We start from the raw sequence: 56,448 nt of genomic DNA, 5'->3' as shown, positions 1-56,448 counted from the left end.
CAATTGCGTCAGCGGCGGAGCTGAGGCCGCCACGGCCGTTTGCGCCCCGAGAAACAACGCCATCCATACTCCGAAGGCGGCAACCAGACGCTTTTTCATGCAGGACCCATCCACCCCAAAAAACCAGCGCGCAGTATGGCGCACTTGGCTTTGTCGCAAAACATCGACGACGATCACCGCCATAAGCAGCCATATTCCCAAGCTACTGGTATGATGCGCGGCTTTTTCCGGCCCACAGTAATTTCCAGGCGCGTTCTGCTGCCTGTGCTTTGCTGTTGAGGTCGATACATTCACGGCGCCCGGCGCGCCACGGGGAGCAGACATGCTGGAAAGGCTGTTTCAACTCAAGGCACACAACACCAACGTGCGGACCGAGATTCTGGCGGGCGTCACGACCTTTTTGGCCATGGCCTACATTCTGTTCGTCAACCCGAGCATCCTCGGCGAGACCGGCATGGACAAGGGCGCGGTGTTTGTCGCCACCTGCCTGGCAGCTGCCATCGGCTCGACGACCATGGGCCTGATCGCCAACTACCCGATCGCCCTCGCACCGGGCATGGGCCTGAACGCCTTCTTTACCTACACCGTGGTCCTGCACATGGGCCATACCTGGCAAGTGGCACTGGGCGCGGTGTTCATCTCGGCGGTGTGTTTCTTCCTGCTGTCGATCTTCCGCATCCGTGAATGGATCATCAACAGCATCCCGCTACCGTTGCGCTCGGCGATTGCTGCCGGCATCGGCCTGTTCCTGGCGCTGATCGCCCTGCACAACGCCGGTATCGTGGTCAGCAACCCGGCGACCATGGTCGGCCTCGGTGACCTGAAACAACCGGCGCCGATCCTCGCCACCCTCGGTTTTGCCCTGATCGTCGCGCTTGAAGCCCTTGCCGTGCGCGGTGCGGTGCTGATCGGCATTCTGGTGGTGACCATCGTTTCGATCGTGATGGGCTTCACCCCGTTCGGCGGCGTGATGTCGATGCCACCGTCGCTGGCCCCGACCTTCCTGCAACTGGACATCAAGGGCGCACTGGACATCGGTCTGGTCAGCGTGATTTTTGCGTTCCTGTTCGTCGACCTGTTCGATAACTCCGGTACTTTGATCGGTGTGGCCAAGCGTGCCGGTTTGATGCGCAAAGACGGTCACATGCCAAAAATGGGCCGCGCCCTGATCGCCGACAGCACCGCGGCCATGGCCGGATCGCTGCTGGGTACCTCGACCACCACCAGCTACATCGAATCCGCCGCCGGTGTGAGTGCCGGTGGCCGCACTGGCCTGACCGCCATCGTGGTGGCGATCCTGTTCCTGCTGGCGCTGTTCTTCTCGCCACTGGCCGCCAGCGTTCCAGCCTTCGCCACCGCACCGGCGCTGCTGTTCGTCGCCGTGCTGATGACATCCGGCCTGGCCGAAATAGACTGGGACGACATCACCGTTGCTGCGCCGGTCGTAATCACCGCGCTGGCGATGCCGTTCACTTACTCCATCGCCAATGGCATCGCCTTCGGTTTCATTTCCTGGACCGCCATCAAGCTGATGTCCGGTCGTGGCCGTGAGCTGAACCCGGCGCTGGTGATCCTGTCGATTCTGTTCGTGATCAAGCTGGGTTGGTTCAACGCATGACTTTTGATTCCCAGGCCTATGCCGTTCAGCTCGAAGAAAAGGTCACGCGCTTGCGTGACCTGCTGGCCCCGTTCGATGCACCCGAGCCAGCCGTTTTCGACTCGCCGCTGAAAAACTTCCGCCTGCGCGCCGAGTTCCGCCTGTGGCGCGAGGCCGGCGAGCGTCATTACGCGATGTTTTCCCAGGAAGACAAACGCACGCCAATCCTGATCGAAGAGTTCCCGATCGCCAGCCTGCGCATCAACCAGTTGATGCCGCAACTCAAGGCCGCATGGCAAGCCAGCGCGGCCCTGAGCCACAAGCTGTTCCAGGTGGAGTTCCTGACCACACTGGCCGGCGACGCGATGATCACCCTGTGCTATCACCGCCCGCTGGACGAGCACTGGCACACGGCGGCTTCGAAACTGGCCGCGGACCTGAACGTCAGCATCATCGGCCGCTCCAAGGGCAAGCGCGAAGTGATCGGCCACGATTACGTGGTCGAGCAACTGGACGTCGGCGGCCGCACCTTCAGTTTCCGCCAGCCAGAGGGCGCTTTCACCCAGCCCAACGGTACGGTGAACCAGAAGATGCTCAACTGGGCATACGATGCGCTTGGCGATCGCTCCGATGATTTACTGGAGCTGTATTGCGGCAACGGCAACTTCACCCTGCCGCTCGCCACCCGCGTGCGCAAAGTGCTGGCCACCGAAATCAGCAAGACCTCGGTCAACGCGGCACTGAGCAATCTCAGCGAAAACTCGGTGGATAACGTCACCCTGGTGCGTTTGTCCGCCGAAGAACTGACCGAAGCCCTGAACGAAGTGCGCCCGTTTCGCCGCCTGCACGGCATCGACCTCAAGAGCTACGAGTTCGGCAGCGTGTTCGTCGACCCGCCCCGCGCCGGCATGGACCCGGACACCTGCGAGCTGACCCGACGCTTCGACAACATCCTGTACATCTCCTGCAACCCGCAGACCCTGGCAGCCAACATCGCCCAACTGCACGACACCCACCGCATCACCCGGTGCGCAATGTTCGACCAGTTCCCGTGGACCCATCACATGGAGTCCGGGGTGATGCTGACCCGGCGTTGATGGTTCCTGCCAGCCACAAAAAAGCCGTCTTCACGACGGCTTTTTTGTGGGCACTTGCAAGACAACATCGACCTTGCGCGGGCGCCCGCCTTTCCTGCCGTTGGCCCGCGCGGCTTCAGACTTTGCGGCGCTGCTCTGGCGACCATTGCGCGAAGCGACGACCGAGGCCGCCATGGCCATCAGCGGCTTGCTCGCAGAAATCATCCCGGCGATAGATACATGCAGGTCCTTGCCTTCATGGCACAGCGTAGTACCCGCGTAGCCGAAAGTCAGACTGGCGAAATCCTCGACCTCGAAATCATCGAACTCCGGATAGTTGGCCACGGGCAACAATACGCCGCTGCCGTCTTCGAAGCTGACGGCAAGACAGGGGGGCAGGTAAGTGACCGCCGTCGCTTGCAGGCTGTTTTTTCTGCGTAATTCGCCACGCTCAATGGCTTTGTCCAGGCCACTTTCCGTTACGGGATTATCGGTCTGAACCTTGGCTTTTATCGTTTTCATAACTCAATCTCCACACCTTCCTGTGTGCCGACCAGAGACAGCACTGTCTTGTTCGTTTCAGGTACGTAGCAAGCCGATCCAATCATATTGGTGGTGCTGACAACCCTTTTCACCACAACGACTTCGTTGCTTTGCCAGTCCCACAATTGATTATCAAGGCAGGCCGTTTGCAGTTTTCGCCACCAGATACCCCGGGCGCGCCGCAAATGGGCAGGTTGCTTGAGCGACTGACGCAAACCCTCAAGCACCGCCAACGGTGGCCGACGCGAAAGCGGAACAACATCCCAGAGTTCGACACCGTTGTGCCAAAAGCTGAACCTGAATCTCGCACTCCACGTACCCGCTTCCACATGCGCATGAGGCGGACAATGCTCGTCTCGCAACATGATCACTACCGACAGTCCTTTGAAACTGCATACCTTCATGCTAACCCATCCGTTAGGTTAATGAATCCGTGGATCCGACATTCCCTGGAAAATCCGACCACAGGCATTGGCAGTCGAATCGTTTCTTCCGTCCTCAGGCTAGCGTCCTGGCGATTCCCGGACCTGCGGAACACCACGCGAATTGGTAAGAAATCCTTTCTTTACAGCGCTGGCACCTGATAAATACTGATCCAGCTTCTTCATCTGATCCCCGGTGTAATCAATCATGCAGCGACAATTCGACGATCTTCAGTTGGGCAGCATTGAACTGTTTTGCCTGGCCGCCGAGGCCGGCAGTTTTACTGCCGCGGCGCTGGTGGCAGGTGTCACGCCCGCTGCCGTGAGCCGTTCGGTGTCGCGCATGGAAGAACGCCTGGGCGTGCGCCTGTTCGCGCGCACCACACGTAGCGTGAAGCTGAGCGACAGCGGTCGCCGCTATTACGAGGAGTGCCGTCAGGCCCTGGCACAACTGGTCGAGGCCCAGCGTGAGGTGATGGGTCAGCAGCAAGTGCCGTCCGGTACTTTGCGCATCAGTATTCCGACCACCTACGCGCATCATCGAATCCTGCCGCTGCTGCCCGAATTTCGCGCGCGTTATCCGGCGGTGAAGGTCGAGTCGCACATCAGCAACCGCAACATCGATTTCGTCGGCGAAGGCTACGACATGGCGATTCGTGTGCGAGCCATCCCGGATTCGGGCCTGATCGCCCGACAGTTGGAAGATGCCGCCCTGGTGATGATCGCCAGCCCTGATTACCTGAAACGGGCCGGCACTCCACAAACCCTCGACGACCTCGAAAACCACGAATGCATTCAGTACGAATTGCCCAGCAGTGGCCGTCGCATTGCCTGGCTGTTCAACGATGAAGGCGTGCCCCGGGAGATTCTGGCCGAGGGCAACCTCAGTTGCTCCGACGATGTGTTGGGCGGTGTGACCCTGGCCAAACACGGGGCGGGGTTGTTTCAGACCTATCGTTTTATCGTTGAAAAGGAACTGGCCGACGGCTCGCTGGTGGAAGTGCTCAAGCCGTATGGCGGACGCTCGCGGCCATTCACTCTGCTTTACCCGCAAAGTCGTCATGTACCGCTGCGCTTGAGGGCGTTCATTGATTTTCTGGTGGAGCATTTGCCACGCTGAACAGCGAAAGTGTCCGATCATCGCCCACAAACCGTCAGCGTGCCTTCTCTGCAATTGACCGAATTAACTAGTTAGTACAATTTATCTCCACAGGCCGAAACCTCGGTCGATTCCAAAAATAATAAGTGGAGAGATTCCGATGTCCCCTATCGTTCTGGTGCTCAACGGCCCGAACCTGAACCTGCTCGGCACCCGTGAACCGGCGACTTACGGCCACGAAACCCTGGCAGACATTTCGGCCCTGTGCGGGCGCGCCGCCGAAGAGTTCGGCCTGGCAGTGGAGTTTCGCCAGACCAACCACGAAGGCGAATTGCTCGACTGGATTCACGCGGCCCGCGGTCGCTGCGCCGGGATCGTCATCAATCCTGCCGCGTGGACCCACACCTCGGTCGCCATCCGCGATGCCCTGGTCGCCAGTGAACTGCCAGTCATCGAAGTCCACCTGTCCAACGTGCACGCCCGCGAGCCGTTCCGCCACCACTCGTTCGTATCTGCCATTGCGACGGCGGTGATGGCCGGTTTTGGCAGTCACGGCTATCGCCTGGCGCTGGAACACTTCAGTCATCGTTTGAAGGGGTAATCGCCGTGACTCAGAACAACGTAGTACTGGCCGGGCTGATCGGCGCCGGCATCCAGGCTTCCCGCACACCGGCCTTGCACGAGCACGAAGGCGATGCCCAGGGAATGCGCTACCTCTATCGCTTGATTGACCTCGACTCATTGAAACTCGACAGCAACGCCCTGCCCGACTTGCTGATGGCTGCCGAGCGCATGAACTTCACCGGTCTGAACATCACGTTTCCGTGCAAGCAGGCAATCATCCCGCTGCTCGATGAATTGTCGCCGGAAGCCCGCAGCATCGGTGCGGTGAACACCGTGGTGCTGAAGGGCGGCAAACGCATCGGCCACAACACCGATTGCCTGGGGTTCGCCGAAGGATTTCGCCGAGGTTTGAAGGACGTTGCCGTTGAACGTGTCGTCCAGATGGGCGCCGGCGGCGCAGGGGCAGCGGTGGCCCACGCCTTGTTGAGCGAAGGCGTACAACGCCTGAGCATTTTTGACGTGGACATCCGCCGCGCCCAGGATCTGGCCGACAACCTCAATCAGCATTTCGGCGTCGGTCGGGCGATAGCCGGGTATGACCTGCCGAGTGCCTTGGCCGAGGCTGATGGCCTGGTAAACACCACGCCGATGGGCATGAAAAAACTGCCGGGCATGCCGGTGCCGGTCGAGTTGCTTCGAGCCGAATTGTGGGTGGCGGAGATCGTTTACTTTCCGCTGGAAACCGAACTGCTGCGCAACGCCCGCGCCCTCGGTTGCCGGACGCTGGACGGCGGCAACATGGCAGTGTTTCAGGCGGTGAAGGCGTTCGAGCTGTTCTGCGGCGTGGTGCCGGATGCCCAGCGAATGCTTGAGCATTTCCAGAGCATGAATGACTGAAAAGCTTCGCGGGCAAGCCACGCTCCCACAGGATCGGAGCTTGCCCGCGATGGATTCAGGCCTGCAGGTAGCGCAGAACCGACTCGCAAATCATCTCCCGATGACGCTGCTTGATGCGTTCGTCCGGCAGGTCGATCTGAAAAATCTCACCAAACGTGTGGCGGTTCGAGACGCGATAGAAGCAGAACGAACTGATCAGCAGGTGCACATCCAGCGGATCAAGACCGGCACGGAACAGCCCTTGCTCGGCGCCGCGACGCAGAATCTCCCCCAGTGAATCGAGGATAGTGTTGTTCATCGCCTTGATCGCATCGGAGCGCTTCACATACTCGGCGTTGTGAATGTTCTCGATGCTGACGATGCGCACGAAATCGACGTTGCGGTCATGGTGATCGAAGGTGAACTCCACCAGCCGCCGAATCGCCTCGACCGGCGCCAGCTCCGCCAGATGCAGGCGATTTTCGGTGCTGCGGATATCGCCGTAGAGTTTCTCCAGCACCTCGACGTAGAGCTGTTCCTTACTGCCGAAGTAGTAATAGATCATGCGCTTGGAGGTGTGGATGCGCTCGGCGATGGCATCGACGCGAGCACCGGAAAGCCCCTGCTGGACGAATTCGACTATCGCCTCCTGCAGGATGTTTTCGCGGGTCTTTTCCGGGTTGTTCTTGCGACTCTTGCGCGGCTCGGCACCTGGTTCTACGGAGGCTGCGGGGAGTTCTGAATTCATTGTCATTGCGGGCTCACGGCCATCACTGCACAGGCTGGCGATTATGGGCCGCGCGACACGGTGAAGGAAGCCGCACAGCCCACGTTTAATCCCGCGTTTACGAAATTCCTACAACTTCGCCTGACGTAATGCGCCGCTACGGGATTTGGCCATGGCCGCCAGCCGCACCGCGACGTTGGCCGCGCCGTAGCCGGCATAACCGTTTTTACGCTGGATGATTTCGAAGAAGAATCGTCCCTCGAACGGCTCGGTGTACACATGAAACAGTTCACCGCCCTGGGCGTCGCGGTCGTACAACACGTTGTAGTAGGCCAGTTCGCTGAGGAACTCGTCGTCGAAGTCGAACCGCGCCGCCAGGTCATCGTAGTAGTTGAGCGGGATATCCAGCAGCGGCACGCCCGCCTCTTTTGCACGGCTGACCTGGGCAAAGATGTCATCACAATCAAACGCGATGTGATGCACACCGGAGCCGCGATAACTCGACAGCGCGTGTGAGATCGCGGTGTTGCGGTTTTCGGAAATGTTCAGCGGCAGGCGGATCGAGCTGTCGCGGCTGCGCAAGGCACGGCTCTTCACCAGACCATAAGGATCCGGCAGCACGACTTCATCGTCCGCCTCGAAATCCAGCAGGCTCTTGTAGAACAGCACCCAGCTGTCGAGGCTGTCGGCCGGCAGCGCCATCGCCATGTGGTCGATGCGTTTCAGACCGCCGTTGACCGGCGCTTGCGGATAAAGATTGAAGTCAGTGCCATAGACATCGGCGTGCTGATCCACCAGATAGATCAGGCTGCCATCCGGCGCACGCACCGCCGCCAGCTCCAATTCGTTGGGGCCGACCAGCCCGCGATAGGGCTGGCCCTTGTAGGCCACGGCACGGGCCAATGCGCTCGCGCTGTCCTTGACCCGCACCGCGGTCGCGCACAACGAAGGGCCGTGGGCTTCGAAAAAGCTGTGGCCGAAGGAGTAAGGCTCCGAGTTCAGGATCAGGTTGATATCACCCTGGCGCAACAGGCTGACGCTCTTGGAACGATGCTGCCCGGCCTTGACGAACCCCAGTCGCTCCAGCCAATGGGAGAGCTTGGCGCCGAGGCTTTCGTCCACGGCGAATTCGAGAAACTCGATGCCGTTGTACTCGCTGGCCTTGGGGGTTTCGAACAGAATCCCGGGGTTGGCCGCAGGCGTGGCTTGCTGCGCCAGACGCTCGCGGGTTTTCTCTTCCAGGTACAACAACGAGCGCAAACCGTCGGCGGCGTTGGCTCGTGGCGGTGCGGCGCGGAAGCCATCGTTGAAGATTTCCAGCGACAATGGCCCGGTGTACCCGCTCTTGATGATTGGCGCGAGGAACCCCGGCAAGTCGAACTCACCCTGGCCCGGGAAGCAGCGAAAATGCCGGCTCCACTCCAGTACGTCCATGGCCAGGATCGGCGCGTCGGCCATTTGCACGAAGAAGATCTTGTCGCCGGGAATCTCGGCGATAGCACTGGGATCGCCCTTGAGCGATAACGTGTGAAAGCTGTCCAGCAACACGCCGAGGCTTGGGTGATCGGCCTGACGCACGATGTTCCACACCTGTTGCCAGGTGTTCACATGCCGGCCCCAGGCCAGCGCCTCGTAACCGATGCGCAGGCCGCGTGCCCCGGCACGCTCGGCCAGCAGCCGCAAATCATCGACCAGAATCTGTTCATCACCGATGGACTCGGCCGAGGCGTTACTGCACACCAGCACCAGGTCGGTGCCCAGCTCCTGCATCAGGTCGAACTTGCGCTCGGCGCGTTCCAGGTTGCGCGACAACCGATCACGCCGACAGCCTTCGAAATCACGGAACGGTTGAAACAGGGTGATGGCGATCCCGAGATCGGCACACATCTGCTTAATTTCCCGTGGACTGCCGTCGTAGTAGAGAAGGTCGTTCTCGAAAATCTCGACACCGTCGAACCCGGCGGCGGCAATGGCTTCGAGTTTTTCCGGCAGGGTACCGCTCAAGGATACGGTGGCAATGGAACGCTGCATATTTCGGCTCCCGGTGGAGGCTTCGGCTACAGGGAATTTGCGCCGCTTTTAAAAGAGTGAGGGAATTATTGAGCTGGCCCATGTATTGAGCAATGCAAAGTGTACTATCCGGTTAGTTTTGTGTTCGATTATCGAACAAAATGGTAGTTGGCGAATTGACGATTTTTTGTCCAATGCCCAACATCGTCCTCACATTAAGTCCGGACACGCAGCACCGGCCGCGATGTCCAGAACACCAAATAACAAATTCAAAAAACGGGTGGTACACATGATTCCTTCCCAAAGCTCACGCATGGCTCCGGCCATGAACGTCACTGCCGGTGGCATCGGCGACAAAATCCGCGGCGCCATGGCGGTCGGCAAAACCCGCTGGGGCATGCTGGCGCTGGTGTTTTTCGCCACCACCCTGAACTACATCGACCGCGCCGCACTGGGCGTGATGCAGCCCATCCTGGCCAAGGAAATGAGCTGGACGGCGATGGATTACGCCAACATCAACTTCTGGTTCCAGGTGGGTTACGCCATCGGCTTCGTGCTACAGGGCCGGTTGATCGACCGGGTCGGTGTGAAACGCGTGTTCTTCTGCGCCGTGCTGCTCTGGAGCCTGGCGACCGGGGCTCATGGCCTGGCCACTTCGGCGGCCGGCTTTATGGTCTGCCGCTTCATCCTCGGCCTGACCGAAGCCGCCAACTACCCGGCCTGCGTGAAAACCACCCGCCTGTGGTTCCCGGCCGGCGAGCGCGCCGTGGCCACCGGGATTTTCAACGCCGGGACCAACGTCGGTGCGATGTTCACTCCGATGCTGCTGCCGCTGATCCTCCACGCCTGGGGCTGGCAGGCCGCGTTCCTGTGCATGTCGGCACTGGGCGGGATCTGGCTGCTGTTCTGGGGCTTGAAGTACTTCAACCCGGAAGAGCATCCGAGCGTCAAACAATCGGAGCTGGACTACATCCAGAAAGAAGTCGAGCCGGAACAAGCCCGCGTGCCGTTCTCGAAAATCCTGCGCATGCGCGGCACCTGGGCCTTCGCCCTCGCCTACTCGATCACCGCGCCAGTGTTCTGGTTCTACCTGTACTGGCTGCCGCCGTTCCTCAATCAGCAATACAACCTGGGCATCAACGTGACCCAGATGGGCATTCCGCTGATCATCATCTACCTCACTGCCGACTTCGGCAGCGTTGGCGGCGGCATCCTCTCCTCGTTCCTGATCGGTCGCGGGGTCAACCCGATCAAGGCGCGGCTGATGTCGATGCTGCTGTTCGCCTGCTGCATCATTGGCGTGATCATGGCCGCCGGCTCCAGCAATCTGTGGGTCGCCGTATTCGCCATCTCCCTGGCCATCGGCGCACACCAGGCCTGGACCGCAAACATCTGGAGCCTGGTGATGGACTACACGCCCAAGCACATGATGAGCACGGTATTCGGCTTCGGCGGCATGTGTGCGGCGATTGGCGGGATGTTCATGACCCAGTTGGTCGGCCATATCCTGACCGTCACCAACAACAATTACACCGTGCTGTTCACCCTGATCCCGGCGATGTACTTCATCGCGCTGACCTGGATGTACTTCATGGCACCGCGCAAGATTCCGCAAGTAGAAGGCTGACGTTCCCTCGGCGCAGGCCCGATCTCGGGCCTGCGCTTTTTTTTGTCTGCGATTTGCCGGAGCTTAGCGACGGCTTTGCTGCCAGGCCGCCGCCAGCCCGCTGCAGCAGATCACGGCAATACCGATCACGGTGGTCAGTGTCGGCGTATGGGAAAACAGCAGCCAGCCCAGCAGGCCGGCAAAGATGATCTGGCAATAGCTGAACGGCGCCAGCAGTGCCGGTGCAGCAAGACGGAACGCCTGGGTCAAAAACAGGTGTGCCGTCATCCCGCAGGTCCCCAGCGCCACCATCATCGCGCCATGCATCAGGTTCGGCGTCTGCCAGAAGAATGGCACCAGCGCACTCATCACCAGCGTGTTGCACAAGCCCGCGAAAAAATTGCTGGTGGTCGGGCTGTCGATCTCGCTGAGCTTGCGCGTCAGCAGTTGATAGAAGCAGAAAAACAGCGCCGAGCAGAACGGCAACAACACCGCCGGAGTGAACAAATCTCCCCCCGGGTGAACGATGATCAGCACCCCGATAAAACCGCAAATCACCGCCAGCCATTGCCCCCGCGTCACTCGCTCCTTCAGCAGCGGCACCGACAAAGCGGTGACCAGTACCGGTGCCAAGAAGTTGACCGAGGTGGCCTCGGCCAGCGGGATGTACTTCAACCCTGTGGTGAAAAACAGACTGGTGCCCAGCAGGCACAGCGCCCGGATCACCTGAAGCAATGGACGTTTGGTCCGCAGGACCCGCAACCCGGATTGCGGCAGGAAAATCCCGGCCATCAACAAGGTGTGAACCAGGTAACGCGCCCAGACCACCATGACAATGGGATAGAAACCGGAGAGGTATTTGGAAAAGGCGTCGTGGGTGGAAAACAGGAAGGTTGCGACAACGATCAGCAAGATCCCTTTGAAGGGCTGATTGACGCCGGAAAGCGGGGTGCTGACGGTCATTGGGTTTCCTTTTTTACATCCTTAATTTGTAGGAGCGAGCTTGCTCGCGATGGACGTGAGGGCGCCGTGTTTATCCAGGCAGCCATCATCATCGTTGACGACCATCGCGAGCGTGCTCGCTCCTACAGGCGATAGGTGCGCAGCACCGATTACAGCCGCACCAACAATTCCCGGGTTTTATCCAGCGCCATCTGCGCCCGCTCCAACCCACTCACGCCCTGCTCCAGCAACTGCACGGTGGGAATCTCCAGGCTCAATGGAATGTTAGCCGGCAAAATCCCCAACAACCCCTGCAGATCACAATCGCCATCGCCGGGAAAACGCCGTTCGTTACGTGCCTGGCGCAAGATCTCCGCCATATCGTTCGGCCGCAGTCCTGCGACGTCACACAACTGTGCATACCGTAACCGTGAGGGAGCAACTTTGGCCAGATCTTCCAGCCGCGATCCCGAACGATCGAAGTGGAAGGCGTCCACCAACACGCCGCCGTTTTCCCGCCCGGCGTTTTCTACAATTCGCACGGCTTGTTGAAGATTGCGCGCATCGGTCCAGGGCATGAACTCCAGATGCGGGTGCAGCCCATAGAGTGTCGCCAGATCACAGAGTTCGGCAAAATGCTCCGTTAGCCGTTGTTCATCAGGATCGTTGCCGGCCACCAGCAATTCACTGGCCCCCATTTGGGCACCCACCTCCAGGATTTTCTCGAAGTCGGCGACGACGGTCTCCGGCTTGAGACGCAGGATTTCGACGTCCAGCACCCCGATACCGGTATCGCGCAGACGCGCCAGGGTTTGGCGCCGCAATTCGCGGTCGGCCATCAAGGCAAAATGGTGTTCCTCAGGGGTCGCCGGCACCAGGCGCAAGCCGACATGGCTGTAGCCGGCCCGTGCGGCGACCTCGACCATGTCGGGCGGTGACAGCTCCAGCACAGTCAGGCTGGCCAGGGAGAAAACTCGTTCGCTCATGGTCAACCCTCGACCAAGGATGGCGTGCAGGCACAACCGGTTTCGGCGGCTTCGCGGATGGCTTCGATCAGCGCCAAAGTACGTGCGGCATCGGCGGCACTCACCAGCGGCTCGGCTTCCCCACGCGCAACACGCACAAAGTGCTGCAACTGCAGACGCAAGGCTTCTTCGGCACTGAAGCTTTCCTGGGTCGCCAGCAACGGTTGATGCCACCCACCATCAGCTTGCGTGTAGTGCCAGTGCTTGAGTTGCGGAATGCTCAGCGCCCCGCCCGTTCCAGCCAACAAGTAACAGGGTTGATCGGCGTGACGCGGATAAACCGGGTTCTCTCCTGAATCCAGTTCCCAACTCCAGGGTGCGGCCACCGCATCCGAGCCGGTCAGGCTGCCCAGCGCACCGTTATCGAATTGCAGCAACACCGCCGCGCAGTCTTCGTTGGCAAACCCGCGTATGGCGTTGCTGGTAATGGCTTGAACCTGACGCACCTCGCCGCACAAGTGCCGCAGCAGATCGAGGTCGTGGATCAGGTTGGTCAACAACATCCCCGCACCGGCCTCGCGACGCCAGGGTGTTTCGAAATAGCTGTCGGGCTTGCGTAGCTGCCAGAGCGCCGTGACCGTGGTCAACCGGCCCAATGCGCCGCTGTGGATAAGTTCGTGGGCGCGGACGATCAGCGGATTGTGGCGACGGTGATGGCCGACCAACACCGGAACCCCACTCGCCTTCGAGGCAGCCACCAACTCCCGGGCTTCATCCAGGTGCACACCCACCGGCTTTTCCAGCAGTACCGGCACACCGGCCGCGAGGCAATCGAGGGCCGTGCTGACGTGCAGCGTGTTCGGGTTGGCGACGATGACGGCGTCCGGCTTCGCCTGCTCCAGCATCTGACGATAATCGGCGAAATAAGCCACGTCCCATTCAGCCGCAAGACTTGCCGCCTGCGTTCCGGGATCGGCTACGGCGCACAAGGTCGCTTCGGTCATGGATTGCAGATGCTGGTAATGCTGCTGGCCCATGTTGCCTGCACCGATCAAGGCGATGCGAAGGGGTGAATTCAAGATGCGGTCCTCTTGTCAGTGTTATTGGAGCGATGAATTCCAATAATTTAGAACCGAGTTCCAGATTCTTACACAGACCAACCCTGAAAGTGTTCGAACAGCGCACAGCTTCTCAACTTGAACGCTGCTCAACATGTGGGAGCGGGCTTGCTCGCGAATGCACTGTGTCAGGCACCATTGATTTCAGCTGACACACCGCTTTCGCGAGCAAGCCCGCTCCCACAAGGGATTTCGGCGGCCTTAGTTGAACAACTCCGACGCCAGGCTCGCCGCCGACAACTCCTCGGTGTACGCCAGCAACAACGGCGCCAGCTCATGCAGCCGCGCCCCCGGCATCCGCGCGCTCGGCCCGGCAACGCTGAGCACGCCGATCACCCGCCCATCCGCGGGATGGCGCACCACCGCCGCAATGGCCGAAGTCCCCACCGCCGAGCTTTCCTCGACGCAGGCGTAGCCCTGCTCCCGCGCCAGACGCAGGCGTTCGAGCAATTCGATGTTGGAGCGCGGCGCGTTCGGCCCCACATGGTCCGGCACCTGCGCGTCCTGCCGCTCCACCAGCGACAAGGCTTCGGCATCGCTCATGCACGCCAGCCACGCATGTCCCGAGGCGGTGTAAAACAATGGCGCATCACGGCCCATGTCCGGGTCGTAACGCAGACCCGAGCGAGCGCCCTGGGATTTGGCGATCCAGGTCTGACGCTCGCCGTCGATCACACCGAGGCGTACCAGCTCGCCGGTTTCCTGAGCCAGTCGGTCAAGCACCGGCTGCACGATATCGGCACCGCTGCTCGACAGGTAACGGAAGCCCATCGCCACCAGTTTGGTGGAGAGGTGATAGCGCAAACTCTCCGGGTTCTGTCGCACATAACCGAGGCGGATCAGCTCGGCCAACAGGCGATGGGTCGCGCTCTTGGGGATATCCAGCTGCTCCGCCAGCGTCTGCATCGGCAGGCCACGGGGATCGCTGGTGAGGCTTTCGAGCACACTGAAAACACGTTCGATCTGACTGCCGGCCATGGTCACTTCCACACAAAATTTGCTCGATTCTAGAAGACATCCGATCGAATGCGAAATCTGGAACTGACTGTTCGATAACCGCCCGTTTTATGCCCTCAAGACTTTTCCAGCCTCCTCTGATTCTTATATTTTATGGAATCCGATTCCAAAAAAATAAACACCGGAGTTCAAACAATGCCTGCCCAAGCGCACTTCCTTCCCGACATCGACTGCGATGTGCTGATCGTTGGTTCCGGTGCGGCGGGACTGTCGGCGGCAGTGACCGCCGCGTGGCATGGGCTGAAAGTCATAGTGGCAGAAAAGGACCCCGTGTTCGGCGGTGCCACGGCCTGGTCCGGCGGCTGGGCCTGGGTGCCTTGCAACCCGTTGGCCCGGCGCGCGGGCATCGTCGAAGACGTTGAACGGCCTCGCACTTATCTGAAGCACGAACTGGGCGAGCGCTTTGATCCGGCGATGATCGACGCTTTCCTGGAGGCCGGCCCGCGAATGGTGTCGTTCTTCGAGCAGCACACCACGCTGCAATTCGCCGACGGCAACGCCATTGCCGACATTCATGGCGACACACCCGGAGCAGGCACCGGTGGACGCTCGGTAATCGCTGCCCCTTACGACGCACGAAAAGTCGGCAAGCTGCTCAGGCGTCTTCGCAAAACCATGCGGGAAACTTCGTTCATGGGCATGCCGATCATGGCGGGGGCGGATCTCACGGCATTCCTCAACCTGACTCGTTCACTGTCGGCGGCCTGGCACGTTACGCGGCGCTTCAGCCGACACCTGTTCGACCTCGTCGTCCATGGCCGGGCGATGCAACTGGTCAACGGCGTGGCACTGGTGGCGCGCCTGGCAAAATCCGCGGACGACCTCGGCGTGCTGCTCTGGGAGTCCGCGCCCGTGACCCGATTGCTGCGCGAGAACAATCAGGTACGAGGTGCTGTGGTCAGCACCGCCAAAGGCTCGGTACGCATCCATGCACGCAAGGCCGTAGTGCTCGCAGCGGGTGGTTTCGCCAATGACATCGAGCGCCGCAAGGCACTGTTCCCCCGCACACCGACCGGACATGAGCATCTGGCCTTGCCGCCCCTCGGTGTTTGCGGCGATGGCCTGCGCCTGGGCGAAAGCGCCGGTGCGCGGGTGAATACCGACATGGCATCTGCCGTCGCCTGGGCGCCGGTTTCTCAAGTGCCGCACAGCGACGGCAGCACGGGACACTTCCCGCATATCATCGAGCGCGGCAAACCAGGCATCATCGGTGTGCTGAGCAACGGCCAGCGCTTCGTCAATGAAGCCAACGGCTACTACGACTACGTAACGGCCATGGTCGCCGCTGCCCCACAGGGTGAGGAAGTGGCCTCGTGGCTGATCTGCACCCATGGCTTTCAGCGTCGTTATGGTCTGGGCATCTCTCGGCCATTTCCGGTGCCGCTGTCGCCCTTCATCCGCAGCGGCTATCTGAAAACCGGCAACACGCTCGAGCAATTGGCCACAGCCTGCGGTATCGACCCGAACGGCTTGCGCACCACCGTGTCGGACTACAACCGCCATGCGCGCAACGGCGAGGACCCGCAGTTTGGTCGTGGCTCCACGCCCTACAACCGCAAGCAGGGTGACGCATTACAACAACCCAACCCATGTGTCGCGCCAATCGAACAAGGCCCGTTCTATGCCGTGAAGGTCCAGCCGGGCTGCTTCGGCACCTTCGCCGGGCTCAAGGTCAACCCACATGCCCAGGTCCTGGACGACGCGGCGCAGCCCATCGCCGGGCTGTATGCGGCGGGCGGCGACATGGCGAGCATCATGGGCGGTCATTACCCCGCTGGCGGCATCAATCTTGGCCCGGCGCTGACCTTCGGCTACATCGCCGCGCGCCATATCGCAGGCGTCACTGCTTATGAAAAGGAGATCGACCATGCAGCACATCGTTAACACACAGGGTTTGAACATGCCGAAACTCGGCCTCGGCACCTGGCCAATGCTCGGCGAGGAATGCACCCGTGCCGTGGAGCAGGCTCTGGCCTTGGGTTACCGGCACATCGACACGGCAGCGGCCTACAATAACGAAGACGCAGTCGGTCAGGCGCTGGCGAACAGTCCGACACCCCGCGAGCAAATCCATGTCACGACCAAAGTCTGGTGGGACCAGCTGCAACCCGACGCCATGCGCCACTCCATGGACCGTAGCCTCAAAGCCCTGCGCAGCGAATACGTCGACCTGTTCATGCTCCATTGGCCAGCCACCGACTGGGATTTGCCGCGCACCATCGACACCCTGGTGTCGTTCAAGGAACAAGGCCTGGCGCGCAACATTGGCGTGGCGAACTTTCCGCTGCCCTTGTTGCGCAAAGTCGTCGAAGAACTGGGAGCGCCCCTGTCGGCGTTACAGGTCGAGTACCACGTGCTGCTCGGACAAAACGCTCTGCTCAACTACGCCCGTCAACACGATCTTGCACTGACGGCCTACACGCCACTGGCACGCAACAAGGTGTCGCAGATTCCCGCCATCCAGCAGATCGCCGCGAAACACGACGTACTGCCGACCCAGGTCGCGCTCAAATGGCTGCTCGATCAACCCAATGTGGCCGCGATCCCCAAGGCCAGCAGCGAGGCCAATCAACTGGCCAATCTTTCGGCGCTGGATGTGCAACTGGATGACGAAGACCGTGCCTTGATCGCCAGCCTGTCCAAACGCGAGCGTCTGGTCAGCCCTGAGTTTGCGCCGGTGTGGGATGCATTCGACGAATAACCGTAGATGGCCACGGTCGACCGGCAACGACCGCGGCCTTACCAAGACTTACACATTTGTCCCACACCACTTTTCCCTCTGCGGTTATTCATGGATACGGCGATACCCGCCCCATCAATCCATGAGAGACCGCAAACATGTTATGGAACAAGGCAAGACGCAGCGAAAACGTGAACGACACCCGGGAGGGCAAGGATGCCCGCACACTCACAGGGAAAAACCTTGCCGCCGCACTGGCAACCGTAGCACTGGCAAGTGCAGGGCTTTACTCGACGCTCGGTACGACACCGGATGAGCTCTCACTGACACCCTTCGACATGCTTGACCCACCCGCCGCCCTCGCGATAGAGCCCGACGAAGATCGGCAACTCATGTTCGTCCAGTCAGTGTTGGGCGATACCGAAGACACCTGGAAACAACTCTTTGCGCAAACGGGACGGCACTATCCGCCTCCCACGCTGACGCTGTTCGACAACGACGTGACCTCAGCGTGTGGCTTCGCCAGTTCCGCCAGCGGCCCTTTCTATTGCCCGGACGACCAGCAGGTGTATCTCGATCTGCAATTCTTCGCGAAGCTGGAACAACAGTTTTCGGTGGTCGGCGACTTCGCACGGGCCTACATCATCGGTCACGAAATAGGCCATCACGTGCAACTGGAACTGGGTCTTTCCAGCCCCTTCGAACAGGCCTTGCTGGACCAGCAACCCGTCACTGGCGATGGTGGCCTGGAAGTCCGTGCGGAATTGCAGGCAGATTGCCTGGCCGGTGTCTGGGCCCACCATGCACAACAGCGTCTGGACTGGCTGGAACCTGGTGATATTGAAGCCGCCCTGCATGCCGCAACCGTGTTTGGTGACGACTACTTGCAGCGCTCCCGAAACGCTCCCGTTCGGCCAGAGACGTTCAGCCACGGCACGTCGCAGCAGCGCGCAAGCTGGTTCAAGACCGGCTTCGCCACAGGCCTGCCGCAAGCATGCGACACCTTCGCCGCCGCGAACCTGTGAGCGCACCCGCCTGTGAAGCCGCCAATGTGAACGTGGATCGAACCGTTGCCGCTCAAGGCTGTCTGACGACCGGACTGGCGCCGCTCCCACACAGCAGCAACACTCATCGCACCGACAACCTGAGGATTCCCACATGCTATGGAAAAAAGGCCGACGCAGCGACAACGTGGTCGATGCCCGTGGCGATGATGGCGGCGGCGGTGGCGGGATGCGCTTCGGCGGTGGCAAGGGCCTGAGCCTGACGGCGATCCTCCTGATCGTCGGCATCGGCTGGATCACCGGCCAGGATCCGCTGCAAATCCTCGGACAACTGACCGGGCAAATGGGCCAGCAATCGGCACCCGCCACCAACCAGAGCCGCAAGGCACCGCCGGCCAATGATGAAGGCGCGGAATTCGTGCGTTCGATCCTCGGCGACACCGAAGACACCTGGGGTGCGATATTCCAGCAGGCCGGCCGCCAATACAAAGACCCGACCCTGGTGCTGTTCAGCAACCGCGTGAATTCGGCCTGCGGTCTGGCCACCTCGGCGACCGGCCCGTTCTATTGCCCGGCGGACCAGAAAGTCTACCTGGACATGGCATTCTTCCAGGAAATGTCCCAACGCTTTTCCGCCGCGGGCGACTTCGCCCAGGCCTATGTGATCGCTCATGAAGTCGGACACCATGTGCAGACCCTGCTTGGGGTGTCCGCAAAAATTCAGGCAGCACGCCAACAAGGCCGGCAAATGGAAGGCGACGGCGGTTTGCTGGTTCGTCAGGAACTGCAAGCCGATTGCCTGGCCGGCGTCTGGGCCAACAATGCGCAGAAGCGCCTGAACTGGCTGGAGCCGGGCGACATCGAAGAAGCACTGAACGCTGCGAACGCCATCGGTGACGATCGTTTGCAGCAGCAGGGTCAGGGCCGCGTGGTCCCGGACTCGTTCACCCACGGTACGTCGGCGCAACGGGTGCGCTGGTTCAAAACCGGTTTCGCCCAAGGCCAGGTAAGCCAGTGCGATACCTTTGCGACGAAAAATCTGTAAATGAAGAAGTGGTTGTTGGTTGTTCTGTTTACTTGCGCAACGTCCCAGGCCGCCGAGCATGGGGTCAAGGAACTCAGCTCAGGGCGCCTGCTGTTGAAATCAGGTGAAATCGCGGTGAGCATCAGCCCCGCCCCGGCTAAAATCGAACGGGTGCTGATCATCCTCCACGGTCGCTTGCGCAACGCGCAAACCTATCTGCAGAGCGGTGAGCACGCGGCCGAACTGGCTGGGCAAAGCGCAACGACCCTGGTGATCGCCCCGCAGTTTCTCAATGAAACCGACGTTGCAATTCACCCGGTGGCCGACACGGTTTTGCGCTGGCAAGGCAATGAATGGATGGCCGGCGGCGAATCCACGGCACCGTTTCGGCTGAGTTCCTACGCGGCGCTCGACGAAATCATCACTCGCCTGGGTGACCGCCAGCAGTTTCCGGATGTGAAGCAAATCGTCATCGCCGGGCACTCCGGCGGCGCGCAGGTGGTTCAGCGTTACGCATTGCTCGGTCATGCGCAGTCCGGCCTTGATGCGGCTGGCGTGCAGGTGCGCTACGTGATCGCCAACCCGTCGTCCTACGCTTACTTCGATGAGCGCCGGCCCGTAGCGTTCAGCCACGCCGGTTGCCCGGATTTCAATCGCTGGAAGTACGGGTTGGCGGATTTACCGGCTTACGCCGCAGGACAAACCGCCGCGCAGTTGCAGGAAAATTACCTCAAGCGTGAAGTCGTTTACCTGCTGGGACAGCAGGACATCGACCCGAATCATCCGGCACTGGACAAGAGCTGTGAGGCGCGGGCGCAGGGACCCTATCGATTGGCGCGCGGGCATTTTTACTTTGACTACCTGAAGCGGCTGGCACCCAAAGGGTTGAACCAGCAACTGATCGAAGTGCCCGGGGTCGGGCATAAAGGGGATGAAATGTTTACCTCGCCAGAGGGACAAAGGGCTTTGTTTGGGCAGTAAATTTGCACTGCCTGATCTGACGCCATCGCGGGCAAGCCCGCTCCCACAGGGTTCTCGGCAGAACACAATGTTTGTGCTCACTGAAGATTACTGTAGGAGCTGGCTTGCCAGCGATGGGGCCCTCAAGCCGAAAGCATCTGCCGCAACTCGACACAATCCGCCGCATGCCAATCGGTCAATTCCGGCCACGGATTATCCGGCAGATTCACCAGCACCGTCCGCGCTCCGGCGGCTCGACCACAATCGAGGTCGAAGCGGTAATCACCGACCATCACCAACTCGCTCGCCGGCACCTTCCACGCTTCGGCCAGTTTGAGCAGTCCGCCCGGATGCGGTTTGGGCGGTGCATCATCGCGGCCCAGCACATCCTCCAGCGCAAAGCAGTCGGCCAGGCCAATGGCCTCCAGCGTGACATGCGCCAGCTCCCGGGCATTGCGCGTGAGAATGCCCAGGCGATAACCGCGCCCGGCCAGCTCGCGCACCAACTCCACCGCGCCCGGCGCCGGTTGCGAACCGAGGGCCAGGTCCCGTTCGTGCTCCAGCAGCCATGCATGCTTGGCCGCGGCTTCATCGGCCGGCAGGGCGGCGAGGTGGGTCAGGATATCGGCTTCGGCAGGAATCGCCAATGCGACGCGAATCGCCGCGAAATCGTGCACGGCAACGGTCAGGGTGCCGTCCATGTCGAACACCCAGTGACGCACGTCGGCCAGGCTCACGCCCAATCCTTGCGGTGACGGATCAAGCCTTCCTGGGTGACCGAGGCCACCAGTTGCCCGGCGCGATTGAACACGCTGCCACGGGAAAACCCGCGCGAGTTGCCGGCCCACGGACTGTCCATCGCATAGAGCAGCCAGTCATCGGCACGCAGATTCTGGTGGAACCACAAGGCGTGATCGAGGCTGGCGACTTGCATGTCCTTGTGCCAGACCGATTTGCCGTGGGGCTGCATCGAGGTGACCAGCAGACCGAAGTCCGATGCATAGGCCAGCAGGTATTTATGCAGCGCCGGCGAATCGGCCAAGGCGCCGTCGGCACGGAACCAGACGTACTTGACCGGGTCGGACGGCAGCGGGTTGTAGGGATCTTTTTCGGTTACCGGGCGGAATTCGATCGGCTTTGGGCACAACAGCTTTTCGCGCATTTTCTCGGGGATCAGGTGCGCACGCTGCTGGGTGATTTCCAGCTCCGACGGCAGGTTTTCCGGACCGACCACTTGCGGCATTTCGCTCTGGTGCCGGAAGCCTTCTTCGTCGTACTGGAACGACGCACTGCACGTGAAAATCGGGTGTCCCTTCTGGATCGCCGTCACCCGGCGCGTGCTGAAACTGCCACCGTCGCGCACCCGGTCAACCTGATACACCACTGGCAATCCGGCATCGCCCGGACGCAGGAAATAGCCGTGCATCGAATGCACATGGCGCGTCTCTTCAACGGTCTGACTGGCTGCCGACAACGACTGACCGAGCACCTGACCGCCGAACAGCTGACGAAAACCCAGGTCCTGGCTGCGGCCACGGAACAGGTTTTCTTCGATCGGTTCCAGGGTCAGCAGGTCGACCAGATCTTCCAACACTTGGCTCATTCAGACTCTCCTCACGCAAAACATTGCCGCGCAGTCTTGGCTGCGCCGGTCGATTCAGATTCTGGCCAATGCCAACATGGGGCCATTGTAAACGTCCGTGCCAGGTTATCCATGCAAGGTTTGCAGCCATTGTTCGCGGCTGATGCGATACAGCACATGGCGACGCAACGGATGATCGGCTGCAAGTCGCGGGTGATCGAAGTCATCCGCCGGATCATGCTGCATGCCAATGGCCTGCATGACTTTCTCTGACTGCAGATTGGCTTGCGTCGTGAAAGCCACGACCTCTTTCAGCGGCAAGCGGTCGAACCCGCAGCGCAGAGCGGTCCATGCTGCTTCACTGGCGTAACCGAGACCCCAGTGCTCGCGGGCCAGCCGCCAACCGATCTCCGTGGCGGGGGTGAAAGGTGCGTCGAACCCGACCACGTTGAGCCCGGTAAACCCGATGAACTGGCCAGAGTCCTTTCGCTGCAAGGCCCAGAGACCATAACCATGCTCAGCGAAATGACCACGGATTCGCCCGATCAATGACGCGCTTTCCAACCGGCTCAAGGTTTCCGGGAAATAGCGCATCACCTGCGGATCGGCACACATCGCCGCAAAGTCCGCCAAATCTTCATCGCGCCACTGGCGTAACAGCAGCCGAGCGCTTTCAAGCTCCAGTATTGGCTCCATCGTGCCCCGCCCCTCCATTTCAATGTCGCAAGTCTACAACGCTGGTAGGATCCTTCTCTCATTCCCGTACGCTTTCCAGATAAATCAGTCATGCCCCTGCCCCTGATCTACCACGAAGACTACAGCCCCGAGTTTCCGGCGGATCACCGCTTCCCCATGGACAAGTTCCGCCTGTTGCGCGATCACCTGGTGGACAGCGGCCTGACCCGCGACGCCGACCTGCTGCGCCCGGAGCTGTGTCCCGCGGACATTCTCGCCCTCGCCCATGACCCTTCGTATATCGAACGCTACATGAGTGGCGAATTGTCCCGCGAAGACCAGCGTCGCCTCGGCCTGCCCTGGAGCGAGGCCCTGGCCCGGCGTACGGTGCGGGCGGTCGGTGGCTCGTTGCTCGCGGCCGAGCAGGCGCTGGAACATGGCCTGGCCTGTCACTTGGCCGGCGGCACCCACCATGCGCACTACGACTACCCCGCCGGGTTCTGCATCTTCAACGACCTGGCGGTAATCAGCCATTACCTGCTGGAAAGTGGTCGGGTAAATCGGGTGCTGATCTTCGATTGCGACGTGCATCAGGGCGACGGGACTGCCCGAATACTGCACAACACCCCAGAGGCGGTGACCGTTTCCCTGCACTGCGAGAAGAACTTTCCCGCACGCAAGGCCGAAAGTGATTGGGACATCCCGCTACCCAACGGCATGGGCGATGCCGATTACCTGAAGGTGGTGGACGATGCACTCAACTACCTGCTGCCGCTCTACCAGCCGGATCTGGTGCTGTATGACGCCGGGGTCGATGTGCACAAGGACGACGCCCTGGGTTATCTGAAGCTGACAGACGAAGGCGTCGCCGCCCGCGATGAAAGCGTGATGCGCCATTGCCTGGGCCGCGACATTCCGGTGGTCGGGGTAATCGGAGGCGGCTACAGCAAGGACCGCCAGGCCCTGGCCCGCCGTCACGGCATCCTCCATCACAGCGCGCAACGCGTCTGGCAGTCATCAGGTTGTCACTGAGCTGTGGATGCTTTACCCACAATGCCTGTGGAGCTGCCTGTGGATAACCTGAGTGAAAGGGACTACAGGCCATGCGGACTATGGGCTGCAGAAGGCTGATCATTTTTTAACCACACCTGAAAGCACCACTGACCAATGTGGGAGCGGGCTTGCTCGCGAAAGTGGAGTGTCAGTCGAAATCCATGACACCTGACACACCGCATTCGCGAGCAAGCCCGCTCCCACAGGGATTTGGGCTGCTAGAATGCGCGGCTTATCCAGCCATGCCGCAGCTCTCATCATGACCCAGCCCTCATCTGCCTCCCCTTCCCGCGTCGCCATCATCGGCGGCGGCCCTGCTGGTCTGATGGCAGCCGAAGTGTTGAGCCAGGCCGGGATCAAGGTCGACCTGTACGACGGCATGCCTTCGGTCGGACGAAAATTCCTCTTGGCCGGTGTCGGCGGCATGAACATCACTCACTCCGAAGCCTACCCTGCGTTTCTCTCGCGCTACGCCGAACGTGCCCCGCAAATCGCCCCGCTGCTGCGCGGCTTCGGTGCCGAAGCGCTGTGCCAGTGGATTCACGAACTGGGCATCGATACCTTCGTCGGCAGTTCCGGCCGGGTATTCCCCACCGACATGAAAGCCGCGCCGCTGCTGCGCGCCTGGCTCAAACGCCTGCGCGACAGTGGCGTAGTTATCCACACCCGCCACCGCTGGCTCGGCTGGGACGAGCATGGCGGATTGCGCATCGACAGCCCGGAAGGCGAAAAAACCGTTCAAGCCGATGCCACCCTGCTCGCCCTCGGCGGCGGCAGTTGGGCGCGCCTGGGTTCGGATGGCGCATGGATGCTGCCACTGGAGCAACACGGCGTAGGACTGGCGCCGTTGCAACCGAGCAATTGCGGCTTCGAGGTGCATGCCTGGAGCGAATTGATGGTCAGCAAATTCGCTGGCGCGCCGCTGAAAAACATCGCCATCGGCCTTAACGACGACGTTCCGCGACTCGGTGAATGTGTGATTACCGCCACCGGGATCGAAGGCAGTTTGATCTACGCCCTGTCGGCCCCCATCCGCGAAGCAATCAACCAGCACGGTTCGGCAACGATTCATCTGGACCTGCTGCCGGGCCGGCCTGTGGATAAAGTTCAGGCGGCGTTGAGCAAGCCCCGGGGATCGCGCTCGATGGCCAAGCATCTGCACAGTCAGTTGGGCATCGACGGGGTGAAAGCGGCGCTATTGCGTGAACTGACCAGCGCCGACTGCTTTGCCGATATGGCCTTGCTGGCCAACGCGATCAAGGCTTTGCCACTGACACTGGTGAAAACCCGTCCACTGGACGAGGCGATCAGCAGCGCGGGTGGCGTGGTGTTCGAGGCAATGGATGAGCGATTGATGCTCAAGCAAATGCCTGGCGTGTTCTGCGCCGGGGAAATGCTCGATTGGGAAGCGCCGACCGGAGGCTATCTGCTGACCGCGTGTTTCGCCAGTGGGCGATCGGCGGGCTTGGGGATGGTGGAGTGGTTGCGGCGCAAGGGCTGACGACCGAGGCACGCCCTTCGCGAGCAAGCCCGCTCCCACAGGGGATTTGTGAACGACACAGATCCAGTGTGGGAGCGGGCTTGCTCGCGAAGGCGGCTTAACAGTCGCCGCAACTAATCAAGGCTTGCGTTTACGCGGCCCTGTATTGAACACCGGCACCTTGCGCACTGGCTTGATCGAAGGCTCAGCCGGCGCAACTTCCCCGCTATCCACCCACTTACCGAGATTGCGTTTACCGCCGCCACCACCGGAAGCCTTGGGCTTCTTCGGTTTTTTCGGCTTCTTGATCACCTGGCCGCTGGCATCGGTGTCCGGCACGCGGTGCTCCGGCTCGAAATCCGGTTCGTTCTGCCGCTTCAGCGTCTGACGGGTCAGCATCTCGATGGCCGACAGCAGATTCACTTCATCGGCGCAGACCAGGGAAATCGCCTCGCCCGTCGACCCGGCGCGGCCAGTACGACCGATGCGGTGGATGTAGTCTTCAGCAACGATTGGCAAGTCGAAGTTGACCACCAACGGCAAATCTTCGATGTCCAGACCACGGGCCGCCACGTCGGTGGCGACCAGAATCTGTACTTCGCTGGCCTTGAAACGGTCGAGTGCGCGCTGACGGGTCGCCTGGGGTTTGTCGCCATGGATGCCGTCGGCGTTGATGCCCAGCCCCTGGAGTTTTTCCACCAGCGCGTCTACGCCATTGCGGGTCTTGGCGAACACCAGCACCTGCTTCCACTTGCCCTTGCGCATCAGGTGCACGAACAGTTCCGGCTTGCGCTTCTTGTCTACCGTCACGATCCATTGCTTGACGGTGTTGGCCGCCACGTTGCGCGGGCTGACTTCGATGCTCAGCGGATCGTTGAGCATCTGACCGGCCAGCAGGCGGATGTCATCGGAGAAGGTTGCGGAGAACAGCAACGTCTGACGTTTCTTCGGCAGCGCCTTGTAAATGTTCGCCAGTTCCTCGGAAAAGCCCAGGTCGAGCATGCGGTCGGCCTCGTCCAGCACCAGGGTTTGCAACTGGTTGAACTTCAGCGCGTTCTGGCGGAACAGGTCGAGCAAGCGGCCCGGGGTCGCCACCAGCAGATCGACACCGCTGCGCAGCTTCATCATTTGCGGGTTGATGCTGACACCGCCGTACACTGCGTAAGTACGCAGCGGCAGGTTTTCAGCGTACTGGCGCACGGCTTCGTGAACCTGTTCGGCCAGCTCGCGGGTCGGCACCAGGATCAGCGCGCGGACCGAATTGGCGGTGACTTTCGGCCCTTCCATGGCCAGCAGTTGCAACAGCGGCAGGGCGAAACCGGCAGTCTTGCCGGTGCCGGTCTGGGCGGCGGCCATCAGGTCGCGACCGGCCAGCACCGCCGGAATGGCTTGCGCCTGAACCGGCGTCGGAGTCTGGTAGCCGAGCTTCTCGAGAGAGCGCAGCAAGGGTTCGATCAGGCCAAGGGTGGCGAAAGTCATGGGAGTACCGTAGGAAAATTCAGCGCGGTTGTGCGAAACAAGAGTGCAATGGCGCGCAGTTTACCCTAATTCACACGGGATTCTGTCGGCACTACCGTCGGCACTACCTTTGTCACCGGCTGCTCCGGTACACGACGCCACTGCGGCAGGCCAATCAGCACCACGGCGCTGATGATCACCAGCATGGCCAGTGCTTCCTCGATGCCAATGGTCTCGCCGACAAACACGATCCCCAGCAACACCGCCACCGCCGGGTTGACGTAGGCATAACTGGTAGCCGCCGCCGGACGCACGTGTTTCAACAGGTACATGTAGGCGTTGAAGGCGATGATCGAACCGAACACGGTCAGGTACGCCAGCGCGGCCCAGCCTTCAATTGGCGGAACCTTGTCCATATGTTCACCGCTGACCGCACTGCCGATCAGCAACACCACGCCACCCACCATCATTTCCACGGCACTGGCCATGGCGCCCTGAGGCAACGGCAAGTGTTTGCTCCACACCGAACCGAAGGCCCAGGTGGCCGCCGCAAAAATCAACAGGGCTGCGCCCAGCGGGCTCGATTGCAGGTTGGAGCCGAGGTTGAGCATGACAATGCCGATCATTCCGAGCGCAACGCCAGCCCATTCGAGACGGGTATTGCGCGCGCCCCAGAAATAGCCACAGAGCAAGGTAAACAGCGGCACCGTCGCCACCGCCAACGCGGCCACACCCGAAGCCACGCCCGTGTGTTCGGCTACGCTGACCGCCCCGTTACCACACGCCAGCAACAATACGCCGATGATCCCGGCGGCTTTCCACTGCGCCCAGGTCGGCGCCGGCGCCCCGCGCCAGCGCAGGAAGGCGTACATCAAGGTCCCGGCAATGACGAAGCGGACCCCGGCGAGCAACAAGGGCGGCCAATATTCCACGCCGATGCGGATCACCAGGTAAGTCGAGCCCCAAATCACGTACAAGGCGAAAAAGGCAGCGATCAACGGTAAGGGGAAGCGACGTAGGCCGGACATGGGGGCAACTCACAGGCAGAACAGGTGAACGGCTATTCTAGAAAGGCTGGAGCCGGAAAATAAGTTACAAAACCTTTTTAAACCGCCAGTACACTTTTCAAAACACGGAGTTCATGGCTATAAACCGTGTTTTCGAAAGTCCGTCATTTTTCAGGAGTGCCACGATGGATAAGTACGACCGCATGCTGCTCAGCGCCCTGCTGGAAAACGGTCGCGCGTCCTACGCGGATCTCGCGCGCAAGGTCAACCTGTCGGCCCCGGCCGTGGCCGAGCGCGTGGCCAAGCTCGAAGCCAGCGGCGTGATCACCGGCTATCAGGCGAAGGTCGACATGGCCAAACTCGGCCTGCCGATCCAGTGTGTGATCGAACTGCGCCTGAACCAGCACGGCAACCAGAAAGCCTATGACGACCTTATCAAAATCCCGCAATTGACCGAATGCCATCGGGTGACCGGCGATCCCTGCGTGATCATGCAGGCAGCCGTGGGCTCGATGCCGGAGCTGGAAGAGCTGATCAACCGGATCGCCACGTTCGGGTTCAGCAAGACGTCGATTGTGTTGTCGAGTGCGATAGAGAAGCGGGTGCCGTTGGGGCACATCGAAGGGAATGGCAAGTAACCCCCTGTAGGAGCGAGCTTGCTCGCGATGGTCGCCAACGATAACGCGGGAAACCTGACACCCCGTGTTGTTCTCGGGTTCATCGCGAGCAGGCTCGCTCCTACAGGAGATTTGCGATGTTCCTAGAACCCGCGATAGCGCTTGAGGTGTTCGCCCACTTTCGCCGCAGGGACCTTCTGCAACTTGCACAGCAAGTCATGGGACAGCTCGCGCAAGCCGTGCTTGTGCCGCAGCTCTTCGGCCAGATGTGTGGTCAGGTTGGCCGCCATCTCGGCATCGGCCATGGCCCGGTGGGCCTTGCCGGTGTTGGGCAGGTTGGCGAAGGTGGTGAGGGTGCCGAGTTTGTGGTTCGGCGCGGCGGGCATCAGGCGGCGGGCCAGGAGCAGCGAGCAGGCAAAGTTCTGTAAGCGGGTGCGTTTGATTCGCCCGAGTTCAAAGTCCCAGAACTTCTGGTCGAACGCGGCGTTGTGCGCCAGCAGTGGCGTGGTGCCGACGAATTCATTGACCTCGTTCATCACCTGCTCCGCCGACGGCGCGGTGCGCAGCATGGCGTTGCTGATGCCGGTGAGTTGCTCGATGAAGGCCGGGACGCGCACGCCGGCGTTCATCAGGCTTTGGTAACGCTCGACGATGCGCCCCCGTTCAAGGATCACCACGGCAATTTCCGTGGCCCGGCAGCTGCTGCTCGGGGAGATCCCGGTGGTTTCAAAGTCGATGACTGCGATGCGTTCCAAACCTGGTTCAACTCCGTAAAAATCAATTCTTGAGCAGCAACGTGCCTTCGATCGGCACATAGCGGCTGGCGGCGCGGATCAGCGAGTTGGCGGTCAGGCCCGGCACGCCGTAGGCCACCGCTTGTACCCCGTGTTTGCTGATGATGCGTTCCAGCAGCATGTCGAAATCACCATCGCCGGAAGCCAGGACGATTTCATCGACATGGTCGGCGGCATCCATGATGTCGAGGGTGATGCCCACGTCCCAGTCACCCTTGGCCGAACCATCGCTGCGCTGGATGTACGGCTTGAGCTTCACGGTGAAACCGAGGTTACGCAGGATCTGCTGGAACTGCTGCTGTTTGCTGTCGCCACGGTCGATGGCGTAGGCGTAGGCTTCGACGATCTCGCCCTGTTTGCTGACGTCAGCCCACAGCGCGGCATAGTTGAAGTGGCAACCATAAGCCTGACGCACGGTGTAGTAGAGGTTCTGGACATCGGCGAACACTGCGATTTTTTTCACCGGTATTCCTCAAAGGCTGAATCAGGCACCAGGCCCGAAAAGTCGCCCAGTATGCCAGCCCGGAGGATTGTTCCGCGAATAATCGCCCCGGAGCGCCGTTGCGCTCCGGACGAATGGCAGGTCAGACGAAGGAATCGTCGTCGCCACCGAAGAGCGAGTCATCGCTGTAGTCAGCGTCGCTGAACCCGCCCTGACCGTTGCTCCAGGAGTCGTTACCGGCCATGCGCTGGTCATCGCCCCAGCCATTGTTGCCCTGGTCGTTGACCTGGGCCGGCTCTTCCTTGATGACTTCGACGACTTCAGGTTGCTGGTTGTGATGGAACAGGCTGCTGATGCCTTGTGCCAGCATCACTCCACCCGCCACGCCGGCGGCGGTTTTCAGCGCACCACCGAGGAAACTGCTGCCAGCCGCTGCCGGAGCCTGCGGTTGCGGGGCATAGCCCTGTTGTGGAAAGTTTTGCGGCGGGGCACCGAAGTTCTGCTGCGGGGCTTGCGAGCCGAACGACGAGCGCCCCGGCTCACGCCAGCCACCGCTCGATGGCGGCGCGCTCTGGGTGGGTGCCGGTTGTGGTTCACGGGAAGCGCCACCAAAAATACTCGACAAAAAGCCACCACTGCTCGGTGCCGGAGCCGGAGCAGGGGTCGACTGAGCCTTGGCCTGTTGCAGCTCGGCCTGCAACTGCTGGACTTGCTGAGTCAGCTGCCTGTTCTGTTCATCGAGGCTCTTGATCGCCGCCTCTTGCACCAGAATCGCCTGGGTCATGAAATAACCTGCCGCGGGCTGGCGCGTCAGGTGTTCCTTGATCCGCGCCTCGGCCTGGGCGTCGCGCGGGGCTGAGTCCGTTTCGGCCTGTTGCAGCCGGGAAAACAGTCCATCGATCAGGGTTTGTTCTTCGCTATTCATGGCGACCTCGTAGATTGCCGGGGGAAATCGTTGTCCTTTTCCACTGAGGATAAGGTGCTCGACCTTAATGGAGGCTGAAACAAGATGTTTCAATGACCTTTACCAATCGTTTACGTTTGCGTCCTCGAGCGTTTCATCGGTTAAAGTGAGCCACTGCTTCCAACCTGCGATACCAACCGATGAATCCGTTAGACGTCCTGCGTGACTCGCTGTATTTCTTCAAGCGCAATCTGGGCCAGATCGTGCAGTTGTGCCTGCCGCTGGTGATTCTCGAGGCGCTGCTGCAACAAGTGGTCGACCACTCCACGGAGCCGGACAGTTTCCCCGGTATCAGCGTGATTGTCGGCTTGCTGGTGTATCCGCTCTACACCGCCGCGCTGATTCTGTTTCTCGACGCCCGCAGCCGCGGCGAGTCGCCGCGCAACCGCGACCTGCTGGCAACGGCGGCGAGCCTGTGGCCACGCTTCGCCCTGCTGACGGCGCTCAATACCGTGCTGATCCTGCTGGGCCTGTCACTGTATTTCCTGCCGGGTATCTACCTGATGGTGACCCTGGCCTTTGGCGAATACCTGCTGGTGTTGCGCGGCCTGGCGCCGCTGGCGGCCATGAAGGAAAGCCTGCGCCAGACCCGCGGTCATTTCATGCGCATCCTGCTGTGCATTCTGAGTGTGATGGGGCCGCTGTGGCTGCTCAAGGGGGTCACCCTGGCGGCGTACCCCGAACCGCAGAACCCGGTGATCTCGCTGCTGATCGACAGCGCCCACAGTTTCCTGCAGCTGTTTACCAGCGTGGTGCTGTTCCGTCTGTTCATGCTGATCAGCCCGCTGCCCGAGAGCAATGACAACTCGCTCTGACCTTGGGCGCGACCATCGCTCTCGGGTATGCTCGGGAGCAATTTTGTAACGCTATTAAGCCGAGCCATGACCCGTCTACTGCGCTACACCCTGCTGGGCCTGCTGATCGCGATCGGCCTGATCGGCGTGATGATCTATAGCCTGACCTGGCGCCCCGATGCCAAAGAAGTGTTGCCCGTCAGTTGCAGTGCACAGGCGCCCACCCTGGTCCCCGGGCAGGTGCTGAAGGTGATGACCTGGAACGTCCAGTACCTGGCCGGCAAGCGTTACGTGTTCTGGAATGACCTGGCCTCCGGTACCGACGAACGCCCCACACCGGAAGACATGGCCTTCAGCCTCGACGAAGTGGCGCGGGTGATTCGCGACGAGCAACCGGACATCGTGCTGTTGCAGGAGCTGGACGACGGCGCCAAGGCCAGCAGTTACCAGCACCAGTTCAAACTGCTGCAAGAACGGCTCGCCGATCTGTACCCATGCAGCGCCAGCGCCTTCGACTGGAAGGCAGACTTCGTACCTAACCCGCATATCTTCGGCAGTGTCGGTCGGCAACTGGCGACCCTGAGCCGTTACCAGATCGAACATGCCGAACGTCTGCAACTGCCCGTCGCCTCGGGCAACACGGTCAGCCGCCAATTCAAACCCAGGAACGCCTTGCTGGTGAGCTACTTGCCCTTGAGTGACGGTGGACAGATGGTGGTGCTCAATACCCATCTGGACCGTGCGACCCAGGCCGACAATACCTTGCAAAACCAGGTCAACGCCGTGACCAGGGCCCTCGATAAATTCGAAAGCCGTGGCACGCCGTGGCTTATCGGCGGAGATTTCAACCTGTTGCCAATCGGCCAATATCGACGCCTGCCCGATGCGCAACGCACGCCCTTCTCCGCCGACAGCCCGTTGCACATCCTGTGGGACAAGTACCCGATGATCCCGACCAACAACGAAGCCAGTGGTATCGATCGCGAACGCTGGCTGACGCATTACCCGAACGACACCGGGCTGAGCGGCCCGGACCGGACCGTTGACTACCTGTTCTACAGCCCGCGGATCAAACGGATGGAGGCGATGGTGCGGCAGGACGATACGTTGCGCATCTCCGATCACCTGCCGGTGATTGCCCGGTTTCTGTTGCCGGTTGCGCCGTAGCGCCGGCTCCAGATAAACGCAATATCTGTGGGAGCGGGCTTGCTCGCGAAGAGGCCAGTACACCCAACATCAATGTTGTTTGCTATACCGCTTTCGCGAGCAAGCCCGCTCCCACAGGGAGGGTGTCAGACCCGCAATCAGCCCTAATGCACTTCCTCCAGATCATCATGCAGCAACCCGAAGATCTCGCGCTTCATCTCGATGAATGAACGCTCCATGACCATGTCCAGGTTCCGTGGACGTTCAATTGGCACATCCAGAATCTGCTTGATCCGCCCTGGCCTGGCGCCCATGACGTACACCCGGTCGCCCAGCAGGATCGCTTCGTCGATGTCGTGGGTCACGAACAATACGGTCTTCTTGCTGTTGCCCCAGACCCGCAGCAACAGCTGCTGCATTTGCAGGCGCGTCTGGCTGTCGAGGGCGCCGAAGGGTTCGTCCATCAGCAGGATCTGCGGGTCATTGGCCAGCGCCCGGGCAATGGCGACACGCTGCATCATCCCTCCAGACAACTGCTTGGCGTAGTTGTCGGCAAAGCCGCTCAGGCCCACTTCATTGACGTAGTAGTCGACGATGTCCTTGCGTTGCGCCGCCGGCATGCCGCGCCGCTTGAGGCCGAACTCGACGTTCTGGCGCACTGTCAGCCACGGGAACAGCGTGTAGCTCTGGAACACCATGCCGCGATCCGCACCGGGGCCTTCCACCTGTTGGCCGCCGACGTAAATCTCGCCCGAGGTCGGTTCGGCCAGGCCGGCGGTGAGGTACAGCAGGCTCGACTTGCCGCAGCCCGAAGGCCCGACCAGCACAGCGAATTGCTGGTCCGGCACCTCGAACGACACCTCCTGTAACGCGGTAAAGGTTCCGCCATCAGGTTTCCTGTAACTCAGGCTGACCTTGTCCACTTGCAGCCGTGGCGCGTTCACCGGGGCGGTTTGAGGGGCGACAAAACGATGAGTGGCGGCGGTTACTGAGCCCATGCGGTGATCCTCAGACGTAGGAAACGGAACAGTTGATCGGTGACCAGGCCCAGCAGGCCGATGATCGCGATGGCCAGGAAAATCACATCCACCTGAAAGCCACGCATGGCCTTGAGGCTCAGGTAACCCAGGCCACTGGACGCGGCGACCAGTTCAGCCACCACCAGGTAAGTCCAGGCCCAGCCCATCGTCACCCGCAAGGTGTCGAGCACGCCCGGCAGCGACGCAGGAGCGATCACATGCAGCACCGCGTCACGCCGGTTCGAACCGAGGGTGTAGGAGGCATTGACCAGGTCCTTGGAGATACCTTTGGACACGTCCGCGATCATCACCAGTTGCTGGAAGAACACGCCGAAAATGATCACCGACACCCGCTGCTCCAGACCGATACCGATCCACAGGATGAACAGCGGCACGAACGAAGTTACCGGCAGGTAACGAATGAAATTCACCAACGGCTCAAGGAAGGCCTGGACGATGCGAAAGCTGCCCATCAGCAAACCCAGCGGCACCGCCACCAGGGACGACACAATGAACCCGACCATCACCACTTCGACGCTGGCCCACACGTGCTGACCGAGGGTGCCGTCGCGGCTCAGGCGCACGGCGGCCTCGACCACCGCGCCCGGCGTCGGCAGGAACATGCCCGGCACCACGCCGCCGTAGGACAACCCGGCCCACAGGCCGACCAACAGCACCCAGGCCAACCCGCTCGCGCTCCAGATCACCGAGACCGGCAAACCGGTCTTGGGCGTGATGCAGCGGCTCAGCCATGAATTGCGCTTGAACATGCAGCCTCCTAGAGCGGGGTAACGAAACGGTTGTCGATCAGGTCGTCATTGCTGACGTTGTAGGGTTTGCCTTGCAGCTCACTGGCGGTCTCGTTGGCCAGTTTGATCAGCGGTGCGCTGTCACCCGGTTTGCCCGGCGCCCCCAGCAGTTTTTCGCTCATGGCCTGGTCATAGAAACGCACGCCCTGGGCAGCCGCTTCGAGCTCCTTCGGATCGGCCAGGTAACCACCAACGCCCTTGGCCATGATCTTGTAGGCTTCCTTCGGATGATCCTTGGTGTACTGCACGGCTTTGTACAAACCGGCCACCAGTGCCTTGACGTCTTCCGGCTGTTTTTCGATGACGGTGCAGTTCAGTGCGACCACGTCGACGATCACTCCCGGTGTGCTGCTGCTGTCGATCAGCACCCTGCCCTGCTGCTTGTCGCGAACCATCGACAGGTGCGGCTCCCAGGTCACGGCGGCGGGTACGCGACCGGCGATGAACGCGGTGGCGGCATCGTCGGCGGTCATGTTCTGCACGGTGATGTCGCTCATTTTCATGCCGTTCTTTTTCAGCAGATACGACAACCAGAACTGCGAGGTCGAGCCTTCGTTCACCGCCACGGCCTGGCCTTTGAGCTCCTGCAGGCTCTTGACGTCCTTGCCCACCAGCACGCCGTCGCCACCATGGCTGTCGTCCAGTGCGGCCACGGCCTTGAAGCAGAATTGCGGACGGTACTTGAGCACCTCGTCGATGGTCGACGCCGAGCCGGACAACTCGCCGGAAGCTTGTGCGGCCATGTACATCGCCGCTTCTTCGACCACCGGCAACTCGACGGTCAAACCGTTTTCCTTGAAGTAGCCAAGGTCCTGGGCCAGGTACAGGGTGCCGTAGCCGACCCAGGTGGTATGACCGATGGACAGGGTGCCGGCCTGGGCGCTGGTGGCGACCGTCGCGGCGATGGCGGTGACCGCCAGTGGATGGGCAACGCGCGTAAGCAAGGACTTGATCATGGAGCACTCCCAAAGCTGTTGATTTAGTTTTGTCATGGGCAGTACGGCCAGCGGCCCGGCCTGTGGTCTCTGGTGGACCTTTCGGCATGCAGCACTGGGCTGGCTGGCGAGATCGATGTTGGCCCAAGGGCGGGATTAGGAAAATGAGGAAATATGTGGATGCGAACGATGAAAAAACTCGTTAGCGCGCATTGCCAACGGGCGCTGCGGGCGGGGATGCCCGAGGTGGGTGCAAGAGGTTAGGAATGTATTGAATGGGGCATCGCATTCGCGAGCAAGCCCGCTCCCACAGGGGATTTGTGATCGACACAGATCCAGTGTGGGAGCGGGCTTGCTCGCGAAGAGGCCCAAGAGAACGCTACAAGATCAAATCCGGCCGTATTCCTGCGCCGTACGATCCACCGCTTTCAAGGTCTTGGCGATCAGTTCGTCAATCTCTTCACGGCTGGCAATCAACGCCGGTGCCATGATCATCCGGCCAAGGGTCGAGCGAATGATCACGCCCTCTTCAAAACCAATCGTACGGCAGCGCCAGGCAATGTCGTTCTCGTTGGCAAAACGCTTGCGGCTGGTTTTGTCTTCGGCCAGTTGCAGCGCCGCAACCATGCCCGTGCCCTGGATGTCGCCCACCAGCGGGTGCTTGCCGAACACTTCGCGCAGGCACTGTTGCAGGTACGGGCCGATGTCATCCTTGACCCGCGTCACCACGCCTTCATCGCGCAGGGCCTTGAGGTTGGCAATCGCCACCGCCGCCGCCACCGGGTGCCCGGAATAGGTCAGGCCGTGGGCAAACACGCCGCCCTGCTCCACCAGCACCGAGGCCATTTTTTTCGACAGGATCAAGCCACCCATGGGGATGTAGCCCGAGGTCAGGCCCTTGGCGATGGACAGGGTGTCCGGCTCGAAACCGAAGTACTCGTGGGCGAACCATTCGCCGGTACGACCGAAGCCACCGATCACTTCATCGGCGCACAGCAGCACATCGTACTTGCGGCAGATGCGCTGGATTTCCGGCCAGTAGCTTTCTGGCGGGAAGATCATGCCGCCGGCACCCTGGAACGGTTCGGCGATGAAGCCTGCGACCTTGTCCGCGCCCAGTTCGAGAATCTTCGCTTCCAGTTGCTGTGCCGCGCGCAGACCGAACTCAGCTGGCGTCAGGTTGCCCTCGTGAGCGAAGAAGTACGGCTCGTCGATGTGCTCGATGTCCGGAATCATGCCGCCCATTTCGTGCATGAATTTCATGCCGCCGAGCGCCGTCGCGGCCAGGGTCGAACCGTGGTAACCGTTCCAGCGGCCGATCATGATTTTCTTCTGTGGCTTGCCGAGCACCTGCCAGTAACGACGCACCGTGCGGATCAACACCTCGTTGGCTTCAGAGCCGGAGTTGGTGTAGATCGCGTGGCTGTAGTGACCCGGCAGCAGACTGAACAACAGTTCGGACAGCTCGATCACCTGCGGGTGGGTGGTGTGGAAAAACATGTTGTAGTACGGCAGCTGTTCCAGCTGCCGGCTCGCCGCGGCCGCCAGGTCCTTGCGCCCGTAACCGAGGTTGGTGCACCACAACCCGGACATGCCGTCGAGGTAACGCCGACCATCGTTGTCCCACAGGTGCAGGCGCTCGCCACGGACCATCACCCGTGGCCCCTCGTCATTGAGGGCTTTCTGATCGACGAACGCATGGATGTGGTGCGCAGCGTCGGCGGCCTGGTAGTCGCGGGTTTCACGTGGTGTGGTCATCGCCAGTTCTCCGTTTTGTTATCAGCGCAATTGAAACCAGGTGGTCTTCAACTGGGTGTATTTATCGAATGAATGCAGGGACAGGTCGCGGCCGAAACCCGACTGCTTGCCGCCGCCAAAAGGCACGGTCACGTCCAGTGCATCGACGCTGTTGACCGACACCGTACCGGCCCGCAACTGTCGCGCCACACGGTGAGCGCGGTTGAGGTCGTCGGTCCACAGCGAGGCCGCCAGACCGTAGACGCTGTCGTTGGCCAACTTCAAGGCGTGGGCCTCGTCATCGAACGCCGTGACGGCCAGCACCGGGCCGAACACTTCATCGCGAAACAGCGGCATGTCCGGCGTCACGCCGGTAAAAATCGTCGGCTGAATGAAGTTGTCGCTGCCATTGAAGATCGACTGCCGACCACCACAGACTTTTGTCGCACCTTGCAGTTCGGCCTGCTGGATGAACTTCATGATGCGTGCGGTCTGCCGGCTGTCAACGATAGCCCCGGCGGCGCTCGACGGGTCCAGCGGATCGCCTGGCTGCCAGCGTTCGGCCTGGGCCTTGAGGCGCTCGACGAACTCGTCATGAATCGAACGCTGCACCAGTAACCGCGAGTTGGCCGAGCAGACTTCGCCCTGATTGAAGAAGATGCCGAATGCGGCTTTCTCGGCCGCCAGATCCAGATCCTGACAATCGGCGAACACCAGGTTGGCGCTCTTGCCGCCGCACTCCAGCCACACCTGCTTGAGGTTCGACCGGGCCGAGTACTGCATGAAATATTTGCCGACTTCGGTGGAGCCGGTGAACACCAGGCAATCAACGTCCGGGTGCAGGCCCAGGGCCTTGCCAGTCTGCTCTCCGAGGCCCGGCAGCACGTTGAGTACACCAGGAGGAATACCCGCTTCCAGCGCCAGCTCAGCCAGACGCAAGGCCGAAAACGGCGACTGCTCGGCCGGCTTGAGAATCACCGAATTGCCCGAAGCCAGAGCCGGGGCGAGTTTCCACGCGGCCATGTCCAGGGGGAAATTCCACGGCACCACGGCCGCCACCACACCGAGGGCTTCGCGGGTGATGGTCGCCAGCACGTTCTGCGCACTCGGCGCGACCTGATCGTAGAGTTTGTCGAGGCTCTCGGCGTACCAGCGGAACACGCCCGCGGCGCCCGGCACATCGATGTTGTAGGCGTCCGTAACGGGCTTGCCCATGTTCAGCGAGTCAAGCAGCGCCAGTTCTTCACGGTGATCGAGGATCAAATCAGCCAGGCGCAACAGCACTTGCTTGCGTTCGGTCGGTGAGCGCGCAGCCCAGGTGCCCGCCTCGAAGACCTGTCGTGCATTGCGCACCGCCGCGTTTACGTCGTCTTCGCCACAGGCGGCAACATTGGCCAGGCACTGGCCGGTGGCGGGGTTGATCGCGGCGAAAGTCTGCCCCGACTGCGCCGCACGGCGCTGGCCATCGATCACGGCCTGGTCGGGAAACCGCAGGGAAGCGGCTTTGCGTTGCCAATACTCAAGCTCGAACACGTTCGGATGCTCCAGAGGACATTCTTGTGTATTGGATAGTCGCTCAGGCCCAAGCGGTGGAAAACCAGTAAAAATGTGTTCGCAGGCCAAGAAAAAACTACGTAGCCAATCTCCCTTCTGGCGCAGCATGTGGTTATTGTTCAATCACAACAAATCGCTGCCCGAGCGGATAGGGGTGGCGCGCAAATTGCCAGGATGCCTGATCCGTTCTCCCCCGAGGTTTGCTGTGGCTGCCTACAATCTGCGTCAACTGAAATACTTCATCACCACCGTCGAGTGTGGCAGCGTCGCCGAGGCCTCGCGCAAGCTGTACATCGCCCAGCCGTCGATCTCCACGGCCATCAAAGGGCTGGAAGACAGTTTCGGCGTGCAACTGCTGATCCGCCATCACGCCCAGGGCGTGTCGTTGACCCCCAGCGGTGCACGTTTTTACCGCAAGGCCCAGGAACTGCTGCGCATGGCCAGGGAGTTCGAACAGAACGCCTTGGCCGACAACGATGTGGTGTCCGGACAGATCGATATCGGCTGTTTCGAAACCGTCGCACCGCTGTACCTGCCGCAATTGATCGCCGGGTTTTCGGCGTTGTACCCGGGGGTGGAAATCCGCATCCGCGACGGCGAGCAGCAAGAGCTGGTGCAGGGCCTGACCTCCGGCGCCTTCGATCTGGCGATCCTCTACGAGCACGACCTCGACGGCACCATCGAGACCGAACCGCTGATGCCCGCGCAACGGCCTTACGCATTGCTGCCGGCAGATCACCGCTTCGCCCAGCAGGCGCAAGTGTCGCTGCGGGACCTGTGCCTGGAGCCGATGATTCTTCTGGACGTGCAGCCGAGCCGGACCTACTTCGTCAGCCTGTTCGAAGAGCTGGGACTGACCCCACGCATCGCCTTCAGCTCTCCATCGATCGAGATGGTGCGCGGCATGGTCGGACAAGGCTTCGGTTTCTCGATCCTGGTGACCAAACCGCATTCGGAATGCACCTACGACGGACAGAAAGTGGTGTGCGTGGACATCGCCGAAGACGTCACCGGTTCGGGACTGGTGGCGGCGTGGCTCAAACGCGGGCAACTGACCAAGCCGGCGCAGTTGTTTGCGGATTACTGCCGCGAACAACTGACCGCCAAATCCGAAAAACCGCATTAATTGCCTTAGCGATTATTTACGCGGTTTGATCCGCGCAGTCGCTTCGGCCACCAGCGGATCATCCGGCCAGTAATGCTTCGGATACCGCCCCTTCAGATCCTTCTTCACCTCGGCGTAGGTGCTGCGCCAGAAGTTGGCCAGATCCTGGGTCACCTGCACTGGCCGCCGCGCCGGGGACAACAGATGCAGCTTGACCACTTGCCGGCCCCCGGCAATGCGCGGGGTCTCGGCCAGGCCGAACAGCTCCTGCAAACGCACCGCGAGAATCGGCGGCTGTTCGCTGTAGTCCAGACGAATCGACGACCCCGACGGCACGCTCAAATGATGCGGCGCCAGCTCGTCCAGCCGCTGCGGCAGCGGCCATGGCAGCAAGTTGTGGACGATGCTCGACAGGTCCAGATTGGCGAAGTGACTGAGCCGGGAAACCTTGCCCAGATACGGCATCAGCCAGTGCTCCAGGCTTTTGAGCAACGCGCCGTCGCTGACATCCGGCCACTCGCTCTCGCCCTTGCCGGCAAGGTCCAGTTGCCGCAACAACGCGACCCGCGCCTGCCACTGACGCAGCTCCGGCGTCCACGGCAACAGCTCCAGCCCCTTGCGCCGCACCAGATTCACCAGCGCCTGGCTGCGCGCGCTTTCGTCGAGGCCGGTGAGCGGTTCACGACTGAGGATCAACTCGCCAACCTTACGCTGACGCTCGGCCCGCAGCACGCCTTCACGCTCATCCCAATCCAGTTGATCGACGCAGCGCACCTGCTCGGCCAGTACCGAATCGAACAACGCCGGATCGAAGTCCGTCGCCAGATAAATCCGCTCTTCGCGCTGGCCCTGACGACTGCCCAGATCGGCGATCACCAGCCACGCTTGCTTCATCAGGCTGTCCGCCTCGGCGAACAAGGCTGCGCGACCGTTGGCCAGGCGATACTCTGCACCACCGGCACGGCGTTGTTGGGCGACCCGGTCGGGATAGGCCAGCGCCAGTAGCGCACCCAACCAGCGCGGATGCTCGGGATCGCTGACCGGTTCCGATGCTTTACCCCGCAGATAACCACGGTACTGCCGCGCCAGTTGCCGTGCGCGCTGCACGCCGCCCTGGGCACCGCGTGCAGCACGTTCTTCGCCAGACAGCAGCACCAGTCGGCTGTGCAGGTCCGCCCCGGCGCCGCGCAGGATATCGCGCTCACCGAGCAGCGCCGCGACGTCGCAGGCCATGTCCGCCAGCCCCAGCGCCTGGCCGCGCAACAGCAAATGCGCGATGCGCGGATGCGCCGGCAGTTCAGCCATGGCTTGACCGTGACGGGTCAGCGCTTCGCCCTCCAGTGCGCCCAGGCGTTCGAGCAGATCCTGGGCCTGTGCATAAGCGGCGGCCGGCGGTACGTCGAGCCACACCAGTTGCCCGGGCGTCACGCCCCAGCGCCCCAGTTGCAAGGCCAGCCCGGCGAGGTCCGCCGAAAGGATTTCCGCGGTGCCATAGGCCGCCAGTTGCTCGTGCTGATCCTGGGACCACAAGCGATAACACACGCCGGGCTCCAGGCGCCCGGCCCGGCCCGCGCGCTGGGTGGCACTGGCCTTGGAAATGCGCTGGGTGTCGAGGCGGGTCATGCCGCTGCCGGGGTCGAAACGCGGCACCCGCGCCAGCCCGGCATCGATCACCACTCGTACGCCATTGATGGTCAGGCTGGTCTCGGCGATGTTGGTGGCCAGTACCACTTTGCGTTTGCCCGCCGGTGCCGGATCGATTGCCGCCCGTTGCGCCGTCAGGTCCAGTTCACCGTGCAACGGACACAACAGAACCTGTGGGTTATCGCCCAGCGCATCGGCCAGTTGCTGATGCACGCGCCGGATTTCCGCCTGCCCCGGCAGGAACACCAACACACTGCCGGTCTCGTCGTTCAAGGCTTCAAGGATGGTCTGCACCAGACGCGGCTCGATGAATTCACCGGCCTGGAACGGCCGCCCCCAACGCATTGCCACCGGGAACATGCGCCCTTCGCTGCGCAGGATTGGCGCATCGTCGAGCAACCCGGCGAGGCGCTCGCCTTCCAGAGTCGCGGACATCAGCAGGACTTTCAGTGGTTGGTCATCACGAAACAGTTCACGGCCATTGAGGCTCAGGGCCAGAGCCAGATCGGCATCGAGACTACGCTCGTGAAACTCATCGAAGATCAGCAGGCCCACGCCTTCCAGCGCCGGGTCGTCCTGCAGGCGCCGGGTGAGGATACCCTCGGTGACCACTTCGATACGGGTATTGGGGCCGACCTTGCTGTCGAGCCGAATGCGATAACCCACGGTTTCGCCGACCTTCTCCCCCAGCTCACTGGCCAGTCGCTCCGCCGCTGCCCGCGCGGCCAACCGGCGGGGTTCGAGCATCAGGATGGTCTGCCCGGCCAGCCACGGCTCGTTGAGCAAGGCCAAAGGCACGCGGGTGGTCTTACCGGCGCCGGGCGGTGCTTCGAGCACGGCTTCGTGACGTGTAGCGAGGGCTTCACGCAGGGCGGGTAAAACTTCATCGATCGGCAAAGAAATCATGCTGGCTCCCCAGGGCGTGCCCACAGTAAATTGCGAGTCGCGTTGAAGCTGTGGGCGTGCCAGGCAAGGCGCGGGACGCAGGTAAGGGTCGTTTCCTTACCAAGTTCCGCAACGCAGCATGGCGCGTCCACAGCTTCAGCCCGGAGGGCCGAACCCCGATTACAACTGTCAGCCGTTACGCGTTGTTGAACTGAAAAAAACAACGTCCATCCTCAACTATCTCTGTAGGGGTGAGACGCGGCCGCAATTTACTGTGGGCACGCCCTGCCAGCGCGAGTATAACGGCGAACTGCAAGGCGTTCGTCAGGGTCTTAATTCATACAGACGACGTTTCGTTTCGAGATTACCCAGGAGATTTCATATGCGTGCTCCCTTTCGCCTGATTGGCGGTGTTCTGGTCGCAACCTTGCTGACTCAAGTGACAGCCTGCGGTTCGATCTTCTATCCCGATCGCCGTGGCCAGATCGAAGGCAAGATCGACCCGGCCATTGCCGCGCTCGACGCCGTTGGCCTGCTGTTCTACATCATCCCCGGCCTGATCGCGTTTGCCGTGGACTTCGCCACCGGCGCGATTTATTTCGAACCGGGCAAGACCGCGCAGGTCGACCCGCAAAAACTCAAGGACGCCATCGGCCCCGACGGCAAAGTCGATAACCGCAAGTTGCAGACTATTCTGGAAAGCGAGCTGGGCCGCAGCTTCCCGCTGGACGATCCACGCCTGATCCAGAGCAAAGGCAGCGCCCAGCAACTGGCGATGTTCGGCCTGCAACCGGCCGCGTAATCCCTGCGCACAAAAGGACTCTTCAAGGAACGATTGCCCCTATGACCTCCAGCTCCGAACACGCCAACCTGCTGCGGCTGGCGACCCGTGCCTCGGTGGCGGTGGCATGCACATTGATCGTCGCCAAAGCCATCGCCTGGTGGTTGAGCGGCTCGGTGAGCATGCTCGCCGGGCTCACCGACTCGGCACTCGACGGCGTCACGTCGTTGCTCAACCTGCTGGCGGTGCATTACGCCCTGCGCCCCGCCGACGATGATCATCGCTACGGGCACGGCAAGGCCGAGTCATTGGCGGGCATGGCCCAGGCACTGTTCATTGGCGGCAGTGCGATACTGATTGCGCTACAGGCCTACGATCGGCTGAAACATCCCGAACCGGTCGGCGCGCCTTGGATCAGTATCGGTGTAATTGTGTTCTCGCTCGCCCTGACCCTGGCCTTGCTGATGCTGCAACATCGGGTGATCAAGGCCACGGGCTCCAACGCCGTGCGGGCCGACTCGCTGCATTACCGTTCGGACCTGTTGCTCAACGGCAGCATTCTGCTGGCGCTGATACTGGCCGGGTTTGGCTGGCATCAGGTCGACGCCTGGTTTGGCCTGGGAATCGCCGTTTATATCTTGTGGAGCGCGGTGCAGATCGCCCGGGAGAGCTTTGCGGTGTTGATGGATGAAGAGCTGCCACCGGATGTCAGCCAGCACATGCTGGAGCTGGCGTGCAGCGTACCCGGCGTGTTGGGTGCGCATGACCTGCGTACACGGATCTCCGGCAACCAGTGGTTTGTACAGTTGCATCTGGAGTTGCCGGGGGAGCTGACGCTGTCAGTCGCCCACGGCATCAGCGATCAGGCGGCCGCGGCCATTCACAGCGCTTACCCGCGAGCCGAGGTGCTGGTGCACGCCGACCCGAAGGAAGTGGTGAAAGCCGCCCGGGCTCAGTAATTGACCTGATAACCGCGACTGCTCAGGCAACTGCCCTGGGCCTGTCGGTAGGCTTGCACCACCGACGGGTCTGGCTGGTAGGTGGCGGTTCGTGGATCGAAACCACTCTGCTGTACCGCGTATTGATAACACTCGTAGCCATCCCGGCTGACCTGCTCCGGCGACTGGCCGTTGGCCGGATACGCCTCCACGTCATAACTATTGCTGGCGGCTGTTGGTTGCGATTGCGCCTGGCCAATCGGCGGCTCGACCACCTCGTAATCCTGAGTGCTTTCCTGGTAGGCGTAATATGAACCGGCCGCAAGGAAAAACAGCGTCCCGGCGATCCACACCTGCTGGGCATAATCGGGCAGGTAGCGAACACGAATCCCGCGCGGTGGCTGCACCACCTCATAGCGCGGGCCAAGCGGGCGATACCAGTAACCGCCGGAATAGTAATAATCCATGCCACGGTAAGGCACGCGGTAATTACGCTCGGGGAAGCGGTCGATCACCTGGCCAGGGCGATACCTTGGCCCGGGTCCCCAGCCGTTACTGCGCCCGTCAGGGCGACCCTGCCAGGTATTGTAATTGGTCGGTGCACCCATGTAGCCGCCCCAGCGCTGGTTGTAATCGTTGCGGTGCGGCTGGTCCTGGTAGTAACCACGCTGCGGCTGCTGGGTCTGGCGCACGGTGTCGGGGCGGGGCTGGATCGGAAAGTCATTGGCCGGCAACTGCGGTGGTGGCGGCGGCGAGCGAACCGGGCTGTTGAAATCCGGTGCCGGATGTTTCTGCCACTGGGCATTGTCCTGATGTTGATTCTGGCCGTTGCGCTCGGACTGACGATTGTCGTTGTTCTGCGCACGGGGCTGGTTCTGCGGCTGGCTGTTTTGCGGACGCGGCTGGTCGTTGCCACCATGGCCCTGATTACCACCCTGATGCCCTTCCTGGCCGTGCTGCCCGCCATCACGGCCATGGTTTTGCGGCTCATCGGCCATCGTTTGCGCAGTGACACTGACACACAGCAAACCAACACCGGCCAAACGCCAGATGCGCGCTTTCATGCTTTTCCTCATTGCGGGTTAGGGCCTGTACATAAGACTGGGAAAGCACGGGCCGGTTCTGCTAGAGGTTATCAGTCACGCAACTTATTTATTGAGGGCCGGGCGTCAATTCACGGCAGTAAATTGTACGCAAGAAAAAGGGGAGACCCGTCGGCCTCCCCTTGGAGAACTTCGTCCTGGCTCGACGCTTTTGGCGTCGGCTCACCTCACGCCGTCTTCTGGACAGTGTGCAGCTCGGGGGCCGGCACATCCCCGGTGGGGGTGGCGACCGCGGCGGGCCTGATTGGGCGAGCCGCACTGGACTGTTTGTCCGAGCAGTGATTCTGGTGATAAGAATAGGCCGGGAGCGTCAGCAGAGGATTGCGAAGATTGCTTGATTAAACATCACTTGCGCAATTTTTAACCCAAGATACATAATCCTCAGCAATAGTTACGACAAAGGACCGTTTGATGAGCAAGCTCGACCGATACGACCTGAGTATTCTGGCGGAATTGCAACGCGACGCACGCATCTCCAACCAAGAGCTGGCCGAGCGCATCGGCCTGTCGCCTTCGCCGTGCTCGCGGCGGGTCAAGCAACTGGAAGACGACGGCTACATTTCCCGTCAGGTCGCCCTGCTCGACCGCAAAATGCTCGGCCTGAGCCTGACGGCCTATGTACTGATCGGCATGGACCGTCACACGCCGGAGCGTTTCGAAAACTTCGAAGCAGCCATCCGCACCTTGCCCCAGGTGCTCGAATGCAGCCTGGTGACCGGGATGGATGCCGACTATCAACTCAAGGTCGTGGTGCCGGACATGGATCACTACCAGAAACTGCTGCTGGGGCATCTGACCCGGATTGAAGGGGTGACCAGCGTGCGCTCGAGTTTTGTGCTGAATCAGGTTTTGAATAGCACCGAACTGCCTTTGACTCATCTGCGTAGCTGAGGACGCCATCGCGAGCAAGCTCGTTCCCACATTGGAATGCAATCCCCTGTGGGAGCGGGCTTGCTCGCGAAGAGGCCGGCACAGGCGACGAATGACTGCGACACACCGACGCAGGTCAATACTGCGCGAAGCCAGTGCGGCGTATACTCGCCGCGCCCTTTTAGCCTCGCCTGTGCCGGAGATGTTCGATGGATCCTGCAGTATTCGAAGAGTGGATGATGACCGGACTGGTCACGATCCTGATCATTTTCATGGGTTTCATCGTCTGGGATCTGGCGAAGAAGTCCAAGGCCGGGCGCTTTGGCTCGTTCATCCTGTTCTTCGTGCTGGGCCTGGGTGTTGCTGCCTTCGTGATCAAAAGTGTGGTGATCGGCCTGATCGAGTCCGGCACTTTATAAGCGCGCCGGCACTTCTTTCCACTGCCCCTGATCGAGCCCTTCGATCGTCCAGTCACCGATTCTGACCCGTACCAGGCGCAACGTCGGCAATCCGACCGCAGCCGTCATGCGCCGAACCTGCCGGTTGCGCCCTTCGCGAATCACCAACTCCAGCCAACTGGTCGGCACGCTTTTACGAAAACGCACCGGCGGATTGCGCGGCCACAGATCGGGCTCGTCCAGTTGTCGCGCCTCGGCGGGCAAGGTCATGCCGTCATTCAATTGAACCCCGTCACGCAAGCGCTGCAATTGCCCGGCGTCCGGCTCTCCCTCGACCTGTACCCAATAGGTCTTGGCCAGTTTGTGTTTCGGGTCGGCGATCCGCGCCTGAAGCTGGCCGTCATTGGTCAGCAGCAACAAGCCTTCGCTGTCGCGGTCCAGCCGGCCGGCCGGATAGATGCCCGGTACATCGATGTAATCCTTGAGGGTCGCGCGCCCTTCGCCGTCACTGAATTGCGTCAGCACATCGAACGGCTTGTTGAACAGGATCAGTTTTGGCTCGGCCGGTGGCGCCTTGGCGACACGGCGCTGGGCCGATGGGGATGGCTTCGCGCCAGGGCGGCGAGAAACGGGGCGTGGCGGACGGGACATGGTGAATGTGAACATCTAACGGTCAGGGCTGACAATGCTAGTGCCCCGACCGCTAAATGACCATCGACAAATCAGCGGAACGGCGGCTCGTCGAAGCTGCGCAGTTTGCGCGAGTGCAGTGAGTTGAGTTCGGTACGCAACAGATCCACCGCCTCGATACCGATCTTCAAGTGCTGGCTGACCGCGCGCTCATAGAAGGCGTTCGCCGAGCCCGGTAACTTGATTTCGCTGTGCAGCGGTTTGTCCGATACGCACAACAACGTGCCGTACGGCACCCGCAAACGATAACCCTGGGCGGCGATGGTGCCGCTTTCCATGTCCACCGCCACGGCGCGGGACAGGTTGATCAGCGGTCGTTCCTGCGCCCAGCGCAGCTCCCAGTTACGGTCGTCGTAGGTCAGCACCGTTCCGGTGCGCAGGCGCTTCTTCAGTTCGTCGCCCTTCTCGCCGGTAATGTTCGCTGCCGCTTGCTGAAGCGCCAGCTGCACTTCGGCCAGGGCCGGAATCGGAATGTTCGGCGGCACCACCCGGTCGAGAATCCCGTCGCGGCGCATGTAGGCGTGAGCCAGCACGTAGTCGCCGATGGTTTGCGACTGACGCAGGCCGCCGCAGTGACCGATCATCAGCCAGCAATGCGGGCGCAGAACGGCCAGGTGGTCGGTGATGTTCTTGGCGTTGGATGGGCCGACGCCAATGTTGACCAGGGTCACACCGTGGCCGTCACTGGCGATCAGGTGATAGGCCGGCATCTGATAACGGTGCCAGACCACGCCGGCGGCAATCGCCGAGGCTTCGCCGTGATCCATGCTCTTTTCGATGATCACGTTACCCGGCAGTACCATGCGCACGAAGCGCGGGTCTTTACGCAGTTGTTCCAGGCCATGGACGATGAACTGGTCGACATAGCGGTGATAGTTGGTCAGCAGAATCCACGGCTGCACATGCCGCCAGTCACTGCCGGTGTAATGCACCAGTCGACGCAGGGAGAAATCCACCCGTGCGGCATCGAACAGGGCCAGTGGCAGCGGATCGGTGTTTTCCCAGTCGTACAAACCGTCGGCAATGCCATCGGTCGCGGCCGACAGGTCGGTACTCGGGAACACCCGCGCCAGCACGGCAGCGGTGACGCCGGAACCCGCCAGCTCATCGCCCTGCTCGACCACATACGGATACGGGATGTTCTGCTCGCTGACCCCGACTTCCACGGTCACGGTGAAGTCGTGCATCAGCGGCACCAGCTGTTCCAGCAGGTATTTACGGAAAGCCGATGGATGGGTGACGGTGACGCTGTAGGTGCCTGGCAGCTGGACCTTGGCATAGGCACGGGTGGTCTGCGGGACTTCGCCCTGGCAATGGTAGGTCAGGCGCAGCTCGGGATAACGGAACAGCGCCCGCTGCTCGGCGTCCGGTTCGACACGGTCCTTGAGGTAACGCTTGAGCGCCTGACTCAGCGCGGTGGTTGCACGATTGTGCAAGAGTGCAAGCCGATCCACGGCTTGCTCGGCGGTTTGAACGACAATAAAAGCTTCGGTCACGATCAGCATCCTGTGTTCTGACTTGCAGACCTTCATCTTGCCTGCATCGTCGCTTCACGGGAACAGTGGCATGTTGGCGATGTGCATAGAGAACATCTGTGGGAGCGGGCTTGCTCGCGAAAGCGGTCTGTCAGCCGCATCAATGTTGAATGTGAAACCGCATTCGCGAGCAAGCCCGCTCCCACATGAGGCCCGATGGTGATCAGAAGCCCTGCGGAGTCGAACGGGCGACAATCGCTTCCACGTCCAGGCCTCGTGGTAACGCGCCGTACACTCTGCCGCCGCCATCCAGACGACTGGCAATGAAGGCATCACTGACCACCTCGTTCCCGGCTTCCAGCAACAATTTGGCCTGCAACCCCAACGCAATGTCCTCGGTCAACTGCCGGGCGCGGTACTGAATGTCACTGGTGTCCTTGAACGCCGCCTGCAACTGATGGATGTGCGCCGCCAGGCGCTTGTCGCCATGGCCATCGCCCAACTCGCTGAACAGCGCGTCGAGCACACCCGGTTCTTTCGACAGGGCACGCAGCACGTCAAGGCACTGCACGTTGCCAGAACCCTCCCACGTCGAATTCACCGGCGCCTCGCGGTACAGCCGCGGCAGGATGCTGTCTTCGACATAACCCGCGCCGCCCATGCATTCGGCCGCTTCGTTGATCATGGCCGGCGCCCGCTTGCAGATCCAGTACTTGCCCACGGCCGTCACCAGTCGGGCGAATCTGGCTTCCTGCGAATCGTCCAGATGATCCAGCGCCCGCCCCATGCGCAGGCTCAAGGCCAGGGCGGCTTCGCTTTCCAGCGCCAGATCCGCCAGCACGTTCTGCATCAATGGCTGCTCGCTGAGCAGTTTGCCGCCAACCGAACGGTGAGCGCAGTGATGGCTGGCCTGAGTCAGCGCCTGACGCATCAGCGCACTGGAACCGACCATGCAATCGAAGCGGGTCATGGCGACCATCTCGATGATCGTCGGAACGCCACGGCCCTCTTCACCGATCATCCACGCCAGTGCGCCACGGAACTCCACTTCGCTGGAAGCGTTGGAGCAATTGCCGAGCTTGTTCTTCAGGCGCTGGATATAGAACTGATTGCGCGTGTCGTCCGGACGATGGCGCGGCAACAGGAAACAGGTCAGGCCCTTGTCGGTCTGCGCCAGGGTCAGGAAGGCGTCGCACATTGGCGCCGAGCAAAACCACTTGTGCCCCACCAACTCATAAGCCTGGCCCGGACCACTGGCACCGACCGGATACGCCTTGGTGGTATTGGCCCGCACATCGGTGCCGCCCTGCTTCTCGGTCATGGCCATGCCGATGGTGACCCCGGCCTTGTGGGCCACGCCGACGTTGCGCGGGTCGTATTCGGTGGCGAGGATTTTCGGTAGCCACTTCTCGGCCAGGTCCGGTTGCAGACGCATGGCCGGAACGCTGGCGAAGGTCATGGTCAACGGGCAACCACTGCCGGCTTCTGCCTGGCTGTGCAGATACGACATGCAAGCGCGGGCGACATGGGCTCCGTCCTGCGGGTGCGCCCAGGGCCGCGAGGTCAGGCCGTGCTCGACCGCCGTGCGCATCAATTGGTGATAGGCCGGATGAAACTCCACCAGATCGATGCGATGACCGAAGCGGTCATGGCTGTTGAATACCGGCTTGTTCTGATTGGCCAGGAACCCGGCTTCCATCAACGGGCCACCGGCCAGCGCGCCGTAGGCGTCGATCTGCGCTTCGGCCCAACCGGCCCCGAAGCGCCGCGACCATTCCTGCAACGGCAAGTCGATGCGGTACAGGTTGGCGCCGTCCAGGGACGGTGGCTGATTGGTGACTTCGTGGGTTTCGGCGAACTGATGCAGGTTCATGACTGGGCTCCTTTGGTCGGCCAAGGGACTTCAGTTAAGCACCGCCCCTCGACCGTTCAAAGTGTCATATCCGCCTAACTGTCGGCACTTTCGCCCTGTTGCGGGCAAAGCACACGGCGGTAGAGCGCGGCCTGCAAGTCCTCGAATTTTACCGGCTTGCTCAAGTGATCAATCACTGCGCCGGTCGGGCAGCGCTCACGGTCACCGCCCAGGGCGATCATGAACAGCGGCAGTTCGGCATAACCCGGCAACGCACGGATCTGGCAGCACACCGACCCACCGTCCTGAAGCGGCACCTGACAATCGAGCAGCACCGCGTCAAACACTTCGCGCTGCAAGAGATCGAGCGCAACATCGGCACTGTCGGCCGTACGCACGCGAAACCCCAGCTTGAGCAACATGCCGCGCATCACCAACTGGCTGACGCCGTTGTCATCCACCAACAGCACGGCACAATCCTGAGGCAAGCGCAGGCGCGAAAAGTCGCGGGTCATCAACGGCGTCACCGGGCGCTCGACCACCGGCAGCCCGACTTCCACATCAAGCTGAAACCGGCTGCCGCGCCCAGGCTCGGTGCGATGAGTCAGGCGTCCACCCAGCAATTCGACCAACTGTCGGCAAATCGCCAGACCAACACCCAGGCCACCGTATTCACGGGTCATCGAGCCATCAAGCTGGAAGAACCGCTGATACATCGTGGCCTCCCCCAAATCGGTGAAGCCAATGCCCGTGTCGATCACCGCAAAGGTCAATGCCAGCCGGTCGGGCTCAACGGCCTTGCCGGTCACCCGCAAGGCCAGACCGCCGACCCGGGTGAACTTGATGGCGTTATCCAGCAGACATTCCAGGCACTGGGCGATCTTGACGTTGTCGCCGTACAAGCGATCCGGCACACCTGGCGCGACATCGACCTTGAAGTCCAGCGACTTGCCCGATGCATTGCCTTCGAACTGGGTGTGCAGTGCCTCGACCATGCCGCGCAAGCTGAAGGTTTCGGCCGAGGCCTTGAGTTTGCCGGCCTGCAATTCGGTGAGGGTGAGGATGCCGTTGACCATGCGCATCATGTCCCGCGCCGAGCCCGAAGCCGTCTGCTGATACTGCTCCAGCTCAGGGTCCATTTCGACCGTCTGCATCAGTTCCAGCGAACCGATCACACCGTTCATCGGTGTGCGCAGTTCATGGGTCAGGGTGGCAAGGAATTCGTCCTTGAGCTTGTTACTGCGAGCCAGTTGCTGGTTGAGAACCTCAAGCTTCTGGCTGGCGTCGAACAGGGTTTGCGCCTGCTGCTCGCGCATGTCGTTGATGCGGTCGGCCAGCGCCAGGGACAGCAACGCCACTTCGATGGCCGAGCCGATCTGGCTGGAATACATGGTCAGGAACACGTTCGGCAGGTACCCCAGCACCATCAGTGTATTGACGATGCCGCCGAGCAAAAACGCCGACCAGGCAATTATGAAATACCGCGCGACGCGCAGGCCCCGCAGCCAGGCGAAGATCCCGGCGGCAAAAATCACCACGGTGAACGTCAGCGCCAGCGCCGTGGCCAGGCGCAAGGCCAGGGCGTAACTGGTCATCAACGACAAGCCTACGACCAGCGCACTAAAGACAACCAACGCCAGCAACAAACGGTCGAGCCAGCGACTGTGGGTCGCCATTTGCAGGAAACGGCGGGCGAATTGACTGCCGAACAGCCCTGCGCAGCCGATGAAAAACGGCGTCGCGGCGTTGGCCCACCAGGGGTTGTCCGGCCAGAAATACTGCACGGCCGCCCCGTTTACCGACAGCTGATACAAGCCGAACGAGGCGATATAGAAGATGTAGTAGAGGTAACTCGTGTCGCGCACGCTGAGGTAGATGAACAGGTTGTAGACCAGCATCCCCAACAGCACGCCGTAGATCAACCCCAGTACGTAGAGGCGCACGGGCTGCTCTTCGAGGTAGGCCGTGCTCGACCACAAGGTTACCGGTGCCTGGATCGAGCCTTCGCTTTGCAGTCGCAAGAACAGGGTTTCGGCCTGGTCAGGCTTGAACGTCAGATCGAACAAATAGTTGTTCTGACGAACCTCGCGGCTGGCGAACGGCAAGGCATCGCCGGTCTGCCTGAGCAACTGATAGCTGCCAGCCGCATCAGGCAAATAGAGATCGAGATGATCGAGGGGCGGATAGGCCAGCTCCAGCAGCCAGGTCCGTTGCGCCGCCGGATTGGCCGGACGGTAATGCAGGTCGATTTTCAGCCAGAACACCGAACGCGAATACCCGGCGTTGAGCGTGTCCTTGTGGTGCGGTTTGAAGTTGCCGGCCGCCGCTTGCGCACGGATATCGGCGATGGTCGCCTGACCACCTGCGTCCTCGTAGACCTGCAGGGTTCGGCCCAAGGGGAGGCTTTGAGTGAACTCATCGAACTCGACGGCGTTTGCCAGGAGGGGCAAACACAACAGCAACATCAGCAAATAGTGCATTGAAGCCCCAGCGTGGCCTGTCCGGTTCTGTCAGGAAGCCCCCCATTCCTTTTGAGCAGACGTAAAACCGGTATCACCTGTTATTGGTTTGGATCCACTCTAGCATAGCCGTTGATGGCCACTAAACACCATTGAAATTTTTCCTACAAAGGCTCTAGAACGGGCGTTCCAGAGCAGCTACCAGAAGACATTTTGTGGCTGATGAGTCACCGTGGCGAGGGAACAGCCGGACTGGCTGTCGCTACACCCGAAAAACGTTGTTTGGTGGTAAGCTCGCGCACCATGAATATCTACAGCTCTCGCCCCGTTGTCCTCTGTCTCTCCGGCCACGACCCAAGTGGTGGCGCCGGCTTGCAGGCAGATATCGAAGCCCTGCTCGCTCAGGGTTGCCATGCGGCTCCGGCCGTCACCGCCCTGACCGTGCAAGACACCGTCAATGTCACTGATTTCCGCGTCCTCGACCGTGAGTGGGTACTGGCCCAGGCCAATGCCGTGCTCAACGACTCCGAAGTCGCGGCCGTCAAACTGGGCATGCTCGGTTCCCTGGAAATGGTCGACACCGTGGTCGAACTGCTTTCGGCGCACCCACACTTGCCGGTGGTCTGCGACCCGGTGCTGCGCGCCGGCGGCGGCGGACGCCTGGGCAAGGACGAAGTCGGCTACGCCATGCGCGAACGCCTGCTGCCCTTGTCGATCATTGCGACCCCTAACCTTCCCGAAGCCCGAATCCTCGCCGAACTGCCCGAAGGCACCGCGGACGAGTGCGCCGAAAAACTCCTGCCGTTCGTCAAACACCTGCTGATCACCGGCGGCCATGGTGACGAAACCGAAATCCACAATCGCCTGTACAGCCGCGATGGCTTGCGCGAAACCTACACCTGCCAGCGCTTGCCCGGCAGTTATCACGGTTCCGGTTGCACCCTGGCCAGTGCCCTGGCCGGTCGTCTGGCCCAGGGTGAAAACCTCGCCAGCGCCGTGCAGACCGCGCTTAACTACACGTGGCGCACCCTGCGCGACGCCGAGCAGTTGGGCAAAGGCCAGTTCGTGCCGCGCCGTTTGCCACTGGATTTCTGTTCGTAACTTCCATTTGTAATGCGGTGAGGCTTGACCGATGAAACTACGTGGCCTGTACGCCATTACCGACAGCCATTTGCTGGACGGCAAGTTGCTCAAGTACGTGGAGGCGGCGCTGGAAGGCGGCGTCACCTTGCTGCAATACCGCGACAAGAGCAGCGACGAGGCCAGACGTCTGCGTGAAGCCGAAGCCTTGCGTGATTTGTGCGAACGCTACAACACCCGGTTGATCATCAATGATGACGCTGAGCTGGCCGCACGCCTGAATGTCGGCGTGCACTTGGGTCAAACTGATGGTCCATTGTCTCCGACCCGCGCCCTGCTGGGTCGCGATGCAATCATCGGTTCGACCTGCCATGCGCAACTCGACCTCGCCGAACAGGCCGTCAAAGAAGGCGCCAGCTACGTCGCGTTCGGCCGCTTCTTCAATTCCAACACCAAACCCGGCGCCCCGACCTGCAGCCTCGACCTGCTGGACCAGGCTCGCCGCACATTGCACCTGCCGATCTGCGCGATCGGCGGCATCACCCTGGAAAACGCCGCGCCGCTGGTGGCCCACGGCGTCGATCTGCTGGCGGTGGTGCATGGCCTGTTTGGCGCCGAGAGCACGGCTGAAGTAACCCGCCGCGCCCGCGCATTCAATGAATTACTAAAAGTCTGAGAGCCCTATCATGTCTCGTTCCGAAACGCTGTTTGCCAATGCCCAGAAACACATTCCCGGTGGCGTGAACTCGCCGGTTCGCGCGTTCAAGAGCGTCGGCGGCACGCCGTTGTTCTTCAAGCACGCCGAAGGTGCCTACGTCACTGACGAAGACGACAAGCGCTATGTGGATTACGTCGGCTCCTGGGGCCCGATGATCCTCGGCCACAGCCACCCGGACGTGCTGGACGCCGTGCGCAAACAGCTTGAGCACGGACTGTCCTACGGTGCCCCGACCGAGATGGAAACTCAGATGGCTGATCTGGTCTGCTCGCTCGTGCCGTCGATGGAAATGGTGCGCATGGTCAGTTCCGGCACCGAGGCGACCATGAGCGCCATCCGCCTGGCCCGTGGTTTCACCGGCCGCGACAGCATCATCAAGTTCGAAGGCTGCTACCACGGTCACTCCGACAGCCTGCTGGTCAAGGCCGGCTCCGGCGCACTGACCCAAGGCGTACCAAGTTCGGCCGGTGTACCGGCAGCGTTCGCCAAGCACACCCTGACCCTGCCGTTCAACGACATCGATGCCGTTGAGAGCATGTTGGCCGAAGTTGGCCAGGACGTGGCCTGCATCATCGTCGAGCCAGTGGCCGGCAACATGAACTGCGTACCGCCTGCTCCGGGCTTCCTCGAAGGCCTGCGGACCCTGTGCGACAAGCACGGCGTAGTGCTGATTTTCGACGAAGTGATGACCGGTTTCCGTGTCGCCCTGGGCGGTGCCCAGGCGTACTACGGCGTGACCCCGGACCTGACCACCTTCGGCAAGATCATCGGCGGCGGCATGCCGGTCGGCTGCTTCGGCGGCAAGCGCGAAATCATGTCGCGCATCGCCCCGCTGGGCCCGGTGTACCAGGCCGGTACGCTGTCCGGCAACCCGCTGGCGATGGCCGCCGGCCTGACCACCCTGCGCCTGATCAGCCGCCCGGGCTTCCACGCCGAGCTGACCGACTACACCACTCGCCTGCTCGACGGCCTGCAACAGCGCGCCGATGCGGCCGGCATTCCGTTCGTGACCACTCAGGCCGGCGGCATGTTCGGCCTGTACTTCAGCGGTGCCGACGACATCGTTACCTTCGATGACGTGATGGCCAGCGACGCGGCCCTGTTCGGCCGCTTTTTCCACCTGATGCTGGAAGGTGGCGTGTACCTGGCACCGAGTGCCTTCGAAGCCGGTTTCACTTCGATCGCTCACGGCGAAGCCGAACTGAAACTCACCCTGGACGCCGCCGAGCGTGCCTTCGCTGCCTTGAAATAACGCTATAACGCTGACGTTGGCCATCGCCAGCGTCAGCTTTCACCTACACGCCCGCGCTTTTTCCTACTCACCTGCCGATAATCCCCCGCAAAGTGGGCGATATATTTCCCGTGCAGCAGAAAAACGAGTAAAGACTTTGTAAGGTTGGCCCTGCTTATTTCATAATGCGCGCTTATTGGATCCCCTCGATGGGTCCGCGCGCCCTTCAGAGGTAAGTCGATTCCCATGAACCGCACCGGCCGCACCCTTGCTCTGGGCTGCCTGTTGCTTCTTCAGCCCCTGCTCGCGCAAGCACAAGCAGGCGGCAACTCGTTGTTAATCCCAGCGATGGGTCGCTGCACCCTCAATACCCAGCCGCAAGACCTGGAGCAGGCGCTCGCCGCCTGCCAGAAGGCGTCGGATGAAGGGGATGCGCAAGCGCAATACGAGTTGGGTGAGTTCTACTATGAAGGCAGAAACGCGCCGCGCGACCTCAATAAAGCCCTGAGCTATTTCGAAAAAGCCTCACTGCAAGGCCACGCCCAGGCGCAATTCAAGCTCGGCACCATGTTCTTTCATGGCGAAGGCGTGCCGGCCAATAACGTTCAGGCGTACATCCTGCTGAAGATGGCCGCGGTCAACGGTGCCGAGGATGCACTGGACACCGCCGACGAAGTCACCGAAAAGATGCCCCGCGAAGAGCTGGAAGTCGCCACTCAGGTGCTTGGGCAAATCTTCCGTAAATACCTGATGGAATTGCAGAGCGCCGATGGGCGTACGCCTTTCTCGCCGCTGCCCTGATTTCTGCGTCGACCTTTCTGACCCCTTCGCGGGGGGGGCCCCCGGCCCCGGGGGGGGGTTGTTGTGGGGGAGCGAGTACAAGGGTATGGGGAGGGGGGGGGGGGGGCGGGGGGGGGGGGGGG

The 56,448-nt window shown here is 61.3% G+C and carries 53 protein-coding genes (1 of these 53 only partly in view); 25 read left to right on the top strand and 28 right to left on the bottom strand.

Annotation, left to right across the window (positions count from 1 at the left end; translation table 11 throughout):
• Nucleotides 1–99: the 5' portion of a DUF4879 domain-containing protein gene (locus ACCD00_RS11835; protein ID WP_413424635.1), read on the bottom strand. 348 nt of this gene lie to the left of the window's left edge; 99 of the gene's 447 nt are visible here — the first part of the coding sequence; the start codon lies at nt 97–99; the stop codon falls past the left edge of the window.
• 223 nt (nt 100–322) lie between these two features.
• On the opposite strand from ACCD00_RS11835, the gene ACCD00_RS11830 reads away from it, so the two are divergent.
• Together ACCD00_RS11830 and trmA are read left to right on the top strand one after the other, a co-directional pair.
• Nucleotides 323–1,618, top strand: a complete 1,296-nt coding sequence (locus tag ACCD00_RS11830) for an NCS2 family permease (RefSeq protein WP_008004270.1) — start codon at nt 323–325, stop codon at nt 1,616–1,618.
• Complete coding sequence (trmA, locus tag ACCD00_RS11825; protein ID WP_413424633.1) at nt 1,615–2,694, top strand: tRNA (uridine(54)-C5)-methyltransferase TrmA; 1,080 nt, start codon at nt 1,615–1,617, stop codon at nt 2,692–2,694. Before ACCD00_RS11830 ends, trmA begins: the two co-directional genes overlap by 4 nt.
• Nucleotides 2,695–2,724: 30 nt before the next feature.
• Here the strand turns inward: trmA and ACCD00_RS11820 are convergent, their stop codons facing one another.
• Together ACCD00_RS11820 and ACCD00_RS11815 are read right to left on the bottom strand one after the other, a co-directional pair.
• Complete coding sequence (locus tag ACCD00_RS11820; RefSeq protein ID WP_413424631.1) at nt 2,725–3,195, bottom strand: DUF2442 domain-containing protein; 471 nt, start codon at nt 3,193–3,195, stop codon at nt 2,725–2,727.
• Nucleotides 3,192–3,620 (bottom strand): DUF4160 domain-containing protein, encoded by a 429-nt coding sequence (locus ACCD00_RS11815; RefSeq protein ID WP_413424629.1) that lies wholly within the window; start codon nt 3,618–3,620, stop codon nt 3,192–3,194. The genes ACCD00_RS11820 and ACCD00_RS11815 overlap by 4 nt, the downstream gene beginning before the upstream one ends.
• Nucleotides 3,621–3,846: 226 nt before the next feature.
• Here ACCD00_RS11815 and ACCD00_RS11810 point away from each other — a divergent pair, with 226 nt between their 5' ends.
• The 3 genes from ACCD00_RS11810 to ACCD00_RS11800 all read left to right on the top strand — a co-directional run bounded on the left by ACCD00_RS11810 (nt 3,847) and on the right by ACCD00_RS11800 (nt 6,198).
• Nucleotides 3,847–4,758, top strand: coding sequence for a LysR substrate-binding domain-containing protein (locus ACCD00_RS11810; RefSeq protein WP_413424627.1), 912 nt, complete (start codon nt 3,847–3,849; stop codon nt 4,756–4,758).
• A 139-nt stretch (nt 4,759–4,897) separates the two neighbouring features.
• Complete coding sequence (gene aroQ / locus ACCD00_RS11805; RefSeq protein ID WP_008022574.1) at nt 4,898–5,338, top strand: type II 3-dehydroquinate dehydratase; 441 nt, start codon at nt 4,898–4,900, stop codon at nt 5,336–5,338.
• 5 nt (nt 5,339–5,343) lie between these two features.
• Nucleotides 5,344–6,198: a shikimate dehydrogenase gene (locus ACCD00_RS11800; RefSeq protein WP_413424625.1), complete on the top strand. Its 855-nt coding sequence runs from the start codon at nt 5,344–5,346 to the stop codon at nt 6,196–6,198.
• A 55-nt stretch (nt 6,199–6,253) separates the two neighbouring features.
• On the opposite strand, the gene ACCD00_RS11795 is transcribed toward ACCD00_RS11800, so the two are convergent.
• Both ACCD00_RS11795 and quiC read right to left on the bottom strand, forming a co-directional pair.
• Entirely contained in the window at nt 6,254–6,931 is a 678-nt protein-coding gene (locus ACCD00_RS11795; protein WP_413424623.1) for a TetR family transcriptional regulator, read from the bottom strand.
• A gap of 102 nt (nt 6,932–7,033) precedes the next feature.
• On the bottom strand, nt 7,034–8,935 hold the full coding sequence (gene quiC, locus ACCD00_RS11790) for a 3-dehydroshikimate dehydratase QuiC (RefSeq protein ID WP_413424621.1): 1,902 nt from the start codon (nt 8,933–8,935) through the stop codon (nt 7,034–7,036).
• 268 nt (nt 8,936–9,203) lie between these two features.
• Between quiC and ACCD00_RS11785 the strand changes: the two genes are divergently transcribed.
• Nucleotides 9,204–10,541, top strand: coding sequence for an MFS transporter (locus tag ACCD00_RS11785; RefSeq protein ID WP_413424619.1), 1,338 nt, complete (start codon nt 9,204–9,206; stop codon nt 10,539–10,541).
• A 63-nt stretch (nt 10,542–10,604) separates the two neighbouring features.
• Here ACCD00_RS11785 and ACCD00_RS11780 read toward each other — a convergent pair whose 3' ends face one another.
• The 4 genes from ACCD00_RS11780 to ACCD00_RS11765 all read right to left on the bottom strand — a co-directional run bounded on the left by ACCD00_RS11780 (nt 10,605) and on the right by ACCD00_RS11765 (nt 14,523).
• Nucleotides 10,605–11,483, bottom strand: coding sequence for a DMT family transporter (locus ACCD00_RS11780; protein WP_413424617.1), 879 nt, complete (start codon nt 11,481–11,483; stop codon nt 10,605–10,607).
• A 149-nt stretch (nt 11,484–11,632) separates the two neighbouring features.
• Nucleotides 11,633–12,448: a sugar phosphate isomerase/epimerase family protein gene (locus ACCD00_RS11775; RefSeq protein WP_413424615.1), complete on the bottom strand. Its 816-nt coding sequence runs from the start codon at nt 12,446–12,448 to the stop codon at nt 11,633–11,635.
• A 2-nt stretch (nt 12,449–12,450) separates the two neighbouring features.
• Nucleotides 12,451–13,506 carry a Gfo/Idh/MocA family protein gene (locus ACCD00_RS11770; protein ID WP_413424613.1) on the bottom strand — a complete coding sequence of 352 codons (1,056 nt, stop codon included), beginning with the start codon at nt 13,504–13,506 and terminating at the stop codon, nt 12,451–12,453.
• A gap of 240 nt (nt 13,507–13,746) precedes the next feature.
• Nucleotides 13,747–14,523 carry an IclR family transcriptional regulator gene (locus ACCD00_RS11765; RefSeq protein ID WP_413424611.1) on the bottom strand — a complete coding sequence of 259 codons (777 nt, stop codon included), beginning with the start codon at nt 14,521–14,523 and terminating at the stop codon, nt 13,747–13,749.
• A 174-nt stretch (nt 14,524–14,697) separates the two neighbouring features.
• On the opposite strand from ACCD00_RS11765, the gene ACCD00_RS11760 reads away from it, so the two are divergent.
• From ACCD00_RS11760 to ACCD00_RS11740, 5 genes are all read left to right on the top strand, one after another.
• A complete protein-coding gene (locus ACCD00_RS11760) occupies nt 14,698–16,446 on the top strand; it encodes an FAD-dependent oxidoreductase (protein WP_413424609.1) in 1,749 nt (582 codons plus the stop codon).
• Nucleotides 16,430–17,263 (top strand): aldo/keto reductase, encoded by an 834-nt coding sequence (locus ACCD00_RS11755; protein ID WP_413424607.1) that lies wholly within the window; start codon nt 16,430–16,432, stop codon nt 17,261–17,263. Before ACCD00_RS11760 ends, ACCD00_RS11755 begins: the two co-directional genes overlap by 17 nt.
• A 137-nt stretch (nt 17,264–17,400) precedes the next feature.
• Nucleotides 17,401–18,267, top strand: coding sequence for a neutral zinc metallopeptidase (locus tag ACCD00_RS11750; RefSeq protein ID WP_413424605.1), 867 nt, complete (start codon nt 17,401–17,403; stop codon nt 18,265–18,267).
• Nucleotides 18,268–18,400: 133 nt separating this feature from the next.
• Nucleotides 18,401–19,291 (top strand): neutral zinc metallopeptidase, encoded by an 891-nt coding sequence (locus ACCD00_RS11745; protein ID WP_413424603.1) that lies wholly within the window; start codon nt 18,401–18,403, stop codon nt 19,289–19,291.
• Nucleotides 19,292–20,251 (top strand): alpha/beta fold hydrolase, encoded by a 960-nt coding sequence (locus ACCD00_RS11740; protein WP_413424601.1) that lies wholly within the window; start codon nt 19,292–19,294, stop codon nt 20,249–20,251.
• A gap of 122 nt (nt 20,252–20,373) precedes the next feature.
• Here ACCD00_RS11740 and ACCD00_RS11735 read toward each other — a convergent pair whose 3' ends face one another.
• The 3 genes from ACCD00_RS11735 to ACCD00_RS11725 all read right to left on the bottom strand — a co-directional run bounded on the left by ACCD00_RS11735 (nt 20,374) and on the right by ACCD00_RS11725 (nt 22,508).
• Complete coding sequence (locus ACCD00_RS11735) at nt 20,374–20,967, bottom strand: HAD family hydrolase (RefSeq protein ID WP_322614942.1); 594 nt, start codon at nt 20,965–20,967, stop codon at nt 20,374–20,376.
• Nucleotides 20,964–21,833, bottom strand: a complete 870-nt coding sequence (gene tesB, locus ACCD00_RS11730) for an acyl-CoA thioesterase II (protein ID WP_413424599.1) — start codon at nt 21,831–21,833, stop codon at nt 20,964–20,966. Before tesB ends, ACCD00_RS11735 begins: the two co-directional genes overlap by 4 nt.
• A gap of 105 nt (nt 21,834–21,938) precedes the next feature.
• Nucleotides 21,939–22,508 carry a GNAT family N-acetyltransferase gene (locus ACCD00_RS11725; RefSeq protein ID WP_413424597.1) on the bottom strand — a complete coding sequence of 190 codons (570 nt, stop codon included), beginning with the start codon at nt 22,506–22,508 and terminating at the stop codon, nt 21,939–21,941.
• A gap of 90 nt (nt 22,509–22,598) precedes the next feature.
• Between ACCD00_RS11725 and ACCD00_RS11720 the strand changes: the two genes are divergently transcribed.
• Together ACCD00_RS11720 and ACCD00_RS11715 are read left to right on the top strand one after the other, a co-directional pair.
• A complete protein-coding gene (locus tag ACCD00_RS11720) occupies nt 22,599–23,519 on the top strand; it encodes a histone deacetylase (RefSeq protein WP_413424595.1) in 921 nt (306 codons plus the stop codon).
• 280 nt (nt 23,520–23,799) lie between these two features.
• On the top strand, nt 23,800–25,041 hold the full coding sequence (locus ACCD00_RS11715) for a TIGR03862 family flavoprotein (RefSeq protein WP_413424593.1): 1,242 nt from the start codon (nt 23,800–23,802) through the stop codon (nt 25,039–25,041).
• 117 nt (nt 25,042–25,158) lie between these two features.
• Here the strand turns inward: ACCD00_RS11715 and ACCD00_RS11710 are convergent, their stop codons facing one another.
• Together ACCD00_RS11710 and yedA are read right to left on the bottom strand one after the other, a co-directional pair.
• Entirely contained in the window at nt 25,159–26,499 is a 1,341-nt protein-coding gene (locus ACCD00_RS11710; RefSeq protein WP_057400535.1) for a DEAD/DEAH box helicase, read from the bottom strand.
• A gap of 65 nt (nt 26,500–26,564) precedes the next feature.
• Entirely contained in the window at nt 26,565–27,506 is a 942-nt protein-coding gene (gene yedA, locus ACCD00_RS11705) for a drug/metabolite exporter YedA (RefSeq protein ID WP_413424591.1), read from the bottom strand.
• A 164-nt stretch (nt 27,507–27,670) separates the two neighbouring features.
• Between yedA and ACCD00_RS11700 the strand changes: the two genes are divergently transcribed.
• A complete protein-coding gene (locus ACCD00_RS11700; protein WP_007990688.1) occupies nt 27,671–28,123 on the top strand; it encodes an Lrp/AsnC family transcriptional regulator in 453 nt (150 codons plus the stop codon).
• A 122-nt stretch (nt 28,124–28,245) separates the two neighbouring features.
• Here ACCD00_RS11700 and ACCD00_RS11695 read toward each other — a convergent pair whose 3' ends face one another.
• From ACCD00_RS11695 to ACCD00_RS11685, 3 genes are all read right to left on the bottom strand, one after another.
• The gene (locus ACCD00_RS11695) at nt 28,246–28,857 is read right to left on the bottom strand and encodes a PolC-type DNA polymerase III (protein WP_413424589.1); all 612 of its coding nucleotides are present in this window, start codon (nt 28,855–28,857) and stop codon (nt 28,246–28,248) included.
• A gap of 22 nt (nt 28,858–28,879) precedes the next feature.
• Entirely contained in the window at nt 28,880–29,359 is a 480-nt protein-coding gene (locus tag ACCD00_RS11690; RefSeq protein WP_085718130.1) for an NYN domain-containing protein, read from the bottom strand.
• Nucleotides 29,360–29,480: 121 nt separating this feature from the next.
• A complete protein-coding gene (locus ACCD00_RS11685; RefSeq protein WP_413424586.1) occupies nt 29,481–30,263 on the bottom strand; it encodes a DUF2076 domain-containing protein in 783 nt (260 codons plus the stop codon).
• Between the two features lie 179 nt (nt 30,264–30,442).
• Between ACCD00_RS11685 and ACCD00_RS11680 the strand changes: the two genes are divergently transcribed.
• Both ACCD00_RS11680 and ACCD00_RS11675 read left to right on the top strand, forming a co-directional pair.
• Complete coding sequence (locus ACCD00_RS11680; protein ID WP_413424584.1) at nt 30,443–31,117, top strand: YciC family protein; 675 nt, start codon at nt 30,443–30,445, stop codon at nt 31,115–31,117.
• Nucleotides 31,118–31,183: 66 nt separating this feature from the next.
• Complete coding sequence (locus ACCD00_RS11675; RefSeq protein WP_413424582.1) at nt 31,184–32,263, top strand: endonuclease/exonuclease/phosphatase family protein; 1,080 nt, start codon at nt 31,184–31,186, stop codon at nt 32,261–32,263.
• A gap of 143 nt (nt 32,264–32,406) precedes the next feature.
• Here ACCD00_RS11675 and ACCD00_RS11670 read toward each other — a convergent pair whose 3' ends face one another.
• The 5 genes from ACCD00_RS11670 to ACCD00_RS11650 all read right to left on the bottom strand — a co-directional run bounded on the left by ACCD00_RS11670 (nt 32,407) and on the right by ACCD00_RS11650 (nt 38,275).
• Complete coding sequence (locus ACCD00_RS11670; RefSeq protein WP_111288249.1) at nt 32,407–33,240, bottom strand: ABC transporter ATP-binding protein; 834 nt, start codon at nt 33,238–33,240, stop codon at nt 32,407–32,409.
• On the bottom strand, nt 33,228–34,031 hold the full coding sequence (locus ACCD00_RS11665) for an ABC transporter permease (protein WP_413424579.1): 804 nt from the start codon (nt 34,029–34,031) through the stop codon (nt 33,228–33,230). The genes ACCD00_RS11670 and ACCD00_RS11665 overlap by 13 nt, the downstream gene beginning before the upstream one ends.
• An 8-nt stretch (nt 34,032–34,039) precedes the next feature.
• A complete protein-coding gene (locus ACCD00_RS11660; protein WP_413424577.1) occupies nt 34,040–35,026 on the bottom strand; it encodes an ABC transporter substrate-binding protein in 987 nt (328 codons plus the stop codon).
• Between the two features lie 366 nt (nt 35,027–35,392).
• Nucleotides 35,393–36,763, bottom strand: a complete 1,371-nt coding sequence (locus ACCD00_RS11655; protein WP_413424575.1) for an aspartate aminotransferase family protein — start codon at nt 36,761–36,763, stop codon at nt 35,393–35,395.
• Between the two features lie 21 nt (nt 36,764–36,784).
• Nucleotides 36,785–38,275: an aldehyde dehydrogenase gene (locus ACCD00_RS11650; RefSeq protein WP_413424573.1), complete on the bottom strand. Its 1,491-nt coding sequence runs from the start codon at nt 38,273–38,275 to the stop codon at nt 36,785–36,787.
• A 226-nt stretch (nt 38,276–38,501) separates the two neighbouring features.
• Here ACCD00_RS11650 and ACCD00_RS11645 point away from each other — a divergent pair, with 226 nt between their 5' ends.
• A complete protein-coding gene (locus ACCD00_RS11645) occupies nt 38,502–39,422 on the top strand; it encodes a LysR family transcriptional regulator (RefSeq protein WP_413424571.1) in 921 nt (306 codons plus the stop codon).
• 12 nt (nt 39,423–39,434) lie between these two features.
• On the opposite strand, the gene hrpB is transcribed toward ACCD00_RS11645, so the two are convergent.
• Nucleotides 39,435–41,951, bottom strand: a complete 2,517-nt coding sequence (hrpB, locus tag ACCD00_RS11640; RefSeq protein ID WP_413424569.1) for an ATP-dependent helicase HrpB — start codon at nt 41,949–41,951, stop codon at nt 39,435–39,437.
• 361 nt (nt 41,952–42,312) lie between these two features.
• On the opposite strand from hrpB, the gene ACCD00_RS11635 reads away from it, so the two are divergent.
• Nucleotides 42,313–42,732 (top strand): hypothetical protein, encoded by a 420-nt coding sequence (locus tag ACCD00_RS11635; protein ID WP_008022979.1) that lies wholly within the window; start codon nt 42,313–42,315, stop codon nt 42,730–42,732.
• 41 nt (nt 42,733–42,773) lie between these two features.
• Nucleotides 42,774–43,670: a cation diffusion facilitator family transporter gene (locus ACCD00_RS11630; RefSeq protein ID WP_413424567.1), complete on the top strand. Its 897-nt coding sequence runs from the start codon at nt 42,774–42,776 to the stop codon at nt 43,668–43,670.
• Here ACCD00_RS11630 and ACCD00_RS11625 read toward each other — a convergent pair.
• A complete protein-coding gene (locus tag ACCD00_RS11625; RefSeq protein ID WP_413424565.1) occupies nt 43,664–44,713 on the bottom strand; it encodes a DUF6515 family protein in 1,050 nt (349 codons plus the stop codon). The genes ACCD00_RS11630 and ACCD00_RS11625 overlap by 7 nt on opposite strands.
• Before the next feature lie 450 nt (nt 44,714–45,163).
• Between ACCD00_RS11625 and ACCD00_RS11620 the strand changes: the two genes are divergently transcribed.
• Both ACCD00_RS11620 and ACCD00_RS11615 read left to right on the top strand, forming a co-directional pair.
• Complete coding sequence (locus tag ACCD00_RS11620) at nt 45,164–45,643, top strand: Lrp/AsnC family transcriptional regulator (protein WP_007937367.1); 480 nt, start codon at nt 45,164–45,166, stop codon at nt 45,641–45,643.
• Between the two features lie 188 nt (nt 45,644–45,831).
• Nucleotides 45,832–46,041, top strand: a complete 210-nt coding sequence (locus ACCD00_RS11615) for a DUF2788 domain-containing protein (protein WP_008022976.1) — start codon at nt 45,832–45,834, stop codon at nt 46,039–46,041.
• Here the strand turns inward: ACCD00_RS11615 and ACCD00_RS11610 are convergent.
• The 4 genes from ACCD00_RS11610 to ACCD00_RS11595 form a co-directional block, all read right to left on the bottom strand.
• Entirely contained in the window at nt 46,036–46,671 is a 636-nt protein-coding gene (locus ACCD00_RS11610; protein ID WP_413424658.1) for a pseudouridine synthase, read from the bottom strand. The two genes, ACCD00_RS11615 and ACCD00_RS11610, sit on opposite strands and share 6 nt — an antisense overlap.
• Nucleotides 46,672–46,742: 71 nt before the next feature.
• A complete protein-coding gene (gene amn / locus ACCD00_RS11605; protein WP_413424563.1) occupies nt 46,743–48,242 on the bottom strand; it encodes an AMP nucleosidase in 1,500 nt (499 codons plus the stop codon).
• Between the two features lie 166 nt (nt 48,243–48,408).
• Complete coding sequence (locus ACCD00_RS11600) at nt 48,409–50,058, bottom strand: acyl-CoA dehydrogenase family protein (protein ID WP_413424561.1); 1,650 nt, start codon at nt 50,056–50,058, stop codon at nt 48,409–48,411.
• Nucleotides 50,059–50,132: 74 nt separating this feature from the next.
• Entirely contained in the window at nt 50,133–52,517 is a 2,385-nt protein-coding gene (locus tag ACCD00_RS11595; protein WP_413424559.1) for a 7TM diverse intracellular signaling domain-containing protein, read from the bottom strand.
• Nucleotides 52,518–52,799: 282 nt separating this feature from the next.
• Here ACCD00_RS11595 and ACCD00_RS11590 point away from each other — a divergent pair, with 282 nt between their 5' ends.
• The 4 genes from ACCD00_RS11590 to ACCD00_RS11575 all read left to right on the top strand — a co-directional run bounded on the left by ACCD00_RS11590 (nt 52,800) and on the right by ACCD00_RS11575 (nt 56,326).
• On the top strand, nt 52,800–53,597 hold the full coding sequence (locus ACCD00_RS11590; protein ID WP_008052407.1) for a hydroxymethylpyrimidine/phosphomethylpyrimidine kinase: 798 nt from the start codon (nt 52,800–52,802) through the stop codon (nt 53,595–53,597).
• 31 nt (nt 53,598–53,628) lie between these two features.
• The gene (gene thiE, locus ACCD00_RS11585; protein ID WP_413424557.1) at nt 53,629–54,252 is read left to right on the top strand and encodes a thiamine phosphate synthase; all 624 of its coding nucleotides are present in this window, start codon (nt 53,629–53,631) and stop codon (nt 54,250–54,252) included.
• A gap of 10 nt (nt 54,253–54,262) precedes the next feature.
• Nucleotides 54,263–55,546: a glutamate-1-semialdehyde 2,1-aminomutase gene (hemL, locus tag ACCD00_RS11580; RefSeq protein ID WP_111288076.1), complete on the top strand. Its 1,284-nt coding sequence runs from the start codon at nt 54,263–54,265 to the stop codon at nt 55,544–55,546.
• A gap of 225 nt (nt 55,547–55,771) precedes the next feature.
• The gene (locus ACCD00_RS11575; protein ID WP_111288078.1) at nt 55,772–56,326 is read left to right on the top strand and encodes a tetratricopeptide repeat protein; all 555 of its coding nucleotides are present in this window, start codon (nt 55,772–55,774) and stop codon (nt 56,324–56,326) included.
• Nucleotides 56,327–56,448 lie beyond the last annotated feature (122 nt).

The organism is Pseudomonas sp. Pseusp3 (genome assembly GCF_047304225.1).
In the GTDB taxonomy this organism is placed as follows: domain Bacteria; phylum Pseudomonadota; class Gammaproteobacteria; order Pseudomonadales; family Pseudomonadaceae; genus Aquipseudomonas; species Aquipseudomonas fluorescens_CD.
The sequence above is the reverse complement of the archived record's forward strand: the minus strand, read 5'-3'. Positions and strand labels throughout refer to the sequence as shown.

Excerpts from the sequence above, each read along its gene's own strand:
- ACCD00_RS11820 (WP_413424631.1), bottom strand. The coding sequence starts at position 3,195 with ATGAAAACGATAAAAGCCAAGGTTCAGACCGATAATCCCGTAACGGAA.
- ACCD00_RS11765 (WP_413424611.1), bottom strand. The coding sequence starts at position 14,523 with ATGGCCGGCAGTCAGATCGAACGTGTTTTCAGTGTGCTCGAAAGCCTC.
- quiC (WP_413424621.1), bottom strand. The coding sequence starts at position 8,935 with ATGCAGCGTTCCATTGCCACCGTATCCTTGAGCGGTACCCTGCCGGAA.
- ACCD00_RS11740 (WP_413424601.1), top strand. The coding sequence starts at position 19,292 with ATGAAGAAGTGGTTGTTGGTTGTTCTGTTTACTTGCGCAACGTCCCAG.
- ACCD00_RS11675 (WP_413424582.1), top strand. The coding sequence starts at position 31,184 with ATGACCCGTCTACTGCGCTACACCCTGCTGGGCCTGCTGATCGCGATC.
- ACCD00_RS11785 (WP_413424619.1), top strand. The coding sequence starts at position 9,204 with ATGATTCCTTCCCAAAGCTCACGCATGGCTCCGGCCATGAACGTCACT.
- hrpB (WP_413424569.1), bottom strand. The coding sequence starts at position 41,951 with ATGATTTCTTTGCCGATCGATGAAGTTTTACCCGCCCTGCGTGAAGCC.
- amn (WP_413424563.1), bottom strand. The coding sequence starts at position 48,242 with ATGAAGGTCTGCAAGTCAGAACACAGGATGCTGATCGTGACCGAAGCT.
- ACCD00_RS11590 (WP_008052407.1), top strand. The coding sequence starts at position 52,800 with ATGAATATCTACAGCTCTCGCCCCGTTGTCCTCTGTCTCTCCGGCCAC.
- ACCD00_RS11665 (WP_413424579.1), bottom strand. The coding sequence starts at position 34,031 with ATGTTCAAGCGCAATTCATGGCTGAGCCGCTGCATCACGCCCAAGACC.
- ACCD00_RS11680 (WP_413424584.1), top strand. The coding sequence starts at position 30,443 with ATGAATCCGTTAGACGTCCTGCGTGACTCGCTGTATTTCTTCAAGCGC.
- ACCD00_RS11720 (WP_413424595.1), top strand. The coding sequence starts at position 22,599 with ATGCCCCTGCCCCTGATCTACCACGAAGACTACAGCCCCGAGTTTCCG.
- ACCD00_RS11750 (WP_413424605.1), top strand. The coding sequence starts at position 17,401 with ATGTTATGGAACAAGGCAAGACGCAGCGAAAACGTGAACGACACCCGG.
- ACCD00_RS11760 (WP_413424609.1), top strand. The coding sequence starts at position 14,698 with ATGCCTGCCCAAGCGCACTTCCTTCCCGACATCGACTGCGATGTGCTG.
- ACCD00_RS11610 (WP_413424658.1), bottom strand. The coding sequence starts at position 46,671 with ATGTCCCGTCCGCCACGCCCCGTTTCTCGCCGCCCTGGCGCGAAGCCA.
- ACCD00_RS11600 (WP_413424561.1), bottom strand. The coding sequence starts at position 50,058 with ATGAACCTGCATCAGTTCGCCGAAACCCACGAAGTCACCAATCAGCCA.
- ACCD00_RS11830 (WP_008004270.1), top strand. The coding sequence starts at position 323 with ATGCTGGAAAGGCTGTTTCAACTCAAGGCACACAACACCAACGTGCGG.
- ACCD00_RS11775 (WP_413424615.1), bottom strand. The coding sequence starts at position 12,448 with ATGAGCGAACGAGTTTTCTCCCTGGCCAGCCTGACTGTGCTGGAGCTG.
- ACCD00_RS11660 (WP_413424577.1), bottom strand. The coding sequence starts at position 35,026 with ATGATCAAGTCCTTGCTTACGCGCGTTGCCCATCCACTGGCGGTCACC.
- aroQ (WP_008022574.1), top strand. The coding sequence starts at position 4,898 with ATGTCCCCTATCGTTCTGGTGCTCAACGGCCCGAACCTGAACCTGCTC.
- ACCD00_RS11715 (WP_413424593.1), top strand. The coding sequence starts at position 23,800 with ATGACCCAGCCCTCATCTGCCTCCCCTTCCCGCGTCGCCATCATCGGC.
- ACCD00_RS11635 (WP_008022979.1), top strand. The coding sequence starts at position 42,313 with ATGCGTGCTCCCTTTCGCCTGATTGGCGGTGTTCTGGTCGCAACCTTG.
- ACCD00_RS11595 (WP_413424559.1), bottom strand. The coding sequence starts at position 52,517 with ATGCACTATTTGCTGATGTTGCTGTTGTGTTTGCCCCTCCTGGCAAAC.
- ACCD00_RS11780 (WP_413424617.1), bottom strand. The coding sequence starts at position 11,483 with ATGACCGTCAGCACCCCGCTTTCCGGCGTCAATCAGCCCTTCAAAGGG.
- ACCD00_RS11685 (WP_413424586.1), bottom strand. The coding sequence starts at position 30,263 with ATGAATAGCGAAGAACAAACCCTGATCGATGGACTGTTTTCCCGGCTG.
- ACCD00_RS11745 (WP_413424603.1), top strand. The coding sequence starts at position 18,401 with ATGCTATGGAAAAAAGGCCGACGCAGCGACAACGTGGTCGATGCCCGT.
- yedA (WP_413424591.1), bottom strand. The coding sequence starts at position 27,506 with ATGTCCGGCCTACGTCGCTTCCCCTTACCGTTGATCGCTGCCTTTTTC.
- ACCD00_RS11710 (WP_057400535.1), bottom strand. The coding sequence starts at position 26,499 with ATGACTTTCGCCACCCTTGGCCTGATCGAACCCTTGCTGCGCTCTCTC.
- ACCD00_RS11655 (WP_413424575.1), bottom strand. The coding sequence starts at position 36,763 with ATGACCACACCACGTGAAACCCGCGACTACCAGGCCGCCGACGCTGCG.
- ACCD00_RS11725 (WP_413424597.1), bottom strand. The coding sequence starts at position 22,508 with ATGGAGCCAATACTGGAGCTTGAAAGCGCTCGGCTGCTGTTACGCCAG.
- ACCD00_RS11815 (WP_413424629.1), bottom strand. The coding sequence starts at position 3,620 with ATGAAGGTATGCAGTTTCAAAGGACTGTCGGTAGTGATCATGTTGCGA.
- ACCD00_RS11625 (WP_413424565.1), bottom strand. The coding sequence starts at position 44,713 with ATGAAAGCGCGCATCTGGCGTTTGGCCGGTGTTGGTTTGCTGTGTGTC.
- trmA (WP_413424633.1), top strand. The coding sequence starts at position 1,615 with ATGACTTTTGATTCCCAGGCCTATGCCGTTCAGCTCGAAGAAAAGGTC.
- ACCD00_RS11575 (WP_111288078.1), top strand. The coding sequence starts at position 55,772 with ATGAACCGCACCGGCCGCACCCTTGCTCTGGGCTGCCTGTTGCTTCTT.
- thiE (WP_413424557.1), top strand. The coding sequence starts at position 53,629 with ATGAAACTACGTGGCCTGTACGCCATTACCGACAGCCATTTGCTGGAC.
- ACCD00_RS11615 (WP_008022976.1), top strand. The coding sequence starts at position 45,832 with ATGGATCCTGCAGTATTCGAAGAGTGGATGATGACCGGACTGGTCACG.
- ACCD00_RS11670 (WP_111288249.1), bottom strand. The coding sequence starts at position 33,240 with ATGGGCTCAGTAACCGCCGCCACTCATCGTTTTGTCGCCCCTCAAACC.
- ACCD00_RS11795 (WP_413424623.1), bottom strand. The coding sequence starts at position 6,931 with ATGACAATGAATTCAGAACTCCCCGCAGCCTCCGTAGAACCAGGTGCC.
- ACCD00_RS11700 (WP_007990688.1), top strand. The coding sequence starts at position 27,671 with ATGGATAAGTACGACCGCATGCTGCTCAGCGCCCTGCTGGAAAACGGT.
- ACCD00_RS11630 (WP_413424567.1), top strand. The coding sequence starts at position 42,774 with ATGACCTCCAGCTCCGAACACGCCAACCTGCTGCGGCTGGCGACCCGT.
- ACCD00_RS11810 (WP_413424627.1), top strand. The coding sequence starts at position 3,847 with ATGCAGCGACAATTCGACGATCTTCAGTTGGGCAGCATTGAACTGTTT.
- ACCD00_RS11620 (WP_007937367.1), top strand. The coding sequence starts at position 45,164 with ATGAGCAAGCTCGACCGATACGACCTGAGTATTCTGGCGGAATTGCAA.
- hemL (WP_111288076.1), top strand. The coding sequence starts at position 54,263 with ATGTCTCGTTCCGAAACGCTGTTTGCCAATGCCCAGAAACACATTCCC.
- ACCD00_RS11755 (WP_413424607.1), top strand. The coding sequence starts at position 16,430 with ATGCAGCACATCGTTAACACACAGGGTTTGAACATGCCGAAACTCGGC.
- tesB (WP_413424599.1), bottom strand. The coding sequence starts at position 21,833 with ATGAGCCAAGTGTTGGAAGATCTGGTCGACCTGCTGACCCTGGAACCG.